Raw genomic sequence first — 55401 nt, 5'->3', positions numbered from 1 at the left:
TCATCGAGGTCCACCAGCCGCTGGGCCCGGTGGACGACCACGGCCACCCGATCCCGCTGGCCTACCAGGGTGCGTCGGTGCCGAAGAAGATGAACAAGCTCGGCTCGGCCGGTCACCCGGTCGCGGGCAGCACGTGGTCGCCGGACCCGGTCGAGGAGACCGTGGCGCTGGAGAACGCGCGCAAGGCCCGGCACGTCTCCGAGGGGACCAGTGCCCAGGACGAGGTCGGCGAGCTCGCGGGCAAGCCGTCCGACCCGAAGGCCTGATCTCAGGCACCGCGCTGCCGCGCTTGGGACGATCTGCTGGACGAGGTTCTCCTGGCAGGCACGTCGATCACGTGGCAACCGGCCTGCGCAGGCGGAACCAGGCGGTCGCCGCCACCACGAGCAGCAGTGCCGCCCCGGCGATCACGGACAACACGACCTGCTGCGCTTGAGCGGTGGCGATCACCACCGCGACGATCGCCCAGGCGACCGCCAGTCCGTAGGACAGCAGCCCGGACGTGCGCCGGAGCAACGCGATCGCGGTCGCGGTCGCGCCTGCCAGGATCGCGATCTGACCCGCCACACCGGCGGGCCCGTCGATCGGCGCCCCGCTCTCGGTGAGCGCCGTCGTGAGGTTGACCCAGATCGCGACACTGCTCCAGCCCGTGTAGACGCCGAGCATCGACCACAGCAGCACCCGAGGTGCCCGGTGCCAGTGTGCGATCTCGGCGCGGTGACGAACCGCGATGTCCATCGCCTTGAGCAACCCGGCCACCATCACGACGAACACGGCCACCGTCGCCCACACCGGCTCCACCTCGGCCGCTGTGAGCCAGGCCGTGAACCCGGTGAACACCAGGCACAACGGCCGCGCCAGCCGGTCGCGCAGCGCCCCTCCCGGGGTCCGGGTCACCAGCGCCCACACCGCGTAGGCCAGGCACAGCGCCTCGACCAGGCCCCAGATCGAGAACGCGTACCCGGCCGGCACGATCGGCGGTTCGCCGGCGCGGTCCGACGTCGTGAACTCACCACCGCCCAGCGCCGCCACGGCGATCGGGCTCACGACCTGCCCGATCGCCAGCAGGACGAGGACCACTCGCCACACCGCCGTTGTGCGCTCACCCGGTTCAGCAGCCGACAGCACGTACGCCCTCCTCGGTTCGCCTGGGCTCAATGGTGGCGAGGGGGAACGTCCGCCGCATGATGGACGGCGTCCGCGTCGGTGCCGACCTCGTGCTGACGCCGGCTGCCCTGGTGCCCGATGCGCGCACGTTGCCGTGCATCGAGTCCTACCGCCGGCACACCGCGATCGAGCTGTGGGGGCCGGTCACCTGACCGCCGCGGTCAGCGCGTCCACCTGCAGTCGCGTCGAGCCCTCCGCCCGCACGGTGATCCGCACGGACCGGGTCTGGTCGCGCAGCCGCACGTCGGATTGCCGGTGCCGCAGGTAGTTCAGGCCCGCCGAGCCGACGGCCACCGGCTCGGTCAGCGTGGTGGCCACCTCACGGCCCGCCTCGTCGAGCTCGGTGAGCACGAGCCTCGCGGTGCCGTCGCCTCGCAGGATCGCGTTGGGTACGAGGGTTCCCGGTCGCGCCGCCACGGTCGCGTGGACCTCGAGGGTCGCCGGCTGCGCGGAAGTGGCCTCGCGGAGGGTGCCGCAGTCGGGCACCAGGCTCCAGCGCGAGCACAGCACGCCGAATCCCGGCTTGGCGCGGTCTTTCGTGAGGTAGCCGAAGGCGATGCTGTTCGGGTGCGGTGGCGTGCGCGGGTCGTCGTACAGCTCCCAGGCCATCGTGATCGGCACTTGCAGGCCGTCCGTCGTCTGCAGCGACCGCACGGTGTAGTCGGCTTGTTCGCGCTCCTGCTGCTCGCCCGGCGCGCTCTTCCCGATCTCACCCACGAGCACCGTGCCGGCCGGGAACTTCTCGCGCAGTCCGCGCACCGCCCCGTCCAGCACGTCCAGGTTGCCGTAGCCGTGGACGTCGATGAAGTCCATCGGCTTGCCCACGAGTGCGGCAGCGAGATCCGCGCCGTCGGTCGACGCGTGCATCACGGACACGCCGCGCTTGCCCCTCGGCGCCGCCGTGCGGTCGTAAACCATTGCCACGTAGGCGCTGTGGAGGTTCGGCTGGTTGCCCCGCACGCCTGACGTCTCGTTCTGCAGGTCGTAGTACAGCACCGCTCCGCCGGGCTCGAGGGCGTTGATGTAGGTGTTCATCCAGTTCGCGCTGGTGGCGGCGAACTCGGCCCACTTCGTGCGGTTGCTCTGCCAGTTCGGGTTGGTCAGCCAGCTGTTGGCGAACGCGACCACGAGCCGGACGCCGCGCTGCTGCGCGATCCCGGCCAGATCGGCGAGGTTGCGGGCCTGCGCCGCCGCGTTCGTGCTCTTCTCCGGCCACAGCACGACCCTCGCGACGGTGCCGCCGGTGGACGCCATCACGTCGAAGTCGTGCGCGACCTGGTCGCGCACCTGCGGCCACACCGCGTCGTCGAGGTACTCCTGGTACCGCTTCTCGTGCTCCGGCAGGTAGTTGAAGCCCGCCCAGCCGCGCGCGTCCCGCAGGATCGTGACGCTCGCGTGCGTCACCACCGAGCCACCTTCGTAGACCCGCACGACCTTGCGGTCCGCGCCGCGCGTGCTGATCGCGGCCGATCCGCCGCTGAGCGCCGTCTCGGTGCCGTCGTCGTTGACGAGCCGCGCCTCGCCTCCCGTCCAGCGCACGGTCGCGCTGCCGGTGCCGTCCGGGTCGACGACCACAGGCCGGTCGAAGGAGGCTGACGCACCGGAGTCCGCGGTGACGACGAGGGTGTCGAGCAGGTGTTCCTGCGCGGTGCCGGACCAGAGCGTGAACACGGTGGTGCCACGGCTGATCCAGGTGATCCGGCCCGTCCCGGACGGACCCTGCGCGTACAGCCTCTGCGGGTTCCCGTTGTGCGACACCCACACCTGGGCGTCGCTCAGCGCCGTGGCCCACGACAGGTCGATCGTGCCGGTGGTGCCGGGCGCGAGCGCGAGGTGCGTGCGGTCGGCGCCCAGCCGGCCTGGCGCTCGGCCCGTGCTGCTCGCGGTGCCCAGCACGGTGCCGAAGTTCGGGCCGCCGCGCAGCTCGAACGTCGTCGTGGTGCCGTTGTGGAGGTACGGCCACGTCGCGCTGCCGTTGACCTCCTGCCGCCACAGCTTGGCGGCCTTGCCGGTCTCGCGGATCCAGATCTGGACCGCCTGGTTGCCGTCGGTGTGCCAGCTGACGCCGACTGACGCCGTGTTCTGGCCCGGCGCCAGCGTCACCTCCGCCGCGGACACGCTGATCTGGTTGCTCGCGTGCGCCGGCGCCACGAGTGTGGCGACCAGCGCGACTGCGAGCACGATTGTTCTCCCCCAGGTGCTCATGCACCCCATCTGACCAGATCGGTCGCTGGCACATGAGGTGTTCCGGCACTCAGGAGCGGTCGGCGTGGGTGAAGGCCGGGTAGTCCGTGTAGCCCTCGGCGTGACCGCCGTAGTAGGTGGCGCGGTCGCTCTCGGCCAGCGGGTGCCCGTTGGCGAACCGTTCGACCAGGTCGGGGTTGGCGATGAAGGGGGCACCGAAGGAGACGGCGTCGACGATCTCCTGGTCCAGGACCTCGTTGGCCAGGGTCTGGGTGAAGCCGAGGTTGGCGATGATGTTGCCCCGGTAGTGGGCTCGGAAGCGGGCGAACTGGCTGACGCGTTCCTCTGTCGTGCCGGGTGAGCCCACGAGGTGGAGGTAGGCGAGGTCGTTGTCGTTGAGCCTGGTGAGCAGCCGGTCGTAGTCGGCGAGTGTGTCCTCGTCCCCGGTGAACGCGGTTCCGCTGGCCCAGTGCGGAGAGAGCTTCACGCCGACGCGATCGCTGCCCCACACGTCGCTCACGGCGTCCAGGACGTCGAGCAGGAACCGTGCTCGCTTCTCACTGCTGCCGCCGTAGGCGTCGGTGCGCTGGTTGAGGCGGGGGTTGAGGAACTGGGGAATCAGGTGCGAGCCCTGGGCGTGGATCTCCAGGCCGTCGAAACCGGCGCGACGGGCGTTCTCGGCGGCACGGCGGTAGTCGCTGATGGTGCCGGCGATCTCGGCGGCGGTGAGGGCTCGCGGAGTCACGGTGTCCTTCGGTCCGTCCGGGGTGAAGGCCTGCTCGCCGAGGTTGATCGCGGACGGGCCCGCGGGCAGGCGGCCGCCGAGGTGGTCGGGGTGCGACAGCGCGCCGAGGTGGCCGAGCTGGGAGATGATCCGCCCGCCCGCTCGGTGAACGGCGTCGGTCACCTTCCGCCAGCCGGCGGTCTGTTCCTCGCTGTAGATGCCGGGGACGTCGATGAAGCCGATCGCGTCGGTGTTGACCCAGGTGCCCTCGGTGATGATCACGCCGGCACCCGCGCGCTGCGCGTAGTAGGTGGCGTGCAGGTCGGTGGGGGCCAGGTCCGCGTTGTCGGCGCGGGCCCTGGTCATCGGGGCCATGACCACGCGGTTGGGCAGTTCGAGCGCGCCGAGGCGGACCGGCCTCAGCAGGGGCTGGGCGGTGGAGGTGCGGAGCTGGCTGGTCATCAGGATCTTCCTTGTCCGGGAACGAGAGTGGGCGTGGGCCCTGTTCAGTCCTGCTTGAGGACGTGGAGGCCCGAGAGCGGGCCGCCGAGCTGCATGAGGCGTCCGCCTTCGCGCAGCGGGCCGAGGTCGACGGGAGCGAACCCGAAACTCGCGGTCAGCTCGATGACGGTGGCCTTGGCATCGGCGTCGTCACCGGCCAGGAACAGGACCTGGCGTCCGGCGTCGTGACGCGGATCGGCGTCGATGTACTGGCCGTAAAGGCTGTTGAACGCCTTCACCACGCGGGCGCCCGGCAGCAGTGAGGCGACGTGCTCGCTGCCGGTCAGCGGGCCGAGATCGGCGATCTCGGCGCGCGGGGGCGGGGAGGCGAACTGGTTGGTGGTGTCGATGACGATCCGCCTGTCGAACGACGGCAGTCCGGCCACCGCGTCCGGCACCTGGGGCCAGCCCACCGCGAGCACGACGAGCTCCGCCGAGGCCGCTTCCTCGCGCGTACCGGCGGTGACTTGCGGTCCGAGTCGTTCGGCGAGTGCGGTCAGCGAGGCGGGGCCGCGGCTGTTGCTCAGCACGACCTGGTGGCCTTGGCCCACCGCGTGCCGGGCGATGGCCTGGGCGACGTTTCCGGCGCCGATGAAGCCGATTTTCATGGTGATGTCCTTCGTCGGGTTCAGGAGGCGGGACTGGTGAGCAGGACGGTTCCGCTCTTGCCGGGGCGGCGGACGTGGTCGACGGCCTCCGCGAAGTCGGCGAGGTCGTAGCGGCCGGCGACCTCGAACAGTTCCGGGGAGGTCTCGGCCAGGCCGAGGGCGAAGGCGACGTCCTCGGCCCGCTCCGCGGGTGTGCGGGTCAGCCATCGGCCCACCGACACGCCTCGCACCGTCAGTTCTCGCGGGACCAGCGCCAGCGACTCCAGCGGGGTGGTCCCGGAACCGAGGGCGCCGTAGGAGATCAGCGTGCCGCCGTCGGCCAGCAGCGCGGCCAGTTCGCCGGTGAGTGATCCACCCACCGCGTCGAGGACGACCCGCGCGCCTTGGCCTCCGACCGCGTCCCGCACCTGAGTGCTCCAGTCCGCGTCGCTGGTCGAGATCGCCGGCAGTTCGGGGAAGCGCCGCTGCGACTCCCGCGCCCCTGCGGCACTGCGGACCAGGTTGACCAGCGGGAAGCCGTGCCGCAGCGCGGCGGCGCTGACGAGCTTGCCGATCGACGAACCGGCGGCGGTCTGGACGACCGGTCCCGGCTGGCCTTTCTGAGCGTCCTCGACCGCCCGCAGCAAGGTGAGCAGCGTGATCGGGTTGACCAGCAGCAGTGCCGCCGTCTCGGCACTGACCCGCTCGGGCACGGGCACGACCAGTTCGGCGGGCACCGTGACGATTTCGCTCCAGGCACCCGGTACCGGGAAGAACGCCACGCGCTGACCGACCTTCAGTCCTGGCACGCCTTCGCCGACCGCCTCGACGACTCCCGTCCCCTCCAGACCGGGTACCTGCGGCGTGGTGGACCGCTTCCGCGGCAGACCCGGAAAGCCCTCCACGCCGGCCAGGTCACCCGGGTGGATCGGCCGGGACAGCACCCGCACGAGCACCTGCCCGGCAGTGGGTGCCGCCGGTGCCGGCCACTCCTGCAGGCGCAGCACTCGTGCGGCGTCTCCCTGCTGTTCGTAGGCGATGGTGCGCATGAACCCTCTCCAGTAATGATGACGTCCATCATTGTTAGCGCTGTTATGATGAGATCCATCATTGAAATAGTCAAGCGCTGGGGAGCCGGCCATGCCGCGGATCACCAAGGAAGACAAAGTCCGCAACCGGCAGAACATCGTCGACGCCGCAGGCCGGATGTTCCGCTCACAGGGCATCGACGCGGTCGGCATCGCGGAGCTCATGAAGGAAGCGGGCCTGACCCACGGCGGCTTCTACAACCACTTCGCGTCCAAGAACGACCTGGCCGTGGAGGTGTGCGGTACGTCGTTCGCCGCCTCACTCGGAGTGCTGGCACGGGAGATCGAAACCGGTGATGACGAGGCCGGCTCCCCGCTGGAGCGGGTCGTCGACCACTACCTCTCCGCCGCCCACCGGGACGCCGAGGACGGCGGCTGTCCCTCCAGCGCCCTGGTCACCGATGCCGGGCGGCAGAGCGAAGCGGTGCAACGCGCGTACGCCGAGGGCCTCGAGGGCTACTTCGCCGGCTTCACCGCCGAGTTCCTGCGCGAAGCCGAGGCGAAGGGGCAGACGCCCGACCCGGACCAGGCCCGCCGCAGGGCCATCCGCCTGCTCGGCGAGCTGGTCGGGACGATGATGCTCGCCCGCGCGGTGCGCCACGTCCAGCCGTCGCTGTCCGACGAGATCCTGCAGGCCGGCCGCGACCACGCCCTCGACTGAGGTGACGTGGAGATCGTCAAGGCCCCCGGCGGTGCCGCTTCGTCAACGGCTGAGGGACCACTCGTCCACGGCTGTGAGCGGCACCGGCAGTGGTCGTTCCACCGTGGTCGTCAGCTCGATCCGCCGCCCTTCGTCCGCCGCGCGGAGGAGGGCGGTCATCGTCTCGAGCACGTGCAGCGCGAGCTCGCCGCCGGCGCGCGGGGCCCGCTGCCCACCGGCGGTGACGAGGTCGATGAGGCCGATTCCCCGCCCTGTGCCCATGTAGCCCGCACTAGGGGCAAGAGTTCGCCATTCGGTGCCGCCGAGCGGGAAAAGACGGGTCTCGCCGTCGAAGTGGTTCGGGTCCGGGACCGCGAGCGTGCCGGTCTCGCCGTGCACCTCGATCGGCGCGGCGGTGGTGGCCACCCCGTCGAAACTGGTCGTGATGGTGGAAAGCGCGCCGTTGGCGTGTTCGAACACTCCGGAGACGTGGCTGTCGACCTCGACCGGGATCCGGTGGCCCATCCGCGCGCCGGAGCCGATGACGCGCTCGGTGCGCAGGCGACTGGCCGCGCCGAGCACCGTGCGCACCGGGCCGAGCAGGTGGATCAGCGCGGTGACGTAGTACGGCCCCATGTCCAGCAGCGGACCGCCGCCCGCGGTGTAGTAGAAGTCGGGGTCGGGGTGCCAGCGTTCGTGCCCCGGCGTGACCATCACGGCCGATGCGGACAGCGGGCGTCCGATGAGCCCGCTGTCGATCGCCGCCCGCGCGGTCTGCGTTCCGGTGCCGAGAACGGTGTCCGGTGCGCACCCGACCACGACACCGGCGGCGGCTGCCCGATCCATGATCGCCCGGCCGTCCGGGAACGTGGCGGCGAGCGGTTTCTCACCGAAGACGTTCTTGCCGGCGTCGATCGCGCGGAACGCGATCTCGGCGTGGGCCGCGGGAACGGTCAGGTTGAGCACCGTGTCGACGTCCGCCCCGCCGAGCAGGCGCTCGACGCTGACCGCCTCGGTGCCGGGGTGCTCGGCGGCGACCGCGGCCGAGCGGGTGGCGTCGAGGTCGGCGATCGCGGAGACGCGCACCGCGGGGTGGCTGCCGAGCGTGTCCAGATAGGCCCGGGAGATGAACCCGGCACCTACGATTCCGACGCGGTGCGGGTCGCCCACAACATCCCCCTCGTGATGACGGCTCGGACGCTGGGGTGCTCCAGCACGTCCAGGCTGTGTCCCGGCGTCGTCACCACGATCCTCCCGGCGCCCCACCGGCGCGTCCAGATCGCCGGGCAGGTGACCGGCCGGTGCCACGGATGCCACGGCCTGGTCGGGTGGGTCGTGGTGGCCAGCACGTCGACCAGGTCGTCGTGCAGCACCCAGTACTGCTCGGTGACCAGTTCGAAGTCCTCGACGCCCGCGGTGATCGGATGTTCCCGGCCGAGCGCGGTGATGTTCACCGTGTAGGGCAGGTAGTTGTCCTCCTGCCCACCCTGGCGCTCGCACGGCTCCTTGCCGGGATGCGTGACGAACTGGCCGCCCACCAGGTGCAGGTAGTCCGAGGACGCGCGGAACGAGTCCGCGATGCCACCGTGCCAGCCGGTGAAACCGGTGCCGGCCTCGACCGCCGCGCGCAGCCCGTCCAGCTCCCCGGTGGTGATCTCCGACATCGAGATGCACTGCACGACCAGGTCTGTGCGCGCCATCTCGGCAGCGTCGGCGTAGACCTCGGTCGACTCCTCGACCCGCACGGCATAACCGCTGTGCTCCAGGAACGGGATGAACAACTCGGTCGCCTTCACCGGCTGGTGGCCTTCCCACCCACCGCGGACCACCAGAGCCTTCGGCTGCGCCACGCTCACCCCCTGGGAACCGCTCACCGCACGTCCGGTCTCGGAACAGCTCGATCGGTACTCCGGACTGCACATTGCCGCGCACGCCACCGTTGGTCAAGATCGGGCTCGCGCTCACACTCACCGGGTCCATCGACCTGCTACCCGCCGGATCCGCTGGGCGAGCGGCTGGAGGTCGAAGCTGCGCAGCGTTCGGGCCGGACGCGCGTCGACCAGGTCGTGCGCCACCCGCAGTTCGCCGCCCACCAGCCACACGTCGGCCAGCAGGCGGTCGTGCCCGTAATCGTTGTGCGCGTGCGCACGTTCGAGCGGCTACACCCCGACGTCCCACGAGTGCTTCTTCGGGCGGGCACGACTTGACGGGCGGCAACCGGCGGACTTCAAGTGACCTTCGCCGGATCAGTCATCCGATCCGTCGAGCCCGCGCTGGAACCACTCGGGCGTGTTCTGCGGGGTGCGCGGGAACCGTTCCTGGTCCAGGACGAACTGCTCGCGGGCGGGAGGCGCCGGGAACGGCGGCTGGTCGTTCCAGTTGTACTGGATGGTGAACCGGTCCGGCGGCTGCACGATCAGGCGGAACGAGTACCAGGCGCCGCCGTCCGGTGTGTACATGCCGCGCCGCAGCGCGGAGAGCATCGGCGCGAGCTCCCGCGGCGCTGGGAACCGTTGCGTGCTGCCGTCCCGCATCCTGGCGATCGCGCCGACGTTGACCTTCTTGCCCAGCACCATGTAGTCCATGATGATCCGGTCCCAGCCGGAGGGCGCCTGCCCGAGCAGGGTCTTGGTCGCCTCGCCCACCAGGTGGTGCTGCTCGTCCGGGGGCATCGGCGTGGGCGTCGTCATCCGGGGATGGTCCTTTCGACGTCAGGTCGGGGCAGCACGTCGAACCGTTCTCGCAGCCAGCCCGGGACGTGCTCAGCCGTCCTCGGGAACGCCGCGAGATCGCGGGCGAAGATCCAGGACGGGATGTCCGGAGACCATTGTGGATCATCGTCGTAGTTGAAACTCCGTTCGCCTCAGCGGTTTCAAGATGATGACCCCGGGATTCGCCGGTCGAGTCGCCCGCGGAACGGTCGAAGACCTTTCGAGCGTTCGCAGGCACGGTTCGGGCACGCACAGCACGTCCGTCCAGACCATCGAGACGAGGCCTTGGATTCGGCCCGAGGCCTCAGAGCCGCCTGGTGGTGTCAGCACCGTGGTGTCGGGCTGGAACGCTCATCGGGCCGGATGTCGCGTGGCGCTCGCGAGGGCGCGGTTGTTCAGCACGGGGTAGAAGGCCAATGCCACCAGGATGAGGAACACACCGGCGGCGACGTACGAGACCTGGACCGCGAAGACGGTCGCGAGAACGCCGCCGAGTGCCGCTCCGATCGGGCCCCCAATCATCACCACAAGCCTGCTCGAAGAGAAAACTCTCCCCAGGAGCTCATCGGGCACGATCTGCTGACGCAGTGTGCTCACGACTACTTTCTCCGCCGTCATCAACGCGCCGGTCACCATCATCATCGCGGCCGCCACCCACGAATTGGCGACGAGTCCCAGAACCAGGATCGCCGCGCCCACACCGGCCTTGCCCGCGAGCATCACCGTGCTGGGACCGAACCGCCTGCCGGCGGCCGCGGCGGTCAGTCCCCCGGCCGTCGCACCGACCGCGGTGGCCGTCAGCAGCAGGCCGAAACCGAAGTCCGGAAGTCCCAGGACCTCCTTGGCCAGCAACGCCAGCATCGCGAACTGGGCGGTGACGGCCACGTTGCCGAGGCAGGAAACCATGGCCAGCGCCCGCAGCGTCCGGTTCCCGAACAACCACCGGATGCCTTCGACGATCTCGCTCCGCACACTCGTGCGCGGCGCTCCGGACTTCTTCTCCGGCTGGGCGTCCGTCTTGATCGAGAGGATCAGCAGGCCGCTCGCGGCGAACGAAAGGGCGTTGCCGGCGAAGGGAAGGACGTTCCACACGCCGAACAGAGCGGAACCGACCGGGGGCCCCACGAAGTCCTCGCCGCTGCTCTCCGCGGCGAGGATCCGCCCGTTCGCCGCTGCCAGGTTCCGCGGGTCCCGCGACACGAAGTCCGGAATGGCCGACTGGGCGGCGATGTCGAAGAAGACCTGGCCGGCCCCCAGCAGGAACGCCGCGGCCACCAGCCACACCAGGCTCACCTGCGCGGTCAGGATCAGCGCCGCGAGACCGACCAGGACGGAGAACCGTGCGAGGTCGGCCCACACCATCACCCGCCGGCGGTCCAGCCGGTCCACCACGACACCGGCGTGCAGTGAGAACAGCACCCAGGGAATCTCGGCCGCCATGACGACGGCGCTCAACGCCAGCGGACTGCTGGTGGTCTGCAGGGCCAGCAGCGGCAACGCGGCGGCGTGCATGCCGGTGCCGATGGACGACACCAGCGTGGCACCGAAGAGCCTGTGGAAACGACTTCCCAGTCTCACCTCGGCGCCGTCGGATTCCTTCGTGGGCACCGTTCACGATGGCATGGAGCCTCTTCTTCGTGTCCGCAGTCGAACGCTGCGCCGGGGGTCAGGGCGTGTGCACCCGGTCGACCTCGACGGTGAGCACGACGCGCTGCTGCGGACCGCCGCCGAAGCCGGGGTACGGTCGGCCGATGTACTTCTGGGACAGCTCGTCGATGTGCTCGCGGGCGCCCTCGGTCGTCATGGCCACGACGCTGCCGCGCAGGGCCCAGTACCGCGAAGGCGCCGCCGGGTCGGCGATGCCGAGGGCGATGCGGGGGTCGCGCCGGAGGTTGCGGGTCTTCTGGTGGGTGTCCACGGTGTTGATGAGCACGTGTTCGCCGTCCGTGCCCGCCCAGGTCTGGGAGATCTGCGGCGACCCGTCGGGCATGAGCGTGGTCACGAAGCAGATGGACTTGGCGTTGAGGACCGCAATCAGGTCGTCGGGCAGAGCCGTCATGTTCTTGGCCTTCATGTCTGGTCGTTGTAGAAGCGGTCGATGACCGCCTCGTCCGGCTGGTCGCCGGACAGGTCGGCGTGGCGCACTCCCGCCAGCGCGATCCGCAGAGCACGGCGCCACAGCCCCGGGGTGTGAGCACGGGAGGCGTCCATGACGCTGCCCACCATCACGTGCACCGCGGCGAAGTCGGCGGGGGTCGCCCCGTCCGGCAGCTGACCCGCGCGGACGGCCCGGTCGACGAGGTCGGCGACCAGCGGGGTCATCCGCTCGTGCGCGCGCTGCACCAGCGCGGTGGCCTGGTTGCGGCTGCGCAGCAGCTCCCCCAGCCCTCGGCTCTGCGCCTCGATCTCCAGTTGCCGCTCCAGGAACCAGGTGAGGCCCGCCCAGGCGTCGTCGTAGTGCGAAGCCTGCTCCGCCAAGCCGATCACCGTGTCGATGTGCTCGCTGAACAGGGCGTCCAGCAGGTCCTGTCGTTGCGGGAAGCGCCGGTAGATCGTGCCCATTCCGGTGCCGGCGGCTCGCGCGATGTCTTCGTACGAGACGTCCAGTCCTTGCGTGGCCATGAGGTCGTAGGCCGTGCGCAACAACAACTGGCGATTGCGCTCGGCGTCACGACGCAGAGGAGGAGCCGCTTCGGTCACGGGCCGAGCGTAGACAAGTGGAAGAGAAATTCCAAGTTGAAGATTTCTTCCACTTCTGGGTTACGCTCGCACCGTTCCCCCATCGACACCCCCAGGAGCCCCCTGTGACATCCCCTTCCGCCAACGACGTGGTCGAGCCGTTCACGATCGCCGTCCCCGACGTGGAGCTGCTGGACCTGCGCAGCCGCCTGGCCGCCACGCGGTGGCCGGACCGCGAGACGGTTCCGGACGGGAGCCAGGGTCCGCAGTTGGACCGGATTCGCGCTCTCTGCGACCACTGGGCCACCGGCTACGACTGGCGGCGCACCGAGAAGGTCATCAACGACCTCGGCTCGTCCCGCACCACCATCGACGGGATCGACGTCCACTTCCTGCACGTCCGGTCGGCCGAGCCGGACGCCGTCCCGCTGCTGCTGTGCCACGGCTGGCCGGGCTCGGTCCTGGAGTTCCGGCACCTGGTGGGCCCGTTGACCGATCCGGTGGCGCACGGCGGTGACGCCCGCGACGCGTTCCACGTCGTGATCCCGTCCATGCCGGGCTTCGGGTTCTCCGGCAAGCCCACGACGACCGGCTGGAACGCCTCCCGCGTCGCCGACGCGTGGATCACCCTCATGCGGCGCCTGAGCCACGACACGTGGTTCGCCCAGGGCGGCGACTGGGGTTCGGCCGTCGTCGAGCAGATCTCCCGCAAGGCACCCGAGCGGTGCCTGGGCGTGCACTTCAACCTGCCACTGGTGTTCCCCACCGAACAGGAGATGAGCGAGGCGACCGCGGAGGAGCGGCGGATGATCGCGCGCGCTCAGCGCTACCAGGACGAGCTGAGCGCGTACGCGCGGGAACAGGCCACCCGGCCGCAGACCATCGGCTACTCGCTCTCGGACTCCCCCGCCGGGCTCGCCGCCTGGATCTACACGCTCTTCCAGGACGTCACCGACAGCGGCGGCGACCCCGAAGAGGTCATCGACCGCGACGAGATCCTCGACGACGTCATGCTCTACTGGCTCCCCAACGCCGCGGCGTCCTCCGCCCGCCTCTACTGGGAGGAGAGCCGGGGCGGCACCGCCCCCGGCGGCACACCGAACCCCGTCCCCGCCGGGTTCAGCGTCTTCCCCGGCGAGGCCGTGCAGGCCTCCCGGCGCTGGGTCGAGCGGCGGTACGAGACGGTGGTGCACTACGACCAGCTCGAGCGCGGAGGCCACTTCGCCGCCCTGGAGCAGCCGGACGTCCTCACCGAGCAGATCCGGACGACCTTCCGAGGGCTGCGGGCGCCGTGACAGCAGGACCACGACACGGCGTTTTGGACGATCTCGGTGCGTCGGCCGGCTAGTAGGCTGTGACTGGTCAGCTTCGTTTTATCGATCAACTGAGCGCGGCACGCCGACGTGGGCGCACCAGTGGCTCCAGGGGTGGTGCAATGCCTGCCAGGCCGGCCGTACCGCGATCCGGTCCCGCGACGATCGCCGACGTCGCCGCGGCCGCCGGCGTGTCCAAGCAGACCGTCTCCAACGTGATGAACTACCCGGCGAAGGTGCGCGAGGAGACGCGGGAACGGGTGCGGCGGGCCGTCGCGGAGCTGGGGTTCCAGCCGAACCGGATGGCACGGGCGCTGCGGTCCAGCACGGCCGGGATGATCGCGTGCCGCATCGAGCCCGTCTCCTCCCACTCGCTCGCCCACCTGCACGACCGCTTCCTGCACGCGCTGGCCGAGGCGGGGCAGGCCGTCGGCCGGCACCTGATGCTGTTCGCGGTCGACGACGCCGAGGACGAGGCGGCCACCTGCGTCCAGCTGGTGCGGACCGGCTCGGTCGAGGGCGTCGTGCTGTACAACCTGGTTCCCGGCGACCCGCGGCCTCCGGCGCTGCGGGAAGCCGGCGTGCCGTTCGTGTGCTTCGGCCGGTTCTCCGACGACGCCGAGGCGACCGGCTGGGTGGACGTCGACAACGCGGCGGGCGTGGGCGCTGTCGTCGACCACCTGGCGGAGTGCGGTCATCGCAGGATCGGCTTCCTCGGCTTCCCCGAAGGTCACCGGGTCGGCGACGACCGCGCTGCCGGCTGGGTGACGGCGATGGACCGGCACGGCCTGCTGGCGGGCAGCCACCGCCTCGACGTGCGGGGCGAGGACACCTGGGTCAGCGGCGCGAGGACGGCCCGCGGCCTGCTGGACCGTGCCGATCCGCCGACGGCGCTGGTCGCGGCCTCCGACACGCTGGCGGCGGGTGCGCTGCAGGCCGTCCGCGACCTCGGACTGGCTCTCGGTGAGGACGTGGCGCTGGTGGGGTACGACGACACCCCTTCCGCGGAGGTGCTGGACCTGTCGAGCGTCCGCCAGCCGCTTCCCGAGGTGGGCCGGCGGATCGTCGAGGCCCTGTGCCCGGCCGGGGGGACACCGGTTCCGGTCGCGTCGCTGCTGGCACCGGAACTGGTCGTGCGCGGCTCTTCCCGCCGCCGGACCTGACTTTGATCGGTCCACTCGCGCGCCAGGACCGGTCCTTCACTGCGGCCTCCTCGTGTGGATTCTCCGGCGTTGACACCCCAAGTTGCGCTGTGGTTGGGTCGATCAACGGGATTTTAACGATCAAACTGGCCGTTCAGATCCACGCCGCGAGGCGCGCCCGGAGGGAAGGCCCACCATGAAGAGGCACAGCCCGAGGCGGCGCGGCCTGCTCGCCGCGGCCGTCGTCGCGATCCTGGTGGCAGCCGGCACCGCGGTGGGGCACTCCCCCGGCGCCGGGGCCGCGGTGACGCAGCACGACAGCGCCTCGATCGGCTGGGAGGGCGACTACTACGGCGTCCTCACCCACAAGGACGGCAGCTTCGACGTCCACTCCGGACCGAACACCACCGTCAGGTTCGGGATCTACAACAACCCCGCACGGGTCCAGTGGTTCAACGCCGGCGGCTACTACCCCGCGCTGACCACGCAGTTCGAACGGGACAACAGCACCGTCACGATCACCAACTTCGGTGACCGGGTGACGATCGGCGGCCGGGACTTCGTGGCCGTGTACTCCCGGGTCAGGGTCGTCAACCACGACACGGTCGCCCACGTCCTGGACCCGGCGCCGACCGGCGGCACGCACGCGCTCACCCGCCCGTCGACGACGATCCAGCCGGGGCAGACCACCGACTTCGACTACGTGATCGCGGCCGACAGGTTCGGCCAGGGCTACGCCTGGCCCACGGCGGCCGAACTGGTCGCCGCCGGTGGCTACGACGCCCACTACGCGCACATGACGTCCTACTGGGACGGCGAACTCGCCCAGATCGCGCAGATCCGGGTGCCCGATCCGCAGCTGGCCAACGCCTACCGGGCCGGGTACATCACGACGAACCTGGTCAAGGACGGCAACCGCCTCAACGTGGGCGAGAACGGCTACGACGCCATCTTCAACCACGACCTCGTCGGCATGCTGGTGCAGCTGCTGGAGGCGGGCGACCTCGACCGGGCCAGGGACTACCTGCCGACGTTGATCTCCCAGGACGATCCGAACGACATCACGCGGATGTACCCGGACGGGACGTGGAAGTACAACTGGCCGTGGGCGGTGTACCTGCGCAAGACCGGCGACGCCGCCTTCGTCAGGGACCACTTCGCGACGATCAGGCAGACCGCGCACCGGATCGAGAGCGACGCAACCGGCCCGGGCGGGATCATGAAGGCCACCGTGGCGGTGGACCACGCCGGCTACTGGACCGTCGACAACCAGTCGGCGCTGTTCGCCCTCCTCACGTACTCCTACATCGCCAAGACCCTTGGAGAGACGGCAGAGGCGTCCTGGGCGCAGCAGGTCTACGGCAGGCTGCTGAGCGCGGTCAACGCGAGGCTGAACACGACCATCTCCACCAACGGCCTGTCCTACCTGCCGTGCGCCATGGACGTCCCCAACAGCAGCGCGAACGTGTGCGGCCAGACCAACAACGGCAACTGGGCCTCGATGTTCCTGTTCGGCCGCTGGGCGTGGGACGGGCAGCTGTGGGGCAGCGACCCGTCCGGCCCGATGATCAGCATGATCGACGCCACCTACGACAACGGCTTCAGCCGCCTGTCGAACCTGCCCAAACACACCTTCGGCGGCTATCCCGGCGTGAGCAGCTCCTACAACGCCGGCTACGGCTCGGCCGGTCTCGCCTCCACCCGCTACCGCTCCGAGGGAATCTACGGGTACCAGTACCTGGTCCAGAACGCCCAGAGCGCTCCCTTCTCCTGGTGGGAAGGCATCCAGTCGGTCGGAACGAGCAACTGGTCCCCCGGCACCCACAGCACCGCGGGCAGCGGCTCCAGCCCTCACATGTGGGGGCAGGCCAACGCCTCCAAGGTCCTGCTGGACTCGCTGGCCGCCGAGAAGCTCGACGGCACGGTGATCATCGGCCGCGGAGTGCCGAACCAGTGGCTCCGCGACGGCGCGACCACCAGCGTGGGCAACTACCCCATCGCCGGCGGCAGGCGCATGGGCGCGGCGATCACGGCTTCCGGTGCGAACGTCACCCTGACCCTGACCGGCGCCGTGCCCGCGGGCGGTGTGCGGTTCGAGTTGCCCGCCTTCCTCGGCGGGAACATCGCCAGGGCCAGCGCGGGCACCGTCGACAACGCCAAGGGAGTTGTCGCGCTGCCTCCCGGCACCACGTCGGTCACGGTGACCCTCGCCCGGCCGCCGGTGTTCGCCGAGAAGGGCGGACTGGACCTCCAGGGCTACTGCACCTCGATCGGCGCCGTGAACGGGGTCGTCCTGGCGGGGACGACCGCCTACGACTGGCGCTGCGTCACCGGCACCGGCGCGCGGGTGGCCATGGACCTGGACGACGCGTGCCAGCGCCAGAACCCGCACGAGCAGGCGGTCTTCGCCAGGACGACCGCCGTCGCCGATCCTCACAGCTGGAAGTGCCTCGCCTGAGCCGGTCACAGGAGCTCAACGTGCCACCGCCGTGGCGAGGTAGCGCGTCAGGGTCGCCGGTGTGGGGTGGGTCCAGAGGATGCCGGCGGGTAGCTCGATTCCGGTGCTGTGCTGGAGCTTTCCCCGGATGGCGATGCCCATGACCGAGTCCAGGCCGATGTCGGAGAACGGTCGTTCGGGTTCGATCCGGTGTTCCGGCACACCGGTTTCGGCCGCCACCACGCTGCGGATGACGGCCATCGCCGCGTCGTACACCTCGTCCTCCGGCAGGTCGCGCAGGAGGGTGACCGACTCGGTCGCCGTTCCCCCGCGCGGCTCGCCGTTCTGGGGGTCGCGGACGTGCTCGAACAGCGCGCGTCGTCCTCCCGACGGCGGCGTGGTCGGCCTGACCACCAACGCGTAGCCGTCGTCCGTGGTGTGCAGGCAGTTCCACACGCGCAGCGCCTCGGACGGGGTGATGTCGCCAAAGCCTTGAGCTTGCATGCTTTGCAGTCCGTCGGCGGTGAGCTTGCCCATGCCGGTGTCGCGCCAGACCGTCCAGGCGATGGAGGTGGTGTTCCCGCCGTGGTGCCGCCGGTGTGCGGCCAGGCCGTCCAGGAACGAGTTGGCCGCGGCGTAGGCGGTGCAGCCGGGCAGCACGACCAGCGGTGCGGTGGAGGAGAACAGCACCATCTCGTCGATGCTGCCGGGCGGGAACAGCTCGTGCAGCACCAACGCCCCGCGCACCTTGGCGTGCAACGTCTCCCGGATCGACTCCTCGTCCAGGTCGTCCACCAGGCGGCCGTGCACGGCTCCGGCCGTGTGGACCACGCCCCGGACGGGCGGCATGCGCAGGAAGTCGGGCGTCAGCACCGCTCGAGCGGCGTCGGCGTCGGTCACGTCGAGGGCGAGCGGGAGAACGGTCACCCCCTGGCTCTCGAGCTCCTCGACAACACCGATCGCGTGCCGCGTGGCGGCGTCGTGCTGCTCGTCCCAGGTGGACCGCGGCGGCAGTCCCCGCCTGCTGGTCAGGACCAGCCGGCGGGCGCCCCGGGACGAGAGGTGACGTGCCGCCTCCAGGCCGAGGGCTCCGAGACCGCCGGTCACCAGGTAGGTGGCGTCGGGTCGCAGGGGCACCGGAGGGGTCTGGCCGCGGTCCGGGCGGGGCACGACGCGACCGGCGAGCAGCCTGCCGTTCTGGACGACCAGCCAGTCCTCCGCCGGGGGTTCGTGGAGCACCGCAGCCACCAGGTCGAACGCGGCGTCGTCGCACTCCCCCAGGTCCAGCACGCCACCGCGCAGCTCCGGGTGCTCGGCGGCGATCACCCGCGCGGCTCCCCACAGGGGCCGATGTGTGAGGCCGGTGGGACTGGTGCAGGCCAACGCTTCCCGCGTGAGGACCCACAACCTGGTTCCCAGCCGGTCGGCCTTGACCGCGGACCGGGTCACCCCGGCGAGCTCGGTCAGGTGGTGGACGGTCGCGTCGTACTCCTGTCCCGGTCCGGACACCGGGGGCAGGTACACCACGTGGTGCGGCTCGTCACCGATCGGCACCGAGACGGCGTCCGCGGCGTCGACGACCGTGCACCCCAGGCCGGACCGCACCAGGTGCTCCGCGAGCCGTTCGGCGACAGCCGACGGCTCGGTCGAGACCAGCGTGACCGTGGCCGCGGGCGTCCCGGCAGCCGCGACTTCCAGCGGCTGCCAGGACAGGCCGTGCACCAGGGTCCGCGGGTCGGCGAGCACCGTCTGGTCCGCGTCGAGCACACCGAACCGGAGTCCGGTGACCCTGGCGGCCGACTGCCCGTCGGCCCCTCGCAGGTCCAGGTCGACGGTGTCGACGGTGCCACTCCGCAGACGTGCGACCAGGTGGGCCGAGGACGGAGCGGGACCGGTCCACTCGACCGACTCGACAGAGGCGGGCATGCGGTGGACGCCTTGCCGGGCCAGCGGCAGCGACGACAACGTGGTGGCGGCATCCAGGACCAGCGCCCAGTGCGGCGTACGACCGGGCGTCGACACGGTCGCGTGCACCGCGTCGTCGTCGTGCCGGAGGTGATCCACCTGCCAGTCGAAGGCCAGACCGGAGACCCCGAGGGGCCGGAGCAGCTCGAGCACCCCGTCGGCGCCGATGGGGAGCATCGGTTCCTCGGCCACCTCGCCCGAGTCGGCGCGCAGCGTGCGGGCACCGCCGTCGCGCGCGGAGGTGTGCGTGGTCCAGGAGGTCTCTTCGGACGCCTCCTGAAGGCGGGAGGAGAGCACCGCTCTGCCGTCCTGGCAGACGACCTGGACGGCGCGGTCCTGCTCGGCCGGCAGGGGTGTGCGCAGGACGACGTCGCGCAGGTGGCGCGGCGCGTCTGCGTCGCCCCCGAGGGCGTCGGCGAGGGTGCAGAACAGCACGGCAGCGGGAACGATGTCGACGCCGTGCACGGTGTGCGGAGCGTCGTACGGCCTGTTCTCGGGCGACAGGGTCGTCTGCCACACGGCCGAGGGCGGCGTGGTGGCCGCCGTCAGCCGAGAACCGAGCAAGGTGAAGGACTCCGGGTCGTGACCTCCCGCGCCCCGGTCCGCCGGTGCCTCGGGAAGCCAGTACCGGTCGTGCTGCCAAGCCGTGCGCGGCAACGCGACCGCTGCCGAGCGCGGCCAGTGGGCCCGCCAGTCGACCCGGACTCCGGCGCAGTGCAGCCTGCCCAGCTGTCCGGTCATCTCCTCGATCACCGGCTGCTCACGACGCGACGAGTGCGCCGTCGTGACCGCCGGGGCGGACAGCGACTCCGCGATCTGGGCGATGTTGTGGACGACGACGGGGTGCGGCGAGATCTCCAGGAAGTGGTGATGCCCGTCCTGGACCGCGGCCTCCACGCCTGCCGCGAACCGCACCGGGCGCCTGAGGTTCTGCTGCCAGTAACCGGAATCGCGCGGCGCGTCGGAGCGCGGGTCGTCCAAGATCGTGCCGTACAGCCGCAAGGACGCCGGCCCGATCGACAGCCCGTGCACGGCCGCGCCGAGGTCGTCGACGAGCTCGTCCATGTGTGAGCTGTGGAAGGCGACGTCAGAGGCCACTCGGCGGACCACGCGGCCCTCGCCGGCCAGCGCGGTCGCGTACTCCTCCACCGCGGCCGCGTCACCGGCCAGCACGGACCACCCGCGAGCCGGTTCGATCGCCGCTGCCAAGCCGGTCTTGCCCGCGAGCCGTTCCTCCAGCTCGTCGAACGGCACGTCGAGAAGGGCCATGGCACCGCGGCCCGCGACGGTCTTGATCAGGTTCGCGCGCCTGCAGGCGAACCGGGCGCCGTCTTCCGCGCTCCACACCCCCGCGGTCACCGCCGCGGCGATCTCCCCCATCGAGTGACCGAGCGCCGCCACCGGTTCGACACCCCAGGACCGCCACACCTCGGCTAGACCCAGGTGCATCGCGAACAACGTCGCCTGAACACGGTCGGTCCGGGTGCAGTCCCCCTCTTCGAGTTCGGCGATCAGCGAGTACCCGGCCTCTTCGCGGAAGATCGGGTCGAGCCGCTCGCACAGGGCCGCGAACGCCTTGCTCGACCGGAGCAGCTCACGTCCCATCCCCGCCCACTGCGAACCGTGCCCGGAGAAGACGAACACCGGCCCCGCGGCCTGCTCGGTCGCCCGGCCGTGCACGACCCCCGGCACCTTCCCGGTCGCGGACCACGCACGAAGGCGATTGACCGCCTCACCGCGATCGGCGGCGGCCACGGCGGTCCGCCACGGCAGGTGCGACCTGTGCAACGCCAGCGTGGCCGCCACCGCACTGACGTCCTGCTCCCCTGCCTCCAGCGCGTCCGCGAGCCTGCTCACCGTCGGCGCGAGCGCCTCCTGGGTGGCGGCGGACAGCACGAGCAGGGACGGGTCGTCGGTAACGTCCCGCTCGACTTCCGGTTGCAGCGGGTCACCTTCCGCCAGGCAGACGTGCGCGATGGTGCCCCCGTATCCGAAGCTCGACACACCGGCCAGCTTCGGCTTGCCCGCGACCTCGGGCCAGGCCGTCGGCTCGGCCACCACCCTGATCGACTGCTCTGCCTCGACCTCCGCGTTGATGCCGTCGCGCGCTCCGACCGTGGGCGGGAGAACACCGGCGCGCATGGCCAGCACCGTCTTGATGATGCCGACCACTCCGGCACCCGCCTCGAGGTGCCCCACGTTGCCCTTCACCGACCCGATGAGCAGGGGTGAGTCAGGCGTCCTGCCTTCCCCGAGGACGGCCGCGGCCGCGGCCGCCTCCACCGGATCACCGAGAGGGGTGCCGGTGCCGTGCGCTTCCAGGTAGTCCACAGAGGACGGATCGATGCCTGCTTGCGCGTAGACGGATCGGAGCATCTCCTGCTGCGCGATGCCGTTGGGCGCCATGATCCCGTTCGTGCGGCCGTCCTGCCGGACCGTGCTGGCGCGAACCACGGCCAGGACATTGTCGCCGTCGCGCCGGGCGTGGTCCAGCCTCTTGAGCACCACCACGCCCGCACCCTCACCACGCCCGTACCCGTCGGCCGAAGCGGAGAACGGCTTGCTCCTGCCGTCGGCCGACAACGCCCCCGACGCCCCCAGCGACAGGGTCTGCGCGGGTGCCGCGATCAGGTTCACCCCGCCCGCGATCACGACGTCACACTCGCCGGAGAGCAGCGCCTGCCGTCCGAAGTGGACCGCCGCGAGCGAGGACGAACACGCCGAGTCCAGCGCCAGGCTCGGACCACGCAGGTCGAGGAAGTACGAAACCCGGTTCGCGACAGCGCAGTAGGCCCCGCCGATGCTGCTCCACGGCCCGATCCGCTCAGGATCGCTCAGCAACATCTGCCCGTACTCACCACCACCCACACCGATCAACACCGCGGCGTTGGTACCGGCGAGCGACAGAGGCGGAATCCCGGCGTGTTCCAGTGCCTCCCACACGACTTCCAGCACAAGACGCTGTTGTGGGTCCATCAGAACCGCTTCTTTCGGTGTGACGCCGAAGAACTCGGCGTCGAAGCCCGCGGCGTCCTCCAGGTACGCGGCGCGGCTGACGGCCCGGTTCACCGCGGCGGCGGCCGCGGGACCGTGTGCCCGGTACGACGACCACCGGTCGTGGGGAACGTTCCCGACCTCACTGCGTGCCGCGATCAAGCCGGCCCAGAAGTCCGCCGGTTCACAGATGCCACCAGCCAACCGCAGGCCCAGACCCACGACGGCGACGTCGTTGTCAGGGCTGCCGGAACTCGAACGCGTCATTGCTACCTCACAGATCTGGGAGAGGCCCGTCCACACGGCACGGGATCGAACTTCGGTGATGTGGTCAAGATGAGCCGGCGTGCCGGCCTGCCGTGCTACCCGCGGTCACAGAGCGCGTTCTTGACCAGGTCGAAAGACGGGTCCTCGAGCGGCGTCGGCGGGGTGGAGGACTCCTTCGGGATCACCGAGTCGGTGTTCATCGAGACGATGACGCTGCGCTTGCCGTCGGCCGTGATCCCGTTGCGGGTCTGGAAGCCCTGGATGTCGCCCGCGTGTGACCAGAATCCGCCGCAGGCGGTGGGAATCCAGGCGATGCCCAGTCCGTAGCGCGCCTCCGGCCAGACCGACTGCAGGCTCGGCGCCGGCACCGTCTTCTGCATCTCGGCCAGCTCCGCGGGAGCGAGGAGTTCGCCCGAGACCAGGGCCTGGAGGAACACCAGCGCGTCGTTGGTGGTGCTGACCAGTTCTCCTGCCGCTTCGGCGTAGGACGGGTTCAGTTCGGTGACGTCGACGGGCTTTCCGAAGCGCAACGGGTCCGCTGTGACGTCCTCCGGGAAGCGCTCGTACGCGGTCGCATGTGGTTGCGGCAGCACGGTCGAGTGCCCGGGGGCCGACGTGTTCCGCAGGCCCAGGCGCTTGATGATCCGTTCGTCGACCGCGGTGCGCCAGTCCTGGCCGGTCACCTCGCCGATGATCATCCCGGCCAGCACGTAGTTGGTGTTGGAGTAGCTCCAGCCGGCGCCGGGCGCGAAGGTGGGTGCCTGACGCATCGCGAGGGCGACGAGGTCTGCCGGGGAGTGCTTGTCGAAGCGGTGCTGCTGGAAGTCGTTCTCGGTGAACACCGGCACGCCGGCGATGTACTCGGGAATGCCGCTGGTGTGCTGGAGCACCTGGCGAACGGTGATCTTGCCGCCGTCGTTCCCGTTGCCGGTCACGACTCCGGGCAGCCACTTCTCGACGGTGTCGTCGAGCGACAGGCGGTGTTCGCCGACGAGCTGGAGCAGCGTGGTCGCCACGAAGGTCTTGCTGAAGCTCGCGATGCGGAAGTGGGCGTCCCACGGGACCGGTGTCTTCGCGCCGGTGTCGCCTTCCCCGCTGCGGACCTTCACCGCGCCGTCGGGCGTGCGCAACTCGGTGAGAACGCCGGGGGAACCTTTCGACACCAGTGCGTCGGCGTCTTTCTGCAAAGAGACCCGGACCGCGTCGTTACCCGAGTGTTCGGCGCCGGCCGGTGAACATCCGGTGACGAACGAGAATGCGGCAAGCACCACCAGTGCGCTCGTTTTCGTGCTCATGAGATCACCGTAAGAGCGCGTCGATGCGATGTCGTCATCCTTGTTGGTCGTCCGTTCTACCCCTCTGGTGGTAGGGCGGATCTCTTCTGTTTCCGGGCGAGAATCTCCTGGTAGGGTCCGGCCGGTGCGCAAGCTCCTCCGACCGGCGTGGGCGGACCTCCTTCTCGCTCTGATGGCCACGGTCCTCACCCTGGCCAATCAAGTGGGTTATTTCGGCCCCGATCTCACGCTCGTGGATTTGTCGCTCGCCGCGCTCACCGTGGCGCCGATCGCGATTCGTCATGTCGTGCCGGTGACGTCGTTGTGCGTGATTCTCGGTTCCTCGGTCGCCTACTCGTTTCTCGGTCATGGCGCCGTGGGCAACCTGGGGCTCGGTGTGGTCATCGGCGTGTTCACGGTCGCCAACGTGCGCGGTTCACGGATCGCCGCGATCATGGCGGCGACGTCGGCCCTCTGCCTCCTCGTGCCCGAATACGTCGGGGAGGCGACGCTGAAATGGTCGGAGGCCGTGCAGGCCGTCCTGGTCCTGTTCGTGGCCTGGATGGTCGGCGAGAGCTCCAAGAAATGGGCCAGGCGTGCCGAGGAAGCAGCGGAGCGAGCAGGTCGCGCGGCCGCCGACGAGCGAGTGCGGATCGCACGGGAGTTGCACGACATCGTCGCGCACCACATGTCCGTGATCTCTTTGCAGACCGGGGTGGCCGAATACACCCTCGCGTCCGATCCGGCCACCGCGCGCACCGCGATTTCCGCTGTGTCCGAGTCCTGTCGGCAAGGCCTTGCTGAGATGCGCAGGTTGCTCGACGTGCTGCGGGTGGAGGACGAGAACGAATTCCCGGACGTGCAACTCGCGAGCCCCGGCCTCGACGCTCTCGCCGGTCTGGTGCAACGCACGCGCGACGCCGGCCTCACCGTCGAACTGGCGGTTCGCGGAACACCGCGCGCCCTGCCTCCCGGGCAGGACCTCTGCGCCTATCGCGTCGCGCAGGAGTCCCTGACCAACGTCCTCAAGCACGCGGGTCCCGCAGCCGTGGAGGTGGTGCTCGACTACGGTGCAAGCGAACTCACGTTGACCATCACCGATGACGGCGCGCCGAGACCTTCCAGCGCCAAGGCGAAGTCGCACGGCATCCGGGGCATGCGTGAGCGCGCCGAACTCTACGGTGGCATCCTGCACGCCGGACACCGCTCGCCCCGAGGGTTCCAGGTCGTGTTGCGGCTGCCGATTCCGGACGAGGCCTGATTTCCCGACCGCAGAACGAACGCACGTGCTGGAGAGATCTGATGGCAGTCCGCGTCCTGGTGGTCGACGACCAGTACCTCGTCCGCCACGCCCTCATGGCGTTGCTCAACGCCGCACCCGGCATCGATCCCGTCGGCGAGGCGTCCGACGGTGAGCAGGCTGTGGCGCTGGTCGCCGACCTGGCGCCCGACGTGGTCCTGATGGACATCAAGATGCCGGTCATGGACGGCCTCAGCGCCACCCGGCGCATCCTCGCACTGCGTCCGGAAACCCAGGTCGTCGTGTTGACGACCTTCGACATCCCCGAGTACGTCTACACGGCGCTGACCGATGGAGCCGCCGGGTTCATCATGAAGGACACCCCTCCCGAGCGGATCATCGCGGCGGTGCGCACGGTCGCGATGGGAGAGATGCTGATCTCGCCGGCCATCACCCTGCGGCTGATCCAGACCTACGCGCAACGCCACCGCGTCGAGCTCCAGGCGAACACCCGGCTGCCGGAGCTGACGCCGCGAGAAACCGAGATCCTGCGGCTGCTCGGAACCGGATCGACCAACGAGGAGATCGCGCACCGGCTCGCCATCAGCGAAGCGACGGTGAAGACGCACGTGAAGCACACGATGCGGAAGTTGAACCTGACCACGCGAGCTCAGGCCGTCGTCGTGGCCTACGAGAGCGGGCTGGTCGTTCCGGGTTCCGCGGCGCACGGCGGCTGAGGCGGTCGCCGGTCTCCGCATCGGGCTCGAGGTGGTGCCGTGTGGTCCTGTGTGGAGGATTGTCGAACGGGCTCGCAAAGGACTTCCGGCGTGTCGCTGTTGTCGCGTTCGGCGAGGAACCTGTCGAGCAGATCGAACAGCACCTCGATGGCGCGGGCCTCGACGTCGGGCGCCAGCGCCCACAGGTTCTCCCAGCCTTCCGGGATGGCCATGTGGAGGACCTGGCCCGGCCAGGCATGGTTGCAGTCGCGTCCTCGGCAGGCGACCAGCCACTCGCTCCAACCGCGGAGTCCGGGCGCTCCAAGCCGCCGGGCGGCCTCGTCGTAGCCGGTGATGAACGCCGTCAACGCGTCGAAGGACGGGCGACTGACGAACATGCCTGGTCGCGCGGCCACCTTGCCCCAGGGCGCACCGTTCGTGCCGATCCGTGTACCGGGGACTGGATCTCTCGGCCGTGCCCGGACAGTATGTTGCGCTGAGCCGTCGAAACACGAACAAGGGGAGTGTGCGCCCGTGGTCAGGGTGGACAGCGTGGACGAGGCCGAGCGCTTGAAGAAGTCGCTGCAGGACGAGGGGGTCCTGGAGGTCGTCGGGCCGGTGTCCGGCATCGGGCTGGTGGGGATCCCCACGACGGGCGCGGACAGCATCGAGATCGACCCCGGCGACTTCGACCAGGCGATCCGGTTGCTCCACCAGCGCCGTGACGAGCTGGCGGGTCATCTGGCGGACAGCGCTGTGCTGGCCACGCCGTTGCCGGACGGCAAGGGACCGGTCGCGGTGCAAATGCGCAAGGCGTTCGGGTTGCGGGCCCGCGATGCCGAGGGCGGGGTCCGGGCCGCGCTGACGTCGTACGTGCGGCAGCTCGACCTGGTGATCGACGCGCTGGAGAACGTGAAGAAGACGCACACGGCCGTGGACGAGAACGCTGCCGCGACGTTCCGGAGGCAGGCGTGACCGGGCGGGACAAGGGCTACTTCTCCGAGGAGCACCGGCCGTCCGCGAGGCAGCGCCGGCGCGAGAAGAGGCTTCGGGAACAGCGCCGCAGGAACCTGCACGAGGACGCGTTCGACTCCGGAACCATCCGCTGGGACGCGTACACGCACCAGCAGATGTGGGACATGGTGCACGCCGCCGACGTGCCGGGGATGTCCGTGCGGAGCGCGCAGTGGAAGGAGCTCGCGCCGGGGCTGCGCGGCACGTCCAGGTCGGTGCAGGACGTCGTCAACAGGCTCACGTCGTCCTGGCGCGGGCCGTCGGCGGAACTGGCGGCGCAGGCCGCCTCGGCGCTGACCTCGTGGGGTGAGACCGTCGGCGACTCCTCCGAGCGGGTGGCGCGCGGGCTCGAGAACTACACGACGGTGCTGCAGGAGACGAAGCGGCGGCTGCCCGAGCCCGTGCACTACTGGGCCGAGCGGCACTTCCGGGAGGGCTACGACGTCAAGGTGGTCGACGGGCCGCAGGGCCTGAACCTGCTGGAGCAGCTGACCGACGATCACATGCCGACCAAGGCGGAGGCGCGCAACGCCAAGGCGGAGGCGGTGGCCGTCATGCAGGTCTACGAGAGCGAGAGCAGGAACACCCGCAGCACTCTGCCCGTGTTCGACACGGCGCCGCCGGTCACGCAGCCGCCGGCTCCCGTCTCACCACCGCCCCCCGTCGACGTGCCGCGCGAGCCCACGCCGGAGGTGACGCCGGCGCCGGTGAAGCCGGTGCCGGTGCCGGACGGGCGTCCGCCGGTGGACGACGACAGCACGATGGTGGCCGCGGTCGGTCCCACCGGGGCTCCGCAGGGCACGACGGGCTTCGGCACCACGACGGGCTTCGGCGCACCGGCCGGTGGCGTCCACGGGACGGCGGCGGGGATGCCGGGCGGGAGCGCGTCAGGCCTGCAGGGCACCGGACCGGGGGTGCCGGGCGGCGCCGCAGGCGTGCTGGGGCAGCAGGGTGGCCGAGGTGTCGTGGCGGGCCTGAGCGGACGGGGTCCGGGAGCCGTGCCCGCGGCGGGCGGCTACGGCATGATGCCGCCGGCGGCCGGTGCCAACGGCGAGGAAGACCGCCACCACACCAACAGGTACGCGGAGCGGATGGACCTCCTGGACGACATCCCGCCGGGCGCACCGCCCGTGCTCGGCGAATGAGCGACGGGTACGTCGTCGACGTCGACGCCGTCCACGTGACGGCGCTGCGGCTGGACGACGCGGCCGACGCGGTGACCGGGGTGGTCGACGCCCTCGGTCTGGGTCCGGGCGGGGACCTGGGACCGGGCGTCACGGAGGCCGCGGACGAGCTGATGCGGTCGTGGCAGGACAAGATGTCCTCGCTCCGCACCGCGCTCTCGGACACCGCCGCCGAGCTCCGATCGGCCGGGGCGGCCTACCTCGACGCCGAAGAGCTGCGTCATGAGTGACTACCGCGGCCTCGGCTTCGACCCGGTGCCGGGTGACGCGGGAGCCATCGCGGCGGCGAGCGACCGGTTCCGTCACCGGGTCGAGGTTCCGGAACCGCCTGCCGAGTGGGGAGGTGCCGCGGCCGAGGCGTTCGCGGCACGGCTGTCCGGCATGAGCGACGACCTGGAGACGGCGCGGCGCACCCTGGGTGCGGCCGCCGACGTGCTGGACGACTGGGCGGGGACGGTGCTGGCGAACCGGCGCAGGGCGGAAGAGCTGGACAGACGCGCACGGGAGCTGCGGCGTGCGATCGACGACGCGGACAACGAGGTCGTCCTCGCATCCTTTCGCGGCGGACCGGAGCACGTGGCCGCCGCGGCCCGCCTGGAGGAGCTGCGCCGCGAGCTCGACGGCGTGCTGGCGGCCGCGCGGGATCTCGGAGCCGACCACCACAGCGCCGCACAGCGGGTCGCGGAGCGGTTGCGCCGCCTCGTCACGGGCGGGGTCGAAGCGGCCGCGGACGTGCCGGGCCGCGAGGAGCTGTTCGGCGGCGTCGTGCGCGCGTTGAACGCCTACTCCGCTCTGGGCGGCGAACTCGCCGGAGTGCTGCTCACCGCGCCACGTACCGCCAGCACGCCCTCCGGCGGAGCGGCCGCCTTCGTCTCGGAACTCGGTGAGCGGTGAGACTCACGCCGGTACGGGGCGTCATCCCGGTGTCCGTGAGCTCGGCCGAGGCGACGTCCGCCGAACTGCTGTCGGTGCTCCAGCGGTTGCGCGGCCCGGACCGCGCGCGCGACCCCGGGCTGGAGATCGCGGCCGCGCAGGCCGCCGAGCTGGCCCGGCGGCACGACGCCGGTGTCGTGGCGGTCGTCGAGCACCACGACGCCGATCCCGCGGTCCTGGTGGCGGGCCTGGTCGCGGTCGAGCGCGTGCTGACGCCGGAGGCCGCACAGGAGCTGTGCTTCCACCTCGCCGACGCCGGTGGTCCCGGCATCACCGAGCTCACCAGCGCCGAGACGGCGAACGGCTATCCGGCGGTGATCGTCGAGCGGGTTCCGGCGACCGGTGTCGGCGCACAGCTGCAGATCGTCGTCCCCGACCCCGCCCGCCCGAGGATCGCCGTGTTCACCCTGCACTCCCCCACCGGACGCGGGTGGCTGGAGCTCGCCGGCATCGCCGGGCGGTTCGTCAACGGCGTGGAGTTCACCTCGGCAGGGCGAGGCGGCGGTACTCCGTCGGCGGCTGCCCCACCAGCGCGCGGAAGGCCCGGGAGAAGTGCGTCGCACTGACGAACCCGCAGTCGCGGGAGATCTCGCCGACACCGCGGCCGGCCTTCGCCGGGTCCGCCAGCAACGCCTTCGCGCGGTCGATGCGCAGCATCTTGATCCGCTCGGCGACGTTCGGCTCGCCCTCGAAGACCTGGTAGAGCCGCCGCAGCGAGATGTTCAGCGCCTTCGCGACCTCGCCCGGTGTCAGGGACGGGTCGGCGAGGTGCGCGCGGATGTGCTCGAGCGCGGCACGCCGGTGCCCGGTGGCGACGTCGGCGCGTTCCAGCTCGTCCCGCAACGCGCTGCGCAGCACCATCTCCGCGAGTCCGACCAGGTGGTGCGCCACGCCGACCGGGTCCAGGACGTCGCGTGCGGCGAGGACGTGCCCGACCGCGCTGGAGAACGCGGTGCGCACGCCGTCGCGCAGCTCGACGGGCTCGAACATCAGCCGGCGCAGGTCGCTGAACCCCGTCGACAGCCTGGCCTCCGGCACGGTCAACATGATCGTGCCGACGGGCAGCACGTGCAGCGAGCAGTCAGCGAACACGTGGGCGTTCTCCGGCACCGAGCGGTGGACCGGGCACCGCACCAGCAACTGGACGGACTCGGGCGTGGACGGCGAACCGGTGAAGGCCGCCCGGGCCGCCATCGCACCGGACGCGCGCACGACCAGCACCCCGCTCGCGACCCCCGCGTCCTGCTGCACGCGGTCAAGACTAACCACGGGAGTTCTGATGGCACGGCGTTCTCCGGCGACCGGCGCGGTCGTCCTGTCCCACCTGGAGTTCGACCTGGTGTGGGAGGACCTCGGCTTCGGTGATCCGCCCCTGGCGCTCGACGTGCCGTCCCACGGTGCCACCGAGGCCGACCGGGACCAGCTGGGGACCGAGGTGTTCGCGTCGCTGGCGAGCGCCGGTCTGATCCGCGACGACGAGGTCGACCCCGAGCTCGAGGAACTGCTCGGGATGCTGCGCCACCACACGACGTCCGTCGACGCGGTGGTGTTCGGCGAGCAGCCGTGGCGGGTGCTCGCCGCGGTGCGGGGCAGCCGGGGCGTGCTCGCCGTGCTCAACACCGAGGAGCTCGCGCTCGAACCCTTCGCGGCCGAAGGCTTGGTGCACGCGGTGGTGAGGGTGCTCGGCGACCGCCCGGCCGGGCCGGGTGAGCAGGTGCTGCTGCCGCGCGCGGCCTACTCGGCGGCACTGCGGGGATACGCGGAGAGCGGCTACGGCGGCCTGGAGCGGGCGTTGGCCGACGCGGGCGTGCGGGGCAGCGCGATGCGTCCGCTGATCACGGTCGCGGAGGCCGGCAGGCTCGGTGCGGGGCAGCTGGCCGTGAACGGCGCCCGAGGGCGGTCACCGGTGATCACCTGGTCCGACACGACCGCGGGCCGGTACGTCATCACGACCGAGGACGTCCGCGGCGAGCAGTGGGTCCGGGTGGTCCCCGCCGACCTGGCCTGGATCACCCGGCGCCTGACCGGTCTGGTGGCCGAGTCCGCTTAGGACAGCGGGAGCTCCACCGGTTCGTCCAGCACGGCCGCGAGCACCTCCGCACCAGCGGCCAGCGCGGCTTCGGCGGCGTACGCGACGAGCCGCTGCAGGCAGTCGGCCAGCGCGACGGGCCTCAGCTCCACCGCACGCGGGCCGAGCTCGAGCCCGACGAGCTTGCCGTGCAGGTCGACGGTCACGACCACGTCGTCCTCACGCGCGGTGCGGGTGATCGCGTCGAGCGCGGCGCGCAGACCGAGCGGTTCGCGTTCGTCGTCCTCGGTCAGTTCGTCCTCGAGGGAGCGCGGCTCGGGCGTCATCGGACCATCCAGCTCTCCGGTGTGATGGACTCGATCTCTTCGGAGAGCTCGGCGTCGAGGTGGAGGCCGAGCGTTTCCAGGTGCTCGTCGCCGAGCGTGTGCCGGGCCTGTTCGTTCGCCCGCGCGGTGGCGATGCGCACCAGGGTCAGGATCTCGTCCGCCAGGGCCGCGCGTCCGAGGCGCATCGACCGCTCGGTCAGTGTGAGGGCGCGAAGCCCGCCGCCCACGCCGACCTCGATGGAAATGCCCGTGGCCTGCGCGTGTCCGGTGATCACGGGTGCACTCCTCCGTAGAACTTCGTGCTGCTGAGCTGGTGGGTGTTGCGGCGCACCTGGTCGCCGGAGTTGCCCTCGATCAAGGTGACGGTGCCGCCCTCGACCTTCTCCACGATGCCGATGTGCTTGCTGGTGGAGGGGCTCTGCGGGCCGGTGCCGAACAGCAGCACGTCGCCGGGCCGCACGTTCTGCTTCAGGTCGCCGTTGCCGTACGCCTTGCCGTGGCGCTGTCCCCAGCGGTAGACGTCGCCGGTGAACGGCAGGATCGGAATGTCCACACCGGCCTTGCGCCACATCGCCGTGGCGAACGACGAGCACCAGAAGGTCGTGGGACCGTAGGGGTTGCGGTTGCTGCCGGGCGGGCTCTCCCGCGTGCCGATCTCGCCGCGGGCGGCGGACACGATCTTGCGGACCTTCGCTCCGGACGGCCTGGTCGCGCCTCCACCACCGCGCCGTGCGGCTCGGGGATCGGCGATCCCGTCGTCCTCGACCGCCTTCTCGAGCGCCCTCAGCCTCCGCTCGGCCTCGTCGAGCTCCGCCTTGACCTGCCGGACGTTGCGCACCGACTCCCGCGTGTACCGCGGTTCGAGGTCGGCCGCGGCGGCGACGGCCTTCATCAGCGCGGCCTGCGATCCACTCGCGACTCCCGCGTCGAGCACCGCGGAGGCCTTGGTGACGTACTCGTCGACGAGGCGTTGCGCGGCCGTGTGCCCGGTGACCAGCGCACTGCTCGCTCCGGCCACCACCTTCTCGGCCTGGGCGCTGATGGACGCGGTCATCCGGATCTGCTTCGCCAGCCGGTCGGAGCGCCGTTCGAACTGCTCCGCGTTCGCGCCCTCCCAGTGGCCGAGCGCGTTTCCGGCCGCCTTGCGCACGGCGTCCTGCTGGTCCTCCAGCGCGCTGCCCGCCTGGTGCAACGCGAACTGCACGCGCATCGCGTCGTCGGCCTTGCCCGCCAACGCGTTGCGGTGCCCGACCATCCGGGCGGCGAACTCGCGCGCGATCGCTCGTGTGTCCACGTCATCCTCGCTTGAAGTCGTCGGCGATCGCGTCGTCCTGCGCGCGGTAGGCGCGTGCCATGCGGCCGGTCGAGCGCGCCAGGCGGTCGGCGTTGCGGCCGACCCCGTTCACCTGCCGGTGCAGCGCCGCTCCGAACGTCTCGAGGGCCGAGGCGAAGCCTGTCTCCTTGCCGATCCGCCCGAAACCGCTGCCGGCGATCTCCCCCACCTGGCGCACGTGCCTGGTGCCGATCGACGCCAGGTCGTCCGCGATGTCCCTGCCCTGCTTGACGTAGCGGTCCAGCGCGGCCGGGTCCACCGCGACGCCGTCGCGTCCCCGCCCGCCGCCGGGCCGTGAGGGCGTCCCGCTGCCCCGTGCCGCCTTGCGTGCGACGTCGAGGTACTTGCGGTAGGCGCCGTTGGTGTAGGTCGACCAGGGCGTCCAGGACCTGCCGTCATCGGACAGCGCGTTCGCCACCTCGGCGTTGACGCGCGGGTCGAACAGCTCGCGGTTCGCGTCGAGCCCGTACTGCCTGCGCCGCTCGGGTCCCAACGCACCCAGCATGTTGATCTGCCAGAGGCCGTAGGAGTCGTCCGGCGGCCTGGCGTTGTGCGCTCGCGCGTCTCCGTTGGACTCCGCGAGGGCGACGGCGATCGCGATCGTGAGGCCCTGGCCTTCGAACCCGGCGGCACGGGCGTGCTGTGCGATCTGCTCGGGGCTCAACCTGCTCATGCGGTCAGCTTGGCCGTACGGCGAAGCCGGCGACATCGGCGTTGCGCGCTGGGACAGCAGCGTTGCGCGGACAGACCGATCACCGTCACAAACGAGTCGCAGACCTCGCCTCCGCTGTCCGGAGCACCGGCTCGTTCCCGGGCAGGCGGTCCACGCGGCTCTGGTCACGGGTGTGCCGCAGGAACATCAGCAGGCCGGCCGCGGTGAGCACGACGAACCACGCGAGTTCCAGCGCGATGTAGCTGAGCGGGAAGGCGTGGGAGAAGCCCGCGGTGTTCGCCGTCTGCATGGCCCCGTAGGTGGGCAGCGCGGTGAGGACGTCACTGCTCGCGTCCGGGTTGAGCACGGGGCTCTGCAGCCCGATGTCGATGATGCTGGTCATGATCACGAGGAACATGCCCTCCAGTTCGCCTCGCACCAGCGTGCCGAGCAGGACGCCGAGCGCGCCGTAGGTGAGCGCCGCGGTGAACACGCCCACCGCGAGCAGCACTGGCTGCTGCGGGGACCAGAACAGCGAGGTGATCAGGGTGGCGTAGCCGGAGATCAGTGCCGAGGCGAAGGTCAACGCGCAGACTTTGGCCGCGACGAGGTGCCCGCGCGGGTATCCCGCCATCGCCAGCCGCCGGTCGAACGCCCCGGACTTGAACGTGACCATGAACATCATGAAGCCGACGATCTGGGTGACGGCGTTGATCGCGCCGGAGACCTGCGAGACGTGGTTCACGTTCGCCAGCACGGTCTCACCGGAGGCCCGCAGCAGCAGTGGCACCGGGGTCTGCGCGATCACCGTGTGCGTCAGGGTCAGCCAGATCGGCAGGTACGCCAGGACCAGCCACATCGCGAGGCGGTTGCGGCAGTGTTCGAGCAACGCCATGCGCGCTGCCATCAGGAAGCAGCGCATCAGCACCGTCCCTCGTGGATGGTCGTGCTGGTGTGCAGCACTCCCTCGTCGAGCCGGTGCAGCTCGTCGAGCCGTTCGGCGTCGTAGGCGAGGTGGGAGATCACCAGCACGGAACGGCCTCGGGCGCGGACCTGTCGCGCCAGGTCCCAGAACCGCAGGTAGGTCTCCCAGTCGAAGCCCTGGTAGGGCTCGTCGAGCAGCAGCACTTCCGGGTCGTGCATCAACGCGATCGTGAGGTTGAGCTTCTGCCGCGTGCCACCGCTGAGCACGCTGACGCGGTCGTGGAGATAGTCCGCGAAGTTGAGCACCTCCATCAGCTCGTACGCGTAGCTCAGGTCCGCGAGGCCGTACGCCACCTGGAAGAACTCCAGGTGCTGCGCGACGGTGAACGCGTCGTTGAGCACCACCTGCTGCGGGCAGTACCCCAGGCGCCCGTCCAGCTCGGTGGTGCCACCGGCCGGGGCGAGCTCACCGCACAGGATGCGCAGCAACGTGGTCTTGCCCGCGCCGTTCTCCCCGACCACCCCGACCAGCGCGCCGGGCGGTACCTCGAAGGTGACACCGCGCAGGACCTCGCGGCGGCCGTAGGAGTGCCGCAACTGGTTCGCCTTCAGGACCACTACTCGGCCTCCCGCAGCCCCGCGTAGACGCCCAGCGCGCGCACGGCGACCTTCATGAAGGAACTCGGCAGCAGCACGTCGAGCTTCCCCCAGGCCTCGTCGACCTGCGTCTGGGCGTCGTCGTAGCAGGCCTGCAGCGCGCCGCACGCCACCAGCTCCCTCGCCACGTCCCGGACCACGGCCTCGTCGGCGTCGCCGTCCCGCACGGCCGCCCAGATCTCGGCCATCCGCTCGCGCGGCAGGAGCGCGACCGCGTGCAGCAACGGCATGGTCACCTTGCCCGCGCGCAGGTCCTCGCCCCTGTGCTTGCCCGTCGGCACCGGCCGCGCCGCACCGGCGAGGTCCAGCACGTCGTCGGTGATCTGGTAGGCGAGCCCGACGGCCTCGAAGTAGCTCCCGATGGCCTCGACCTGTGCGTCGTCGGCCTGCGCGATGAGAGCGCCGATCTCACCGAACGCACGCGCGGGCATGCCGGTCTTGAGCCGGTGGGCGTTGCGCACGGTGGCGAGCACCGCGGTCGCGTCCCCGGTGGCCACGGCGAGGTCCATCGCGGTGCGGTGCCCGGTGATGTCGATCGCCTGGCCCACGTGTCCGGCGCGCAGGGCGCGGAGGTAGCTCTGGTAGACCCGCAGCCGCAGCCGGTCGTCGTCGGGCAGGATCTGCGGCACCACGCGGTCCAGCACGAAGTAGGCGGCGGTGCCGGCGTTGATCGCCGTGGGCACCCCGTGCAGCGTGTGCACGGCGGGAACTCCGCGCCGCGTGGTGGAACCGTCCTCCACGTCGTCGACGACGAGGTTGCCGGTGTGGGTCAGCTCCACGACCGCGAGCAGCGGCAGGTAGGGGTCGCAGCGCACGTCGAACATCTCGATCGCCGCACAGGCGACGAAGGCGCGCCATCCGCGGCCGGTGGCGTCGGTCATGTGCCGCAACGGCCGCACCAGCGACTCGTGCACGATCTCGTGCGGCAGGCCCACCGGGTCCACACCTGCGAGCCCCGCGGTGACGGCCTGACCGGGCGCGTCCGGGTACAGCGCCCGGACCTCGGCCAGGGTGATCTCGCGCAGCCGCCCGAGAAACCCTTCCATGCGCGCGATCCGGTTGCCGGGCAGGACTTCGCAGTAGGCGCGGCCGCGAACAGGTGCACCCGCCATCGTTCCCTCGACGGTGGCCCACGCCTCCAGGATCGCACCGCCGGTGATCATCGTGCGCATCTCCTGCCGGGGCTCGGGCACCACCAGCAGGTCCAGTCCCAGCTCCGGCGCGGACAGCGTCCACCGCGACGGATAGGTGTGCAATGTGGACAGCGAGGTCCACGGCTCGTCTCCGCGGATCTCCATCTCGCACTCGACCCGCTCGTTCTCGGGCGAGTACGCGATCCCGACCCGGTCGACGAGGACCTGCTCGCCGGTCGAGACGTCCTCGTGTGCGACCGTCGCGGCCGAGACCTCCCAGCCGTTGTCCAGCTGCACGCCCAGCCAGGTCCACGTGCGGTCGGGCGCCTGCTGCTGGTCGGAGTCGAGCCGGAGCCACTCCTCGCCGAAGGTGTGCTCGTACCAGCCGGTACCGGACACCCGGACCGAGCCGATCACGCCGCTCGCCGTCATGCTGGGCGCGAAGTAGGAGTAGCCGCCGGCACGGTCGGAGAACCGGCTGGGGATGGGGCGGTCCCCCACCTGCGAGATGGGCGGCTTCGTCGGCGACAGCACGAGATCGATGCTCTCGTCCTCGCCGTCGGACGCGGTGAACGTCATGTGGTACGAGCCGTCCGGCAGCTTGCGCAGCGCCGAGACGTCACCGAAACGCAGGTCCAGCTCGTCCGGTGCGATCGTCACCGGGCCGGTCAGCAGCCTGTCGGGGGCCAGCGGCTGTCCGGACGCGAACACCTCGCTCAGAGCCTGGCGGAATCCGGGGTCGATGACCGTGTCGCGTTCGGTGACGATGCGCAGTGACTCGAGGAGTCCTCGGTCGACCCACGTCCGGACGCGGTGGGCTCCCCCGCCGCTGAGTGCCGCCAGGGTGGCGTGCGCGTGGACCGGTTCCCCCTTCTCCTGCCGCGAGAGATGCCGCAGGAAGGCGAGCACGAGGCCGCGTTGCTCACCGTGCTCCGTCGTGAGGTGTGCGTAGAAGTACCACCATTCGGCACCGCAGTCCGGGTGCGGCAGGTCGTCCACCGCCGGATCGATCTCCGCCCCCGGCAACGGCCAGTCGTCCCGCCACACAGCACACCGCTCTTCACGTTCCGTAGTCATTTGGGTGCAATGTGTATCACATGGACGGAGAGAAGTCGGTCACCTCCTCGCCACGGACGCCGGTGTCACCCGGCACGTCCTCCGTGCGCCCTTCCGTACGGCACCGCGTTCAGCAGGGTCACGCAGACCGTGGCGCCGCTGGGTGTCCGGTACGCTCGCTGATCACCTCGGCGGGCGCCGTTCACCGCTGTTCCCAGCGGTGAGTCCGGCGAGCAGACCTCGATCGTGCCGTGTTCCGCGCCGCGTGCACCGAGCAGGAACGTCTCGGTCTCGCCGGTGTCGTCGAAGCGGACGGTGAGCACCATGCCGGGTTCGGCGACGCCGTCGTCCGGAGGATCCTCGCCCGCGATCGCGTTGGTGAGGAGGTCGTTGATCTCCCGGATCCGCGTCTGCCGATCCCGTTGGAAGAGGAGATCCGACTCACCGCGCGCCGGCGCGAGCAAGGTCGCCAATTCGTTGCGGAGCCGGTGGTGCGCCTGCGGTGTCAGCCACACGCGCGGGGCTGTGCTGGTCATGGTGCCTCCGTGGCAGGAGTAGGTGCCGTCAGGGCGGTTTCTGGGGGAGGTACCGCCCTGACGGCTGGGGTGTCCGTGCAGGCCGGGTTCGGCGGCCCAGCGACCCGCACGGACAGGAAGGTGGTCAGTGCTGGCGCAGGTCGTCGTTGCGACGCAGTACCGCTTCGAAGTCGTGGGCGTAGCCGGCGGCCACGCGCATGAGGATGTCGCGCTGGACGCGGAGGAAGTCGTTCTCCTTGCGCAGCCACGCCAGTTCGGCTCGCTCGCCGCCGGTCAGCGGTGGTTCGGTGCCTTCGGTTTTCACGTGGCGGTCACCTGATCGGGTCGAACTCGCGCAGGGCGGCGGGTTGCTTGCCGGTGGTGATCTGCTCCGCCAGTAGCCGCCCCGTGACCGGCCCCTGCGCCAAGCCCCACATGCCGTGCCCGCCGGCCACGTACACGCCGGGAGAGCGTGTGGCACCGATGAGCGCGCGACCGTCCGGAGTGACCGGACGCGGACCCACCCACACGTCGGTGCGGTCTTCCCACCACACCCCGTCCAGCAGCGGCCGGACGGAGGCGATGATCGCGTCCACCCGCGACTGGTCCAACGGTGCGTCCGGGTCGCGGAACTCCATGGTGCCCGCGACCCGAAGTCCTCCCTGGTAGGGCGTGCAGGCCACGCGCACCTCAGGCAGGTAGACCGGGCCGTGGACCGGCTCGCGCACGGGCACGGTGAACGAGTAACCGCGTCCGGCCCGGACCGGAACGCGCACACCGGCTCGCGCCGCGAGCCGCGGAAGCCAGGCGCCGGTGGCCAGGACGGCCACGTCGGCGTGGACGGTGTCGCCGTCCTCAGCCCGCAGGGTGACTCCGGAGTTGCCCGCGCGGACGTCGGCCACCTCGAAGGAACGGATGGCGGCCCCGCGGGCGACCACCGACCTGCCGAGCGCCTGCACGAATCCGCCGGGGTCGACGAACCGCTGCCCGTCGATGCGCACACCCGCCGCGAGCACGGACGAGGCCAGCGGGACCTGGGCTCGCAGATCCGATGTGGACAGTTCGGTGTGTTCGACCGGTTGTCCTGCCGCCGCAGGGCGTTCCAGCTCTCGCAGCAGGCTCCGCGCCTGTCCGGCGGAGGTGAAGGCAGCGGTGATCGGGGCGTCGACCGTGGGGGCCTCGACGCCGTTCGCGGTGAGCACGTCGTAGGCCTCGATGCTCTCCTCGTTGAGGGGGAGGTTCGCCTTCGCGACCCTCGCCCACGACGACCAGCGGCAGTGGGCGGCGAAGCGGGTCAGGAACCACCAGAGTCCCGGGTCGGCGGTCAGCGGGACGTGCAGTGGCGCGGCCGGGTCGAACAGGGCCCGCAGTCCGTAGCGCAGCACCGCCGGTTCGTTCAACGGGATCGCCAGGCCGGGTGCGATCCACCCGGCGTTGCCCCAAGACGCACCGGCCGCGACACCGGCCCGGTCGACGACCGTGACCTCGACACCGCGTTCCTGCAGGAACCACGCCGTGGACAGACCCACGACGCCCGCACCGGCCACCACCGCTGAGCGCGGACCGCCGTCAAGGCGCTCGACGCCATCCATCCCTGCCTCCTGTCATCGGTCGTCCCGACTTCAGGATGCTGCGGACACGGCGCCCACCGGTTGTCCGTTTCCTACAATCGCCGATCAGCGGTTGTAGGTTTCAGACACCGTCGCGGCGAGGTCGATCATCATCGCGACCCGCTTGGCGGCGTCGTCCAGGCCGAGGCTGGTCACCTCGCCCATCTTCCGCAGCCGGTTGCGCACGGTGTTCCCGTGAACCCCGAGCCGCTCGCCGGCCACGGCCAGATCGCCCTGCGCCTCAAGCCAGGAACGCAACGTCGCGACGTAGTCGGTGCCGTGTTCGCGGTCGTGCTTGCGCAGGTCGGCGACCGGTCCGCGGGCGGATGCCCTGCCGACCCGCGCCGCGGTGCGCAGGCGCTGCAAGAGGATCTCGTCCCACGACTCGTCATAAGCGGGTGAGGCCCTGTCGCCCGTGCGCATCTCGTGCAACGCCAGGCATTCGTCCGCCTCCTGGCGGGCGGCCGGCAGGTCCGCGGGCTCGGCGACCGCGCTGATCCCCGCCGACATCGTCACGTTCTCCGGCAGCGCGGCTCTCAACGCCGCCAGCCAGTCCCGCGCCGCGGTGACCCCCTCCCCCGGCAGGACCGTGTAGATGCTGTTGCCCGCCAACGCACTGCGCCCCGGCCGCGACCAGCCGAAGCCGGTGGTCACCTGCTCGAACGCCAGCAACACGGCAGCATGCCGCTCGTCACCGACGTGCGCGCGCACCGCGACCACCCTGGCAGGCCCCGGCGGCAGCCCGAGCTGACTGATCACCGTCGCGGCGTCCGCCGTGCCCTCCAGCAGCCGGATCACCCACTCCGACTCCACCTGGCGCTCCAGATCCGCACTGGCGCGCAACCGCAGCAGGTGCAACGCCACGATCCGGGCGCCACCGGTCAACGCCGTGCGCCGAGCGCCCTCCAGCGGCGCCGAGCACGCGACCCAGACCGCCCCCAGCAGCTCCCTGCCCACCCGGACCGCGACCACCATCCGCCCGGTCAGGCCGCGCGCGGGTTCACCCGAGACGAAGAGCGGCTCATCGGACGCCAGCAGGTGCGCCCGCACGCCCGCCGCGTCGAACAGTTCCCGCACCCACGAGGGCACCTGCCTGCCCATGATGGTTTCCAGCCGTGCCGCGTCGACCTCCTGCTGCGGGCCCGAATACGCCAGCACGCGCGACAACTGGTCCTCAATGGTCACGGCACCGCCGGTGGCGGCGGCGAGACTGTCGGCCAGCGCGAACAGATCGGTGGGGCCGCGCCCCGACTCGGTCTCCCGGCCCTCCAGCACCAGGCCGTAGACGACACCCGCCAGCTGGCTCCACGACAACGCCGGATCCGCCAGCATGACCGCGACGCCCTCCGCCTCCCCCACCGCGATGGCGTCCGCCACAAGCTCCTCACCGCCGCGCAACAGCACGACGACGGCACGCGCCGACACCGCCGCACTCACGGCCTCGGCCACCGACTCGGCGCCGACGGCGAGATGCACGTCTCCGACCTCGGCACGGTCATCCGTGACATCACGCAGCACCACACCGCGCAACTCCGCCGACCGCGGCACCGGGCAGCAGCACAACCGAACCCCGTACCCACCCAGCACGTTGACCAGACGGTCCAGCCTCACCATGAGCAAGCTCCCTGTCCCCCGCTGACCCCACCGTAGATGCCGGGCCGGCGACGGGCACCCTCGGCCGGTGCGCCTGGCTTCGTCCACCTGGGACGGTTGTGGTGCCCTGGCACGGTTTGGACGTGCAGTCGTCGAGTCCGGTCGCACGTCACGAGTTCGACGAGACCGCGAGGGTGTGTACTGGCGGGGACCGGGTGATCACGCCCATCGACCTGTCTGCGGTGTTCAAGCCGCGGGGACCGTTCCCCGGTGTCGCCGAGGTGCGCGAGCTCAGCGGTTTCACCAACGTGCTGGGCAAGCTGGTGTCCAGGGCGTGCGGCGAGTGGTCGTTCCTGCCCGACAGCACCGGCACGTCGATCCGGTGGACCTACGACTTCCAGCCGCCGCTGGATCATCGCCGGGCCGTTCGAGCCGCTCTGGACTCGTCACCTGCGCGCCGCCGGTCTGCTACCGCCGCGCGACCACGCCGTCGGCACCCACGTGCCGCCGAGCATCCGCCGGCTCGTCGCCCGCCTCGGCGACCTCCCGATCGGTGTGTTCGCCGCCGACTGGAGCCTGTTGTGGTGGAACGACATGTGAGCGGCCCTGCACGGGTCCCGGCTCAGCGAGGCACGCTGACAACCGGGGCGCTGACCTGAGCTCAGGGAAGACCGCGGGTCAGGGTGAGAGCGGGTACGCCGGTTCCCGCGGTGCCGACGACGATCTGGCCGGTCAGGTACGGCACGCGCACCGCCGTCATCCGGTGAACCGTGATCTGGACGGCCGGCGTTCCGGTGCCGTCGAGGGTGACTTCGGTCGGCGTCGAGGTGGCGGCGGTCGCCTGCTGCCACGTGACCTGGCTCCTGGCCGTGTCGTTGTGGCGAGTGCCGTGGTGCAGCAGGAAGTTGTGCAGAACGGTGGCGAGCAGGTGGTCGTCGGACTCTTCGCCGGGCAGCGGAATGCTCGTGACGACCACGACGTCGGGGAACGAGCCGCCGCCGTACCCGATGTGGACGTCGCGCAGGTGCGGGCCCCGGCCCGTGGTTCCCGTGACGGAGGGCTCGAGTTCGGAGTGCGCGAGCACCGCCACCGGATGCCCGAGTGCGAAGCTCGCGTCCGCCACGGTCAGCCGGGTCTTGTGTTCGATCCGCACCAGCCGGAGCGCGTCTTCGTAGGAGCGGCCGGAGCTCGCCGCGAGTGCGCGGGCCTGCGCTGCAACAGCATCCATGCGACTTCCCTGAGATCGTGGACTTCCTTCCGACCTTAGCCGGACCGGAGCGGTGTGCTCGGTGCGAGATCTCAGAGCGTCGCCAGGACTTTCTCGCTCCACCAGATGTCGAGGCTGTCGAGGGTGTTGATGTCACCCGATCTCTTCACCGCGCCGATGGTGAGGGTGCGGGTGTCGACCCACCAGACCTGCGCGTTGCCGCCGTCGACGAAGCACGTGGCGAACTCGCCGGGCAGCGGGCCGGAGGAGTTGGTGCGGCGGTAGAGCGTGTAGTGGATCGGGTCGATCTTGGGCCGGCACCGTCCGGCCTCGTCGATCCTCGGGATGCCCCTGCTGGTCACCAGCGACTGGAAGTACGCGTCCAGGGCGGCGCGGTCGCCGAACAGCCGGAACTCGGCCTCGTCCGGCGGAGGCTCGCGGGGATTCCACGAGTTCGACTCGGTGCAGCGGACGGCGGCGACCGCGCCGCCGTCGGGAGTGACGGGCGCGCACAGGTCGTCGCCCCGGTAGACGGTCGGCAGCGCGGCCAGCAGTGAGTCGACCTGCGGCGACCGCGTCGTGGTGGTGGTCGCGGTCGTGGTGCTGCTCGTCGTGGTGGTCGTCGTGCTGCCCGAACCGCTCGTCTTGTCACCGTTGCCGAAGTACAGCGATATCGCGACCATCCCGGCCAGGACCACCAGGGTCGCGGCGACGAGAACGGCCTGCTCGACCCGTGACTCGGTGCCGGGAACGGCGACGGTCGGCGGGTCAGGTTCTGGGCGCACGGGAACGGTCGCCTTGTGCTCCACGGCGACAAGTGCCTCGCGCAGGGGTTCCGGTGCGGGCGTGGCCGCGGCTTCGGCCGCCGCCCGTGCGAACGCTCCCGCGGTGGCGTAGCGGTCAGCGGGTTTCTTGGCCATGCCCCTAGCGATGACGTCGTCCAGCGCCGCCGGGATCGCAGGGTTCAACGAGGACGTCCTCGGCGGCGGCACGTACAGGTGCGCCCAGATCTGGGCGGCGGTGCCGTCCGCGGTGAACGGGCGCCGGCCCGTCAGGCAGGCGAACAGCACGCAGGCCAAGGCGTACACGTCCGCGCGGCCGTCGACAGGACCTCCCTCGAAACGCTCGGGGGCCATGTAGTCCAGGGTGCCGACCACGGAGCCGGACGCGGTCAGACCCGTCGCGGACGGCGAGACGCTGCGGGCGATGCCGAAGTCCACCAGGTACACGAAGTCGCCGGGGGTCACGAGGACGTTCGACGGCTTCACGTCGCGGTGCACCAGCCCGTCGGCGTGCGCGGCGTCCAGGGCACTCGCCACCTGCTCGACGATGCGCACCGCCCGCGCCGGCTCGATCGCCCCCTCGCGGATCACGTCCGACAGGTCGGAACCCTCCACCAGCCGCATGTCCAGGTAGAGCCGGCCGTCGATCTCACCGTAGGCGTGGATCGGGATGACGTGCGGCTCACGCAGCCGCGCGACGATCCGGGCCTCACGGCGGAAGCGGGCGCGGTACTCCGCGTCGCTGTGGTTGCCGGTCGACAACCTCTTGAGCGCCACGAACCGGTCGTGCACCGTGTCGTAAGCCCGGTGCACCTCGCCCATCCCACCGCGACCGAGCAACTGCCCGATCCGGTACGGCCCGAACGTCTCTTCCGTCATCGTCCCCGTGTCCCGAGCGCCCTGTCCGTTCGAGTCGACGCGCACCGGCCGCCGGTGGTTCCGTCAGTCGGCCGAACGGCGGATGTTGTTGTGGGGGTCCCGTTCTTCCGATGCCGAGGGCAGAGTACCGACGAACCGGGGTGTGATGACGAAGATCGATGAATCTGGTCGCCGGCGCCGTCGCGCTGACGCCGTCCCGCACTTGTTCACCGTTTGACGGGCCACCGCCCGTGCGTTCCTTCCCCGGCCGGATGCGGCTCGAACACGTTGCCCCGCGTGGGCGGGACCGTCTTCCTCGTCAGCGCCGCGAGGCGGAACAAGGGCCCGACGAGCAGGTCGTAAAGGCCGGGCAGGAAACGGAATCCCGCGATGATGAGGGGGTTCGCGGGACCGACGCGCACGGAGACGTGCCGGCGTGGACGGTCGGCCAGGCGGACGATCGCGGCGGCGACCCGCTCGGGGCTCAGGACTGGGAACGGTGGCCGCGCCGCATGGCCGGTGTAGTTGGCTGCCTGGTCGTACACCGGCGTGTTGATGCTGCCGGGGCTCACGATGCACACGTGCACCCCTGGCTCGTCGCGCGTTTCCTGCTGCAGAGTGCGCAACAGGGCGCGCTGGCCCCACTTGGCGGTGGAGTACGCGCCCATCTGCGGCACGGTGATCGAGCCGAGCAGCGAGTTCACGCCGATGAACACGCCGCTGCGCTGGCGCCGCAGAACAGGCAGGACCGCCTGCGCGAGATGCAGCGTGCCGTGGATCGCGGTGTCCACGACCGAGGTGAACACGTCCGAGGGCATCCTCTCCACGGTCCCGTACCCCATCACCGTCGCGCTGTGCACGACGACGTCGATTCGCCCGTGGCGTTCGAGGGTCTGCCCGACGATCCGGCCGGCGCCGCCGGGATCACCGATGTCGTCGACGATGACGTCGACCGCACCCGGTCCCACCGCCCGGCAGGCCTTCTCCGCGGCGTCGAGCGCTTCACCGCTGCGGGAGACCAGGACCACGGTGTCCCCGCGAGAGGAGAACGCCGTCGCGGCGGCCAACCCGATCCCGCTGCTCGCCCCCACCACGACCACAACTCGGCCCGTCACGGGTTCAGCACGACCTTGATGCAGCCGTCGCTCTTGGCGCGGAACATCTCGTAGCCCCGCGCGGCCTCGGCGAGCGGCAGGCGGTGCGTGGTCAGGTCCAGGGTGCCGAGCGGGTCGGCCGGATCCAGCACCAGCGGCAGGATCTCGTCGCTCCACCGGCGGACGTGGGCCTGTCCCATCCTCAGCTGGATACCGCGGTCGAACATCTCCATCATCGGCATCGGGTCCTGCTCGCCGCCGTACACGCCGGACACCGACACCGTGCCACCGCGTCGCACACCCTTCACGGCGGCGTGCAGGGCGTCGAGGCGGTCCAGAGCGACCTTGTCGATCACCTTCTGGGCGAGGCCGTCGGGGAGCAGTCCGGCGGCCTTCTGCGCCGCGGCGACGAGACCTCCGCCGTGGGCCTCCATGCCGACGGCGTCGATGGTGGCGTCCGGCCCGCGGCCGTCCACCATGCCGATCAACGCGGCCGCCACCTCGTCGGAGCCGTCGAACTCGTCGAGGTCGACGGGCTCGGCCCCGTGGCGTTCGGCGAGCGCGAGGCGTTCGGGAACCCGGTCGACGCCGATGACGCGGCCGGCACCGAGCCGCCTCGCGATCCGGACGGCGAACTGCCCGACCGGGCCGAGCCCGAGCACGGCGACGGTGCCGCCGGGCGGGACGTCGGCGTAGCGGACCGCCTGCCACGCGGTCGGCAGGATGTCGGACAGGAACAGGAACTGCTCGTCGGGCGTGCCGTCCGGAACGACGATCGGCCCGAACTGAGCCTGCGGCACGCGCAGGTACTCGGCCTGACCTCCGGGCACCGAGCCGTAGAGGGAGGTGTAGCCGAACAGGCTCGCGCCCTTGCCCTCGCCGCGCACCTGGGTCGTCTCGCACTGCGCGAACAGTTCGCGCTCACACATCCAGCAGTGACCGCAGGAGATGTTGAACGGCACCACGACCCGGTCACCCACCTTGAGGTGACCGCTCGCCTCGGAACCGACCTCCTCGACGACGCCCATCGCCTCGTGGCCGAGCACGTCGCCCGGCTTCAGGTAGGGCCCGAGCACCCCGTAGAGGTGGAGGTCGGATCCGCAGATCGCGGTCGAGGTCACCCTGATGATCGCGTCGGTGGGCGCCTCGATCCGCGGATCCGGCACGTCGACGACCTGGACCTTCTCGTTGCCCTGCCACGTCAGCGCCTTCACCGCGACACCTCCCCCGCCAGCGGGGTGAGACTTGCGGGTGTGGCCGACGTGCGCGGCATCGCGCTCAGCACCGCCGTCGAGCCGATGATCCGAGGCATACGACTTCTCCTCCTGGCTGCTTGATGACAGGGCAGCAATACCCTCGGAAAATCGACTCAAAACCGTTTCAACGGGTGCGGCCACGGACGCCACCCAGCCGGGTACCTGCGGGCCGGCCCCCGAACCCCATGGGCGACATTCGCCTTTGGGCGACTCAGACGAAAGTATGCACACAGATGGGGGAATGTCGTTGATCACGACGATGCATTCACGCGTGCGGCGGACGTGAAAGGTTTTGGATATATATCAGGAGATCGCAGTTCTCCTTGACGGTCGTCCGGAGGCCTGGTTAGGCTGGGCGCTTCAGGGGTGAGTTTCACATGCGGGCTATCGTTTCGCTTTGGGGGCGTGATGGAGAGCCGTATCTGTTCGTGTCATGCGCACGGATGTGACTGGGAAAACGCGTGACAGCGCCGCACCGTGGCGTCGAGCGAATGAGCCGCATCGTCGGCGCTTCTGCGGAGCTACTGGGGCAGAGAGGCTATCGACGGGTGACCGTCGAGGAGATCGCCAGCCGGGCCGGCGTCTCGAAGAGCAGCGTCTACCTGCACTGGAACACCAAGGACGAGATCTTCTACGACGCGCTGGACCGAGAGTTCACAGTGCTGGCGTGTACTGTGGTGGAGCACGTCAAACGCGATCCGGCCGAGGTGCTCGCGCATCGGATGGCGGTCAACCTGCTGCGAATCTTCGTCGATCGGCCGTTGTTGCAGGCACTGCTGATTGACGACCGGGTGGTGCTGGGCTCTTTGCAGCCCGCGAAGTCGCCCATTTTGTGTTCACGCACCGATGCAATCGGCGAGTTCGCCTCGCGCTATATAACGGCATTGCAGCTGAACGGCTTGTTGTGCCCGGAGGTCGACCCGTGCATTGTGCGCGAGGCGACCTGGGAAATGCTGCGCGGAATGACGTTGTCGGCGGTGTCGTGCAGCGCCGACAAACGGGAGCTGGAGCGGGCCGTCACCGTCACCGTGCGGCGGGCGTTCGAACCTCCGGGGGTGCCGACGCAGGCCCAGGTCACGGCGGCCGCGGGGGTGGTGCTCGACGACTTCGACGAGCTCGTGCAGCCCGAGCAGAACGTCGTGCGTTGGGTGGCGCGGTAGCCGTGGCCGGCACGTCGCTGCTCGGCGTGGTGCCGGTGGTCGTCGAACCGGGGCGGGTCCGGGTCGGTCCGCGCGAGGAGCCCGGTGAGCCGGGGTGCTCGGAATGCCTGAGCTCGCGCAGGTACCGGGCGGCTACCCGGCTCGGCGGGCCTCGGCAGGTCGCTGCACCGAGCCCGTTGCTCACACCCGCCGCGCGTGACGTCGTCACCGCGCTTGTGGACGTGGCGCCGCACGACGCGGTGCTGCTGGTCGACCTCACCGACCTGAGCGTGACGCGGCACCGGTTCCTGCCGGACCCGTTCTGCCCGCGCTGCGGCGGCCTGCCACCCGATCGGCCGGAGCACCTCAGCTTGACCGCGCGGCCGAAAACCGCGCCGGACCGGCACCGGGTCTGGGACGCCGAACGCGAGCTGCCCCGGCTCGTCGACACCTTCGTCGACGACCACTGCGGACTGGTGAACTCGCTGAACCCGGCCGCGCTCGGCTCGCTCGCCGTCGCGGGCGCGCCGATCCGGCTGCGCGGGAAAACGGCGTTCGAACCGGGCTTCGGCCGGTCCCGCAGCTACCGGCGCAGCCAGGCGATCGCCCTGCTGGAAGCGCTGGAACGCTACGGGGCGATCGGCCCCGGCGGCCGGATCAGCACGGTCGAGGCCTGCTACGCGCAGGTGCGCGAGCGAGCGATCGACCCGCGGCGGCTCGGCCTGCATCCTCCCGAGCACTACGACCTGCCCGGTTTCCCGTACCGGCGGTTCACACCCGACGAGGTGTGCCGCTGGGTGTGGGGTTACTCCTTCGGACAGCGGCGCCCGGTGCTCGTGCCCGAACGCAACGTCCACTACGGACAGTCCGACGACCGGCCCTTCTGCTACGAGCTGGCCAACGGCTGCGCGCTCGGGTCGTGCCTGGAGGAGGCCATCTTCCACGGTGTGCTGGAGGTGCTGGAGCGGGACGCGTTCCTGCTCACCTGGTACACCCGCGCCCGCGCGCCGCGCATCGACCTCGCCACGGCCGCCGACCCGGAGGTCAGGCTGGTCGCCGCCGCGATCACCACCGAGACCGGGTACCGGGTCGAGTGCTACGACATCACGCCGGACCACGGCGTGCCGTGCGTGTGGGCGTTGGCGCGCAACGACACCGACGAGCCCGCCACGATCAGCGCGGCCGCCGCGGGACCGAGCCTGGAACGGGCCGCCGCCGGTGCGCTCGCCGAGCTCGGGCCGATGGTGCCGACCGTGCGCGGGCACTTCCCCGGCCACGCCGACCAGGCCCGCCGGCTCGCTGCCGACGGCAGCCAGGTGCGTTCGATGATCGACCACTACCTCGTCTACGGCGTGCGCGAGGCGGCCGGTCGCCTGGCGTTCCTCACCGAAGGCGCGGAGCAGATCGCGTTCCCCGGTCCCGTCGAGGGGTTCCAGCACGATGATCTCAGCGACGACCTGCGGTTCCTGATCGGCAGGCTGGCACAGACCGGGCTCGACGTGATCGCTGTCGACCTCACCACACCGGAACACCGCGCGGGAGGGCTGCGGTGCGTCAAGGTGCTGGTGCCCGGCACGGTGTCGATGACGTTCGGTGAGCAGAACCGGCGCACGTGGGGCCTGCCGAGGTTGCTCGACCCCGCGGTGACGCACGGCCGAGGCGCACCCGTCCGCACGCACGCCGACCTCAACCCCGACCCCCACCCGTTCCCGTGACGTCCGCGGTCGCCAGGGTCGGCGGACTGCCGTTCACCGCGCTGAACGCGGTGGCGTGTCCCGACTCCACCGCGCTCGCCATCCGCGTCGCCGCACTCACCACCGAGCTCGTCGAACGCTCAGCCGCGCTGTCCGAGGCGCTCTACGAGGTGATCGGCGCGAGCACGGACCGCGGCAGGCTCGTCGCGATCCGGCGCGACCTGCACGGGCTGCGCAGGCCCAGGCACACCGACGTGCTGCCGCGGGAACTCGCCGGGCCGGTGCGGGAGTGGATCGCGCTGTGGGAACAGCGCGCCACCGCCCGTGCCGCCCTGCCCGCCGTGCTCGCCGACGAGACCAGGAAGGCGTTGGCCGCCACGAGGATGCTCGCGGCGGCGCCGGCGGTGCGGCACGGCCTGGTGCACGCCAGTCCCGACCTGTCCGCCGATCTGGAGAAGTGGCTCGCCGACCCCGCCCGGAAGCCGCGGGCGGGCACGCTGGCGAGCCTGCTGCGCTACGCCACCAGGGTCGCCACCAAGACCAGCCCGTTCAGCACGTTCACCACCGTCCACCGCGTTCAGTGGGTCGACCGCGGCCCGGCCTGGGAGATCCCGGACACCGAACCGCGGGTCGACCTCGACGCCGACGTCGGACTGCGGCTGCTGATCGAGACGGTGCGGCCGAAGGTGCTGCGGCTGTCACCGTCGGCGCACGTGGCCGGCGACCGATACGTCTTCCTCGGCCAGGACGGCCGGGTGCGGGTGCTGCCGCGCACCGAGTCACTGGACGCCGTCGTGGACGGACTGCGCGAGGGCGCGGTGAAGGGCCGGGAGAACGGGCTGTCCGGCCTGATCGAGACGGGCCTGGCCGAAGCGGTTCCCCCGGTGCCGGGACAGCAGCCGCGGCCGTTCGCGGAACTGGGTCTGGAACGCCTGCAGAAGGCGCTGGACGAGGTCACCCCGCTCGGCGACGGCGACCCGGCGGACTCGGCGTGCACCCGCGCCGCACAGGTGATCGTCGAGACGCTGCCCGAGCTGGATCTCCCGGTGCTGCCGTTGCCCGAGCTGCGCAGCCGTGTCCTGCGCGAGTCCGTGCGCGGCGAACCGGTGAGATGTGCCCGCCCCGCCTGGGAGCCGGCGCTCGCCGACCTGCGCCTGGTGCGCCGCTGGCTCGCCGTCCACGACCCGATGCTGCCGTTGCGCCTCACCCTGGCCGACCGCCTGCGCGACTGGTTCGGCCCGGACTCCACGACCGCGTTGCTGGCCGTGTACGCCCGCGTCCGCACCGAACAACCCGGTTCACCGCTGCACCCGCACTTCCTGGACCAGGCCGACCCGCTCGCCGGCACCACCGATCCCCGCCTGCGCGAGCTGCGCGCACTGCGCGCCGAGGAGCCCGCCGTGCGGGAGGTGCCGCCGTGGATCCGCGACCCCGGCCCGATCACCTGCTACGTCCAGCCCTACGCCGGCCCGCACGGCGACGTGAGGCTCGTGCTCAACGCCGCGCACGGCGGGTACGGCCGCGGCATCAGCCGCTGGACGGCGGTACCGGTCCGGCCACGTGACCACCTGGCCGCGGAGCTGCCGGGCACCTTCGGCCACAGCCTGAACCTGCACCGCCCCGGCACCGCCTGGGAGCTGGAGTTCCCCGGCGCGGTCGGCAGGAAGCCACCGGAGCGCCGCATCCCGCTGGCGGAGCTGGTAGTCCGGCACGACGACGACCGCGCGGTGGCCGAGCTGTGGTGGCCGCGCGCCGGGCAGCGGGTCGTTCCCGTGCACGCGGGCATGATGTCGGAAACCCTGCTGCCACCGCTGGCCAGGCTGCTGGTCGAGGCGTTCGGCACCACCCACCTGACGCACCCGACGCTGCCCGCGATCCGCCGCCGCGACGGTCCCCGCGTCGAGCTCGGCCGCATCACGCTCGCGCGGGCGCAGTGGACGGTCAGCCGGGACGAGATCCCGCGGCGCGGCCACGACGACGCCGGCCACCTCGTCGCCGTCCACACCTGGCTGCGGTCCCGCGAACTGCCGCGGCGGTGCTTCGTGCAGCCGAGCGGCCTGACCCTGCCCCGCGACCGGCTGGCGTTCGACAAACGGCACAAGCCCGTGTTCGTCGACTTCGGCAGCTGGCCGTCCGTGCTGGAGCTCGACCGGCTCGTCGCGTCCGGCACCGGTGACCTGGTGATCACCGAGGTGCTGCCCGACGCGGACCGGGCGGTGGAGCTCGCGATCGAGGTGGAGGACACGTGACGCACTACCCGCTGGAGCGCCCGCACCCGCTCGGCATCCATCCCGCGTACGCCGAGCTCAGGCAGACGTGCCCGGTGGCACGGGTCGACTCGCGGTACGGAGAGGCGTGGCTGGTCACCCGGTACGCGGACGTGGTGAGTGTGCTGACCGACCCCCGGTTCAGCAGGGAGAACGTGCCCGAGGACGACGGCGGCGTCCTGCTCAACGTCGACGGTCCCGAACACGACCGGCTGCGCAGGCTGGTCGTGGCGCGCACCGGTGCCGCGCGCGTGGAGCGCCTGCGGCCGCGCGCGGAGGAGATCGCGGCGGACCTGGCCCGGTCGCTGCGCGGGCGGACCGAGTTCGTGAACGCCTTCGCGGAACCGTTCTCGCAGCGGGTGCTGACCCTGTTCGTCGGGCAGCTCGTCGGCCTGCCGGCCGAAGCGCTCGCTCCACTGCGGACGGTGGTCACCCTGGCGGACGTGCCGGACCGCGCCGAAGCCTTCGGCGCACTGCACGAGGTGCTGTCCGGGAAGGTCGGCGGTGACCTGCTCGCGGTGGTGTTCAACATCGTCTTCGGCGGGCACGCCTCCGTCGTGTCCGCGCTGGGCTACTGCCTGCTCACGGCGATCGAGGAGCTGCCGAAGCTCGCCGGTCACCCGGAACGCGTCGCCGAACTGGTCGAGGACACCCTGCGGGACGCGCCCGTCGGTGATCGGATCTTCCTGCGCCGCACCACGGAGCCGGTCGTCCTCAACGGACGGACGATCCCCGGAGGAGCGCTGGTGATCCCCTCGATCGCGGCCGCGAACCGCGATCCGGACGCGGGCAGGCACCTGACGTTCGGCCGCGGACCGCACGCGTGCCTGGGCACGGCACTGGCCAGGATGGAGCTGCGCGTGGCGATCGCGGCACTGGCCGAGCACGCGCCGGACCTCGTGGTCGACGGTGACGTCTCGGCGTTGCGCCGCACGTGCACGGAACTCTCGGTCAGCCCACTTGCGGGGATCCCGATCCGCGCGTAGTGGGGCGGAAAACCGAAAACACGGATTTGGTCAGCGGGTGCGCGTTTCTTGCTGGTGCTCTCCAGGCGGTCATAGCCTTGCCCCAAGCGATCATCGAGAGTCTCGGCGGGAGAAATCGTGTCAGCAGAACAGCTTTACGCGGACAGGCTGCGCGTGCTGTCCGCGTACCTGCGCAAGGTGGACGAGGATCCGGCGGCGGCGGGCGAACTGCGGGCCGACCCGGAACGGGCGTTGCGCGCGGCCGGTGTCGACCGGGCGTTCGACCGGCCGGAGGCGTTCGCCGCGTTCGTCGCGAAACTGGCGGCGCTGAGCGGTGAGGCCTGGCTGGCGACCGTGCACTCGATGGTCGAACTGTGCGAGATCGGTGCGGATCCGCGCCCGCCGTCGGGGTCCAACATCTCGTTCCGCATCTCCGACGGCGGCGGCGTCACCGCCATCGCCAACCGGGGCGACGTGGCGAAGAAGGTGCGGCCGAACCCGTTCTACCAGGGCGCACCCGCCGCACCCACGGGCGGAAAGCTCACCATCCACCCGGAGTACGCCACCAGCGAGCTGTCCGCGCGGCTGAGCGAGAAGTACCTGTCGACGTTCTACCAGCGGACCATGCTCAAGCGCGTCGTGCTCGACGAGTCCACCGTCGTCACCGACGCGAACGCACCCGACGGCGTCACCGTCAACCGGTCGCACTACCGCGGTGTCGAGTTCGACCTGCACGTCAGGACCGACGGTGCGGACCGCGAGATCGTCGCCACGCTCGTTCGCTGACCACAGAACACACACCACGGAGGCGGGGAATGCTCAGCAGCGCGCTCGAGGCGGACATCGACGAGGTGGCGATCGCCGCCGACCTGAGGGAACTGGCAGCGGCACTGGACCGCGTCGGGTACGGCGAGATCCTGACCTCGTTCCTGCCGCAGAAGGCCCAGGCGCACGTCTGGGCGCAGACCGCGGCGAAGCTCGACGGTCCACTCCGGACGCTGATGGAACTGTTCCTGCTGGGTCGCGCGGTACCGCTGGACGACCTGCCGCCGCGCGTCGCCGCCGTGGTGCCGGGGCTCACCGAGGCGGGCCTGATGCACACCGGACAAGGCGGGGTGTGGTTGCCGAACCTCATCCTGTTGCGCCCCATGGGACAGTGGTTGTGGTGCCAACGGCCGCACCCCTCCCCCACCATGTACTTCGGTGACGACTCGCTCGCCCTGGTGCACCGCATGGTCACCCACCGCGGCGGCCGCGCGCTCGACCTGTGCGCCGGCCCGGGGGTGCAGGCGCTCACCGCGTCGATCCGCAGCGCGCGGGTCACCGCTGTCGAGATCAACCCGGTCGCGGCGGCGTTGTGCCGCACGAACATCGCGATGAACGACCTCCAGGACCGGATGGAGGTGCGGCTCGGCGACCTGTACCACGCCGTCGAGGGCGAGGTGTTCGACGACATCGTGTCGAACCCGCCGCTGCTGCCGGTGCCCGAGGAGGTGCAGTTCGCGTTCGTCGGCGACGGTGGCCGGGACGGGTTCGACATCTCCTGGACCATCCTGAACGGGTTGCCCGAACACCTGTCGGACAAGGGTGCCTGCCGCATCGTCGGCTGCGTGCTCAGCGACGGTTACGTCCCGGTCGTGATGGACGGGCTCGGCGAGTGGGCCGCGAAGAGCGACTTCGACGTCCTGCTCTCCGTCACCGCGCACGTCGAGGCGCACCACGGTTCGTCGTTCCTGCGCAGCATGTCGTTGATGTCCAGCCAGATCTCCGGCAGGCCCGCCGAGGAACTGCAGGACCTCTACGCCCAGGACTACGCCGAACTGGGCGGCTCGCACGTGGCCTTCTACGAGCTGTGCGCGCGCCGCGGTGGCGGGAAGGCGCAGCTGCTGGACGTCTCCGCGACCAAGCGGTCCGCCGAAGTCTGGTTCGTCTGACCCACTGCTGACGGGACAGCCATGTCGACCACACCGCCCACAGGCCCCGGCGCCGTCACCGCGCCACCGTTGCTGATCTACGTGAACGTGCCGTTCTGCAACTCCAAGTGCCACTTCTGCGACTGGGTGACCGAGGTGCCGCTCGCGGACCTGCGGCTCACCCCCGAGACGTCGCTCCGGCAGCGGTACATCAAGGCGCTCGTCGAACAGATCGAGACCCACGCCCCGACGCTGAACTCCCGCGGCTACCGGCCGAGGATCATGTACTGGGGCGGCGGCACGGCGAGCATCCTCACCCTCGCCGAGATCGAGGCGGTGACCGGCGCGCTGCACCGGCGGTTCGACCTGGGAGACCTCGTCGAGGCCACGATCGAGGGCAGCCCGGAGTCGATGGACCCCGAGAAGCTGCGGCTGTTCAGGGCGGCGGGGTTCAACCGGATCAGCATCGGTGTGCAGTCGTTCGACGACACCCGGCTGCGCCGGATCGGCCGGGTGCACAACGCCGAACAGGCCGAACGCGCGGTGCTCGCGGCTGCCGAATCGGGGTTCGAGAACATCAACATCGACCTCATCGTCGGGTTCCCCGGCCAGGAGGTCGACGAGGTGGAGAGGATGATCAGGCACGCGGTCACCCTGCCGGTCAACCACTTCTCGGTGTACCCCTACCGGCCGACGAACGGCACCGTGATGCGCAAGCAGGTGCGCCGCGGCACCAGCGAGATCGACGTGGACGAGCAGCTGCGGTCCTACGTGCACGCCCGCGACCTGTTGGCGCGGCACGGTTTCGACGAGTACGCCACCGCGTACTTCGGCGCGCCGCGCTGCGAGTCCGACGAGGTCTACTACAAGCTCACGATGGACTGGATCGGGTTCGGATCCGGCGCGAACTCGCTGATCGGCGGACGCTTCCTGCTCAACGAACGCGGAGCGCTGCACAGGTTCAGCGCGGCGCCCCAGCGGTTCGACTCGGACACGCCGGCGTACTCACCGCACCTCGTGCTCCACTTCCTCGCGCAGGCGCTGACCACTGTGGACGGCATGGACGCGCGCACGTTCCAGCTGCGCACCGGCCGGTCGCTGCGCGCGGCGTGCGAGGAACCCGCGGTGCGGCGGATGCTCGAACAGGTCAACCGGCGCGGCAGGCTGATCGTGGACAAGCGGGGCATTCGCCTGCACCGCGACGACATGGCGTCGGCCTACATCACGATGAACAGCGTCGACCTGTACGCGGCGACCGAGCAAAACGCAGGCTGACCCGCGCCGGTTCCGCCTCCACCACAGAAACTTCGCGACTCCGTGTGCCCTTCCTCCGGTGGGAAGGGCCGTTGGTCGACCGCGGACTCGTGAAGACAAGAGGGACACCAGGAAGGAGATGAGCGAATGATTCCGGAGCTGAACCTCGACGACCTGCCCATGGACGTCTTCGAGATGGCGGACAGCGGCATGGAGGTCGAGTCACTGACCGCAGGGCACGGGATGCCCGAGGTTGGCGCCTCGTGCAACTGCGTGTGCGGCTTGTGCTGCTCCTGCAGCCCGTCTGCGTGACATCCAGGAGCGGGGGGGGGGCCCGCCCGCGGGGCCCCGGCCCCCCCCCCCCGGCCCGCGCGGGGGGGGGGG

At 70.8% G+C, this 55401-nt stretch carries 52 protein-coding genes and 1 pseudogene; 22 read left to right on the top strand and 31 right to left on the bottom strand.

Annotation, left to right across the window (positions count from 1 at the left end):
• Nucleotides 1-266 (top strand): annotated as a pseudogene (locus tag ORI60_RS25015) (cytochrome b); the annotation flags it as partial.
• A gap of 67 nt (nt 267-333) precedes the next feature.
• Here the strand turns inward: ORI60_RS25015 and ORI60_RS25010 are convergent.
• A complete protein-coding gene (locus ORI60_RS25010; protein WP_266040275.1) occupies nt 334-1128 on the bottom strand; it encodes a hypothetical protein in 795 nt (264 codons plus the stop codon).
• A 29-nt stretch (nt 1129-1157) separates the two neighbouring features.
• Between ORI60_RS25010 and ORI60_RS25005 the strand changes: the two genes are divergently transcribed.
• The gene (locus ORI60_RS25005; RefSeq protein WP_266040274.1) at nt 1158-1319 is read left to right on the top strand and encodes a hypothetical protein; all 162 of its coding nucleotides are present in this window, start codon (nt 1158-1160) and stop codon (nt 1317-1319) included.
• Here the strand turns inward: ORI60_RS25005 and ORI60_RS25000 are convergent.
• The 4 genes from ORI60_RS25000 to ORI60_RS24985 all read right to left on the bottom strand — a co-directional run bounded on the left by ORI60_RS25000 (nt 1312) and on the right by ORI60_RS24985 (nt 6212).
• A complete protein-coding gene (locus ORI60_RS25000; protein WP_266040273.1) occupies nt 1312-3348 on the bottom strand; it encodes a hypothetical protein in 2037 nt (678 codons plus the stop codon). The two genes, ORI60_RS25005 and ORI60_RS25000, sit on opposite strands and share 8 nt — an antisense overlap.
• Nucleotides 3349-3421: 73 nt before the next feature.
• Nucleotides 3422-4537 carry an alkene reductase gene (locus ORI60_RS24995; RefSeq protein WP_266040271.1) on the bottom strand — a complete coding sequence of 372 codons (1116 nt, stop codon included), beginning with the start codon at nt 4535-4537 and terminating at the stop codon, nt 3422-3424.
• A 44-nt stretch (nt 4538-4581) separates the two neighbouring features.
• A complete protein-coding gene (locus ORI60_RS24990) occupies nt 4582-5184 on the bottom strand; it encodes an NADPH-dependent F420 reductase (protein WP_266040270.1) in 603 nt (200 codons plus the stop codon).
• A 20-nt stretch (nt 5185-5204) separates the two neighbouring features.
• Nucleotides 5205-6212: an alcohol dehydrogenase catalytic domain-containing protein gene (locus ORI60_RS24985; protein ID WP_266040269.1), complete on the bottom strand. Its 1008-nt coding sequence runs from the start codon at nt 6210-6212 to the stop codon at nt 5205-5207.
• A 91-nt stretch (nt 6213-6303) separates the two neighbouring features.
• On the opposite strand from ORI60_RS24985, the gene ORI60_RS24980 reads away from it, so the two are divergent.
• Complete coding sequence (locus ORI60_RS24980; RefSeq protein WP_266040267.1) at nt 6304-6912, top strand: TetR/AcrR family transcriptional regulator; 609 nt, start codon at nt 6304-6306, stop codon at nt 6910-6912.
• A 42-nt stretch (nt 6913-6954) separates the two neighbouring features.
• Here the strand turns inward: ORI60_RS24980 and ORI60_RS24975 are convergent, their stop codons facing one another.
• From ORI60_RS24975 to ORI60_RS24945, 7 genes are all read right to left on the bottom strand, one after another.
• Nucleotides 6955-8061: a Gfo/Idh/MocA family protein gene (locus ORI60_RS24975; RefSeq protein WP_266040265.1), complete on the bottom strand. Its 1107-nt coding sequence runs from the start codon at nt 8059-8061 to the stop codon at nt 6955-6957.
• The gene (locus ORI60_RS24970; RefSeq protein ID WP_266040263.1) at nt 8031-8741 is read right to left on the bottom strand and encodes a ThuA domain-containing protein; all 711 of its coding nucleotides are present in this window, start codon (nt 8739-8741) and stop codon (nt 8031-8033) included. Before ORI60_RS24970 ends, ORI60_RS24975 begins: the two co-directional genes overlap by 31 nt.
• A 117-nt stretch (nt 8742-8858) precedes the next feature.
• The gene (locus ORI60_RS24965) at nt 8859-8984 is read right to left on the bottom strand and encodes a hypothetical protein (protein WP_266040261.1); all 126 of its coding nucleotides are present in this window, start codon (nt 8982-8984) and stop codon (nt 8859-8861) included.
• A 153-nt stretch (nt 8985-9137) separates the two neighbouring features.
• Nucleotides 9138-9581, bottom strand: coding sequence for a hypothetical protein (locus ORI60_RS24960; RefSeq protein ID WP_266040259.1), 444 nt, complete (start codon nt 9579-9581; stop codon nt 9138-9140).
• A 372-nt stretch (nt 9582-9953) separates the two neighbouring features.
• Nucleotides 9954-11210: an MFS transporter gene (locus ORI60_RS24955; protein WP_266040258.1), complete on the bottom strand. Its 1257-nt coding sequence runs from the start codon at nt 11208-11210 to the stop codon at nt 9954-9956.
• A gap of 58 nt (nt 11211-11268) precedes the next feature.
• A complete protein-coding gene (locus ORI60_RS24950) occupies nt 11269-11676 on the bottom strand; it encodes a PPOX class F420-dependent oxidoreductase (protein ID WP_266040256.1) in 408 nt (135 codons plus the stop codon).
• The gene (locus tag ORI60_RS24945) at nt 11673-12302 is read right to left on the bottom strand and encodes a TetR/AcrR family transcriptional regulator (protein ID WP_266040255.1); all 630 of its coding nucleotides are present in this window, start codon (nt 12300-12302) and stop codon (nt 11673-11675) included. The genes ORI60_RS24950 and ORI60_RS24945 overlap by 4 nt, the downstream gene beginning before the upstream one ends.
• 104 nt (nt 12303-12406) lie before the next feature.
• Here ORI60_RS24945 and ORI60_RS24940 point away from each other — a divergent pair, with 104 nt between their 5' ends.
• The 3 genes from ORI60_RS24940 to ORI60_RS24930 all read left to right on the top strand — a co-directional run bounded on the left by ORI60_RS24940 (nt 12407) and on the right by ORI60_RS24930 (nt 17194).
• The gene (locus ORI60_RS24940) at nt 12407-13576 is read left to right on the top strand and encodes an epoxide hydrolase family protein (RefSeq protein WP_266040253.1); all 1170 of its coding nucleotides are present in this window, start codon (nt 12407-12409) and stop codon (nt 13574-13576) included.
• A 140-nt stretch (nt 13577-13716) separates the two neighbouring features.
• Nucleotides 13717-14757 (top strand): substrate-binding domain-containing protein, encoded by a 1041-nt coding sequence (locus ORI60_RS24935; protein WP_266040252.1) that lies wholly within the window; start codon nt 13717-13719, stop codon nt 14755-14757.
• A 175-nt stretch (nt 14758-14932) separates the two neighbouring features.
• Nucleotides 14933-17194 carry a hypothetical protein gene (locus ORI60_RS24930; RefSeq protein WP_266040251.1) on the top strand — a complete coding sequence of 754 codons (2262 nt, stop codon included), beginning with the start codon at nt 14933-14935 and terminating at the stop codon, nt 17192-17194.
• A 15-nt stretch (nt 17195-17209) separates the two neighbouring features.
• Here ORI60_RS24930 and ORI60_RS24925 read toward each other — a convergent pair whose 3' ends face one another.
• Nucleotides 17210-22399: a type I polyketide synthase gene (locus tag ORI60_RS24925; protein WP_266040250.1), complete on the bottom strand. Its 5190-nt coding sequence runs from the start codon at nt 22397-22399 to the stop codon at nt 17210-17212.
• Nucleotides 22400-22494: 95 nt separating this feature from the next.
• Complete coding sequence (locus ORI60_RS24920) at nt 22495-23694, bottom strand: serine hydrolase domain-containing protein (protein WP_266040249.1); 1200 nt, start codon at nt 23692-23694, stop codon at nt 22495-22497.
• 124 nt (nt 23695-23818) lie between these two features.
• Here ORI60_RS24920 and ORI60_RS24915 point away from each other — a divergent pair, with 124 nt between their 5' ends.
• Both ORI60_RS24915 and ORI60_RS24910 read left to right on the top strand, forming a co-directional pair.
• On the top strand, nt 23819-24934 hold the full coding sequence (locus ORI60_RS24915) for a sensor histidine kinase (RefSeq protein ID WP_266040247.1): 1116 nt from the start codon (nt 23819-23821) through the stop codon (nt 24932-24934).
• 41 nt (nt 24935-24975) lie between these two features.
• The gene (locus ORI60_RS24910; RefSeq protein ID WP_266040245.1) at nt 24976-25650 is read left to right on the top strand and encodes a response regulator; all 675 of its coding nucleotides are present in this window, start codon (nt 24976-24978) and stop codon (nt 25648-25650) included.
• Here ORI60_RS24910 and ORI60_RS24905 read toward each other — a convergent pair.
• The gene (locus ORI60_RS24905) at nt 25602-26027 is read right to left on the bottom strand and encodes a hypothetical protein (RefSeq protein ID WP_266040243.1); all 426 of its coding nucleotides are present in this window, start codon (nt 26025-26027) and stop codon (nt 25602-25604) included. The two genes, ORI60_RS24910 and ORI60_RS24905, sit on opposite strands and share 49 nt — an antisense overlap.
• A gap of 154 nt (nt 26028-26181) precedes the next feature.
• Between ORI60_RS24905 and ORI60_RS24900 the strand changes: the two genes are divergently transcribed.
• From ORI60_RS24900 to ORI60_RS24880, 5 genes are read left to right on the top strand one after another with little or no spacing between them, the layout of a single operon-like run.
• Entirely contained in the window at nt 26182-26604 is a 423-nt protein-coding gene (locus tag ORI60_RS24900) for a hypothetical protein (RefSeq protein WP_266040241.1), read from the top strand.
• Entirely contained in the window at nt 26601-27788 is a 1188-nt protein-coding gene (locus tag ORI60_RS24895; RefSeq protein ID WP_266040239.1) for a PPE domain-containing protein, read from the top strand. Before ORI60_RS24900 ends, ORI60_RS24895 begins: the two co-directional genes overlap by 4 nt.
• A complete protein-coding gene (locus ORI60_RS24890) occupies nt 27785-28057 on the top strand; it encodes a hypothetical protein (RefSeq protein WP_266040238.1) in 273 nt (90 codons plus the stop codon). Before ORI60_RS24895 ends, ORI60_RS24890 begins: the two co-directional genes overlap by 4 nt.
• The gene (locus tag ORI60_RS24885; RefSeq protein ID WP_266040237.1) at nt 28050-28721 is read left to right on the top strand and encodes a hypothetical protein; all 672 of its coding nucleotides are present in this window, start codon (nt 28050-28052) and stop codon (nt 28719-28721) included. Before ORI60_RS24890 ends, ORI60_RS24885 begins: the two co-directional genes overlap by 8 nt.
• The gene (locus ORI60_RS24880; protein WP_266040236.1) at nt 28718-29326 is read left to right on the top strand and encodes a hypothetical protein; all 609 of its coding nucleotides are present in this window, start codon (nt 28718-28720) and stop codon (nt 29324-29326) included. Before ORI60_RS24885 ends, ORI60_RS24880 begins: the two co-directional genes overlap by 4 nt.
• Here ORI60_RS24880 and ORI60_RS24875 read toward each other — a convergent pair.
• On the bottom strand, nt 29241-30011 hold the full coding sequence (locus ORI60_RS24875) for a helix-turn-helix domain-containing protein (protein WP_266040235.1): 771 nt from the start codon (nt 30009-30011) through the stop codon (nt 29241-29243). The two genes, ORI60_RS24880 and ORI60_RS24875, sit on opposite strands and share 86 nt — an antisense overlap.
• Nucleotides 30012-30039: 28 nt before the next feature.
• Between ORI60_RS24875 and ORI60_RS24870 the strand changes: the two genes are divergently transcribed.
• Nucleotides 30040-30810, top strand: a complete 771-nt coding sequence (locus ORI60_RS24870; protein WP_266040234.1) for an ESX secretion-associated protein EspG — start codon at nt 30040-30042, stop codon at nt 30808-30810.
• Here the strand turns inward: ORI60_RS24870 and ORI60_RS24865 are convergent.
• From ORI60_RS24865 to ORI60_RS24795, 15 genes are all read right to left on the bottom strand, one after another.
• Complete coding sequence (locus tag ORI60_RS24865; protein ID WP_266040233.1) at nt 30807-31115, bottom strand: hypothetical protein; 309 nt, start codon at nt 31113-31115, stop codon at nt 30807-30809. The two genes, ORI60_RS24870 and ORI60_RS24865, sit on opposite strands and share 4 nt — an antisense overlap.
• Nucleotides 31112-31390 (bottom strand): YbaB/EbfC family DNA-binding protein, encoded by a 279-nt coding sequence (locus ORI60_RS24860; RefSeq protein ID WP_266040232.1) that lies wholly within the window; start codon nt 31388-31390, stop codon nt 31112-31114. Before ORI60_RS24860 ends, ORI60_RS24865 begins: the two co-directional genes overlap by 4 nt.
• A complete protein-coding gene (locus tag ORI60_RS24855) occupies nt 31387-32409 on the bottom strand; it encodes a CHAP domain-containing protein (RefSeq protein WP_266040231.1) in 1023 nt (340 codons plus the stop codon). Before ORI60_RS24855 ends, ORI60_RS24860 begins: the two co-directional genes overlap by 4 nt.
• 1 nt (nt 32410) lies before the next feature.
• Nucleotides 32411-33121, bottom strand: coding sequence for a type VII secretion target (locus ORI60_RS24850; protein WP_266040230.1), 711 nt, complete (start codon nt 33119-33121; stop codon nt 32411-32413).
• A gap of 85 nt (nt 33122-33206) precedes the next feature.
• Nucleotides 33207-34022, bottom strand: coding sequence for an ABC transporter permease (locus ORI60_RS24845; protein ID WP_266040229.1), 816 nt, complete (start codon nt 34020-34022; stop codon nt 33207-33209).
• Nucleotides 34022-34642 (bottom strand): ABC transporter ATP-binding protein, encoded by a 621-nt coding sequence (locus tag ORI60_RS24840; protein ID WP_266040228.1) that lies wholly within the window; start codon nt 34640-34642, stop codon nt 34022-34024. The genes ORI60_RS24845 and ORI60_RS24840 overlap by 1 nt, the downstream gene beginning before the upstream one ends.
• On the bottom strand, nt 34642-36891 hold the full coding sequence (locus ORI60_RS24835; RefSeq protein ID WP_266040227.1) for a polyprenyl synthetase family protein: 2250 nt from the start codon (nt 36889-36891) through the stop codon (nt 34642-34644). Before ORI60_RS24835 ends, ORI60_RS24840 begins: the two co-directional genes overlap by 1 nt.
• Nucleotides 36892-36956: 65 nt before the next feature.
• Nucleotides 36957-37406, bottom strand: coding sequence for a GreA/GreB family elongation factor (locus ORI60_RS24830; RefSeq protein WP_266040226.1), 450 nt, complete (start codon nt 37404-37406; stop codon nt 36957-36959).
• Nucleotides 37407-37530: 124 nt separating this feature from the next.
• Nucleotides 37531-37710, bottom strand: coding sequence for a hypothetical protein (locus tag ORI60_RS24825; protein WP_266040225.1), 180 nt, complete (start codon nt 37708-37710; stop codon nt 37531-37533).
• Nucleotides 37711-37717: 7 nt separating this feature from the next.
• Nucleotides 37718-38977, bottom strand: a complete 1260-nt coding sequence (locus ORI60_RS24820; RefSeq protein ID WP_266040224.1) for an NAD(P)/FAD-dependent oxidoreductase — start codon at nt 38975-38977, stop codon at nt 37718-37720.
• A gap of 84 nt (nt 38978-39061) precedes the next feature.
• Nucleotides 39062-40609, bottom strand: a complete 1548-nt coding sequence (locus ORI60_RS24815) for a PucR family transcriptional regulator (RefSeq protein WP_266040223.1) — start codon at nt 40607-40609, stop codon at nt 39062-39064.
• A gap of 640 nt (nt 40610-41249) precedes the next feature.
• Nucleotides 41250-41816, bottom strand: a complete 567-nt coding sequence (locus ORI60_RS24810; RefSeq protein WP_266040222.1) for a hypothetical protein — start codon at nt 41814-41816, stop codon at nt 41250-41252.
• A gap of 71 nt (nt 41817-41887) precedes the next feature.
• Nucleotides 41888-43456 carry a serine/threonine-protein kinase gene (locus ORI60_RS24805; RefSeq protein WP_266040221.1) on the bottom strand — a complete coding sequence of 523 codons (1569 nt, stop codon included), beginning with the start codon at nt 43454-43456 and terminating at the stop codon, nt 41888-41890.
• A gap of 206 nt (nt 43457-43662) precedes the next feature.
• Entirely contained in the window at nt 43663-44550 is an 888-nt protein-coding gene (locus tag ORI60_RS24800) for an SDR family NAD(P)-dependent oxidoreductase (RefSeq protein WP_266040220.1), read from the bottom strand.
• A complete protein-coding gene (locus ORI60_RS24795) occupies nt 44547-45743 on the bottom strand; it encodes a zinc-dependent alcohol dehydrogenase (protein ID WP_266040217.1) in 1197 nt (398 codons plus the stop codon). The genes ORI60_RS24800 and ORI60_RS24795 overlap by 4 nt, the downstream gene beginning before the upstream one ends.
• A 533-nt stretch (nt 45744-46276) precedes the next feature.
• Between ORI60_RS24795 and ORI60_RS24790 the strand changes: the two genes are divergently transcribed.
• From ORI60_RS24790 to ORI60_RS24755, 8 genes are all read left to right on the top strand, one after another.
• A complete protein-coding gene (locus ORI60_RS24790) occupies nt 46277-46945 on the top strand; it encodes a TetR/AcrR family transcriptional regulator (RefSeq protein WP_266040216.1) in 669 nt (222 codons plus the stop codon).
• Nucleotides 46930-48639 (top strand): TOMM precursor leader peptide-binding protein, encoded by a 1710-nt coding sequence (locus ORI60_RS24785; RefSeq protein WP_266040215.1) that lies wholly within the window; start codon nt 46930-46932, stop codon nt 48637-48639. Before ORI60_RS24790 ends, ORI60_RS24785 begins: the two co-directional genes overlap by 16 nt.
• On the top strand, nt 48636-50867 hold the full coding sequence (locus ORI60_RS24780) for a lantibiotic dehydratase (RefSeq protein ID WP_266040214.1): 2232 nt from the start codon (nt 48636-48638) through the stop codon (nt 50865-50867). The genes ORI60_RS24785 and ORI60_RS24780 overlap by 4 nt, the downstream gene beginning before the upstream one ends.
• Nucleotides 50864-51871 (top strand): cytochrome P450, encoded by a 1008-nt coding sequence (locus ORI60_RS24775; RefSeq protein WP_266040213.1) that lies wholly within the window; start codon nt 50864-50866, stop codon nt 51869-51871. The genes ORI60_RS24780 and ORI60_RS24775 overlap by 4 nt, the downstream gene beginning before the upstream one ends.
• 117 nt (nt 51872-51988) lie before the next feature.
• A complete protein-coding gene (locus ORI60_RS24770) occupies nt 51989-52636 on the top strand; it encodes a DUF5969 family protein (protein ID WP_266040212.1) in 648 nt (215 codons plus the stop codon).
• Nucleotides 52637-52665: 29 nt separating this feature from the next.
• Nucleotides 52666-53784 carry a methyltransferase gene (locus ORI60_RS24765; protein ID WP_266040211.1) on the top strand — a complete coding sequence of 373 codons (1119 nt, stop codon included), beginning with the start codon at nt 52666-52668 and terminating at the stop codon, nt 53782-53784.
• 21 nt (nt 53785-53805) lie between these two features.
• A complete protein-coding gene (locus tag ORI60_RS24760; RefSeq protein WP_266040210.1) occupies nt 53806-55038 on the top strand; it encodes a coproporphyrinogen-III oxidase family protein in 1233 nt (410 codons plus the stop codon).
• Nucleotides 55039-55164: 126 nt separating this feature from the next.
• A complete protein-coding gene (locus tag ORI60_RS24755) occupies nt 55165-55329 on the top strand; it encodes a thiomuracin/GE37468 family thiazolyl RiPP peptide (protein ID WP_266040209.1) in 165 nt (54 codons plus the stop codon).
• The last annotated feature ends 72 nt before the right edge of the window (nt 55330-55401 follow it).

It is taken from the genome of Lentzea sp. NEAU-D7 (assembly GCF_026242055.1).
Lineage (GTDB): Bacteria > Actinomycetota > Actinomycetes > Mycobacteriales > Pseudonocardiaceae > Lentzea.
Note: the sequence above shows the minus strand (reverse complement) of the source record. Positions and strands in the feature narration are given on the sequence as shown.

Coding starts and splice junctions, on each gene's coding strand:
- ORI60_RS25005 (WP_266040274.1), top strand. CDS start 1,158: ATGGTGGCGAGGGGGAACGTCCGCCGCATGATGGACGGCGTCCGCGTC.
- ORI60_RS24995 (WP_266040271.1), bottom strand. CDS start 4,537: ATGACCAGCCAGCTCCGCACCTCCACCGCCCAGCCCCTGCTGAGGCCG.
- ORI60_RS24990 (WP_266040270.1), bottom strand. CDS start 5,184: ATGAAAATCGGCTTCATCGGCGCCGGAAACGTCGCCCAGGCCATCGCC.
- ORI60_RS24985 (WP_266040269.1), bottom strand. CDS start 6,212: ATGCGCACCATCGCCTACGAACAGCAGGGAGACGCCGCACGAGTGCTG.
- ORI60_RS24980 (WP_266040267.1), top strand. CDS start 6,304: ATGCCGCGGATCACCAAGGAAGACAAAGTCCGCAACCGGCAGAACATC.
- ORI60_RS24960 (WP_266040259.1), bottom strand. CDS start 9,581: ATGACGACGCCCACGCCGATGCCCCCGGACGAGCAGCACCACCTGGTG.
- ORI60_RS24950 (WP_266040256.1), bottom strand. CDS start 11,676: ATGAAGGCCAAGAACATGACGGCTCTGCCCGACGACCTGATTGCGGTC.
- ORI60_RS24935 (WP_266040252.1), top strand. CDS start 13,717: ATGCCTGCCAGGCCGGCCGTACCGCGATCCGGTCCCGCGACGATCGCC.
- ORI60_RS24930 (WP_266040251.1), top strand. CDS start 14,933: ATGAAGAGGCACAGCCCGAGGCGGCGCGGCCTGCTCGCCGCGGCCGTC.
- ORI60_RS24925 (WP_266040250.1), bottom strand. CDS start 22,399: ATGACGCGTTCGAGTTCCGGCAGCCCTGACAACGACGTCGCCGTCGTG.
- ORI60_RS24920 (WP_266040249.1), bottom strand. CDS start 23,694: ATGAGCACGAAAACGAGCGCACTGGTGGTGCTTGCCGCATTCTCGTTC.
- ORI60_RS24910 (WP_266040245.1), top strand. CDS start 24,976: ATGGCAGTCCGCGTCCTGGTGGTCGACGACCAGTACCTCGTCCGCCAC.
- ORI60_RS24905 (WP_266040243.1), bottom strand. CDS start 26,027: ATGTTCGTCAGTCGCCCGTCCTTCGACGCGTTGACGGCGTTCATCACC.
- ORI60_RS24890 (WP_266040238.1), top strand. CDS start 27,785: ATGAGCGACGGGTACGTCGTCGACGTCGACGCCGTCCACGTGACGGCG.
- ORI60_RS24885 (WP_266040237.1), top strand. CDS start 28,050: ATGAGTGACTACCGCGGCCTCGGCTTCGACCCGGTGCCGGGTGACGCG.
- ORI60_RS24870 (WP_266040234.1), top strand. CDS start 30,040: ATGGCACGGCGTTCTCCGGCGACCGGCGCGGTCGTCCTGTCCCACCTG.
- ORI60_RS24865 (WP_266040233.1), bottom strand. CDS start 31,115: ATGACGCCCGAGCCGCGCTCCCTCGAGGACGAACTGACCGAGGACGAC.
- ORI60_RS24850 (WP_266040230.1), bottom strand. CDS start 33,121: ATGAGCAGGTTGAGCCCCGAGCAGATCGCACAGCACGCCCGTGCCGCC.
- ORI60_RS24845 (WP_266040229.1), bottom strand. CDS start 34,022: ATGCGCTGCTTCCTGATGGCAGCGCGCATGGCGTTGCTCGAACACTGC.
- ORI60_RS24835 (WP_266040227.1), bottom strand. CDS start 36,891: ATGACTACGGAACGTGAAGAGCGGTGTGCTGTGTGGCGGGACGACTGG.
- ORI60_RS24830 (WP_266040226.1), bottom strand. CDS start 37,406: ATGACCAGCACAGCCCCGCGCGTGTGGCTGACACCGCAGGCGCACCAC.
- ORI60_RS24820 (WP_266040224.1), bottom strand. CDS start 38,977: ATGGATGGCGTCGAGCGCCTTGACGGCGGTCCGCGCTCAGCGGTGGTG.
- ORI60_RS24815 (WP_266040223.1), bottom strand. CDS start 40,609: ATGGTGAGGCTGGACCGTCTGGTCAACGTGCTGGGTGGGTACGGGGTT.
- ORI60_RS24810 (WP_266040222.1), bottom strand. CDS start 41,816: ATGGATGCTGTTGCAGCGCAGGCCCGCGCACTCGCGGCGAGCTCCGGC.
- ORI60_RS24805 (WP_266040221.1), bottom strand. CDS start 43,456: ATGACGGAAGAGACGTTCGGGCCGTACCGGATCGGGCAGTTGCTCGGT.
- ORI60_RS24790 (WP_266040216.1), top strand. CDS start 46,277: ATGAGCCGCATCGTCGGCGCTTCTGCGGAGCTACTGGGGCAGAGAGGC.
- ORI60_RS24765 (WP_266040211.1), top strand. CDS start 52,666: ATGCTCAGCAGCGCGCTCGAGGCGGACATCGACGAGGTGGCGATCGCC.
- ORI60_RS24760 (WP_266040210.1), top strand. CDS start 53,806: ATGTCGACCACACCGCCCACAGGCCCCGGCGCCGTCACCGCGCCACCG.
- ORI60_RS24755 (WP_266040209.1), top strand. CDS start 55,165: ATGATTCCGGAGCTGAACCTCGACGACCTGCCCATGGACGTCTTCGAG.